Raw genomic sequence first — 57,671 nt, 5'->3', positions numbered from 1 at the left:
CCTTGATCTTCGGGATCAACGGCACATGCTGGATATTGCCCTGGCACCAGCGCCGGTCGCGGGTGGCGAGGTCGGGCAGGGAAGGGGGAAATTCCTCAAAACTGTCGTCCGCCATGACCATGTGCACGTCCCAGCCGCGGCGGCGCAGCAGCGCGGCTTCGATCATGTCATGGCTCATGATATGCCCGCCAAAGGGCGCGCGGCCCGGCAGTTCGGGCAGGCCGCAGCTCTGCGCGAACGCCTTCGTACGTAAGATGGCGTTATGGCCCCAGAACATGCCTTCCGAGCCGGCCCACCAGATCATTCCGGCAGCCGAAATTGGGCCGAACAACCTGCTCGCAAACTGCTGCCAGCGGGCGAAGAAGGTGGCTGCGCCGACGATGGTCGGCACGGTCTGGATCAGGCCGACATGCGGGTGCCGTTCCATGTCGAGCGCCAGGCGCGCCATGGTCTGGCCGCTCATGACGCTGTCGGCGTCCAGCACGATCATATAGTCATAGCCGCCGCCGAAGCGCTGCACCCATTCAGCGATATTGCCGGGCTTGCGGCCGATATTGAGCGCGCGCCGCCGGTAGTGCACCGGGCGCGAAAAGCCCTTCCGCATCTTGAGATAGGCTTCGCGCTCAATCTCGCCATTGGCCGGATTGGAATCGCTCAGGATGAAGAATTCGAACCGCTCATGGCCCATCACCTGCGCCAGCGACCGTTCCATGATCGACAGGCGGCCCATTACGCCCAGGAAATCTTCGTTGCAAACGGGCAGGAGGACAGCCGTGCGGCCGCGAAGGGGTGCTGCGAATGGCCCCCGATAGGGGCGCACCCCCGGACCTTTGCCCATGGTCAGCGTTAGAAAACCAATAAGGCTGGTGGCGAAGCCGAAAGCGATCCAGGCGAAAAGGGGGATGAACAGGGCGAGATAGACGCCTTCCCAAAGTGAAATGCCATCCAGCCCGATCGACCGCCGCATCTCGTGCGCGGCCATGGAGGCGGGCAGCAGCGCCAGCAGCACGACCAGCAAGCGCCGCGCCCATTGGTCGATGTTCAGCGGCCGGTGCGGGAAGTCGCGGGGATGCTCGCGGAAATCCTGCTCGGGCATGACGAGCGGCATCTCAGCGGGCACATGCTCGAACCCGCGCGCAGGCGCTGGCGCCTCCGCCTGGTCGTCCATCTGCCCGTCACTGATCACCGTCATGTTCGGTCCGTTCTGAAGTCGTAACGGACGCGACAATGCGCCCGGTCATCGCCGGTTCCCTCAAGCACCGAGCGGATAATGCACATATTCGCTGAACGGCCGATTGCCGCTACGGAGTTGGACGCGGATATCAGCCGGTTGGCCGCTATCGCGCCGGATATCGAGCGCGACGCGGTACAGCCCGGACTGATGGAGAACCGGATAGCCGCCTTTCTGGACCACCGTTCCCCCCGCCACATCCACCCAAATATCAGGCTTCACCTCGGAGGAAACGCCGGAAAAGTCCAGGATCAGGCGGTCCACGCCTGCTTCGCTCGCACGGCCGGTCCAGATATTGTCCAATATCGCGCCAGCCTTGGCTGGCCCACCCGCAGAAGACCAGTCAAGGCGGTAGCTCGCATTGATCCTGCCGCCCGCCCGCACCGCAGCGGCGGGGGTCCAGTAGGCGCAGACATTATCGACATATTCGCTGGTGGTAGGAAAGGCATATAGCCGGACCTGGCCCCCGCCAAAGGGCTTGAGCGGGCTTGCCCAAAGCGACGGTCGGCGTTCGTAGAATACGCCGTCATCCTGATAATGGTCGAAATTCCGATCGCGCTGCATCAGGCCGAAGCCCAATGGATTGCGCTCGGTGAACGCATCGACGCGGGGGGCGGCAGGATTTATCAACGGGCGGGCATGGACCGTTCCATCGGCGCTGCCGATCGCCAGCAGATCGGAATCGTGGATTTCCGGTCGCCAGTCCGTGCGGGACGATCGGCTGGCCTGATCATACCAGAACATGCTGGTCATCGGCATCAGCCCCAGTTCCGCAATGGCGCGGCGGGGGAAAAGTACCGTATCGACATCCTGCCGTACGCCCTGCGGTGTCCGTTCGCTCACGAAGCGATAGGCTCCGGTGATGGAGGCGCCGTCGAGCAGGGCATAGATGGTGATGCTGCTGCGCCCGGTGCGCTCAAGCCAGAAATGGGTGAAAAGGGGGAATTCCTCCTTGCCCTGGATACTGGTGTTGATCGCGATCGCGCGCGCGGACAGGCCGAACTGCTTGGTGGCGCCGGGCGAGCGGAAATAGGTGGCCCCCAGAAAGGAGAGCCAGTCACCGTCACGCGCCGCATTCATGATGCGAAACCCGGCATAGCCCGCGTTCGGCCCAAGCTTGCGCACGGCGTTGTCGGCAGGCGCGTCGAAGATGTTGGGGTCGTAGCGCAGCGGGGTGGCGCGGCCATTTTCGACCAGCGCGATTTCGACCGGCTGTTCGGCCGAGGCGCTCAGCGGGAAAAGCTGGATCCCCGTGTCGCCGGGCAGGTCGCCCCAGATTGTCCGGTCCTCCCGAAAACGCGCCTGATAAAGTGCGTCGTAATTGACGTTCCGCGCTCCGGGATGATGAGGCGTTTCCTTATAAGGCTGGCGGGCCAAGCGCTGGGCGCTTGCAATTACCGTTTCCCATGAGAAGCGTTCGGCTCTCGGCTGGGCCAGGGCCGATCGGGGGAAGAGGAGCGTTGCGCCTGAAACGGCGATCACCGCGCGCCGGTCAATCTTCATCATGCCGCCATGATGGGCGCATGGAGGCACATTGCAAGCCTTGTACCCCCAAAAAGCGGTGAAGCCTCCGCCCGGGGGGACGGAGGCTTCTGATATGCTGGCCGTTCGATCGAAGTGTTTCCCCCGGCGCGGTGGGGACTGTTGATGCGCCGGGGGCTACATGACCGTCTGCAAGGTGACCAATACCTCAGCCGGTCAATTTGGTTGGCTGGTCCGGATTACTGGATCAGCTTCAGGACGTTCTGCTGGCTCTGGTTCGCCTGGGCGAGCATCGCGGTCGAAGCCTGGCTCAGGATCTGCGCCTTGGCGAGAGCGGTCGTTTCGGCCGAGAAGTCGGCGTCTTCGATGCGGCTGCGGGCGTCGCTGAGGTTGGTGATGTTGTTGGTCAGGCTGTTGATCGTCGAGTCCAGGCGGTTCTGCGCGGCACCCAGCTGAGCACGGGCGGTCGCAACGGCCGTCAGGGTGGTATCGACGTTGCCCATCGCCGTGGCGGCGTTGGCGGCGGTATCGACTGCCGTCGCGGCGGCCAGGTCGGTCAGCGAGCTGAAGGTGATCGTCACCACGTCGCTGGCGTTGGCGCCTGCCTGGATGTCGATGGAGCCAGCCTGAGCCGTGTAGGTGGTGCCGGTCGCGGCGCTGTTGAAGATGCGGACGCCGTTGAACTCGGTCGTGGCGAGGACATTGGTGATCTGCGACTTCAGCGCGGTGACTTCAGCGTTCAGGTTGGTGCGGTCGCTGGCGGCGTAGGTTTCCGAAGCCGACTGGACGGCCAGTTCGCGGATACGCTGCAGCATGTTGGTGACTTCGCCGAGCGCGCCTTCCGCTGTCTGGGCCAGCGACAGGCCGTCATTGGCGTTGCGGATGCCCTGGGTCATGCCCTTGATCTGCGAAGTCATCTGCGAGGAGATGGCGAGGCCGGCAGCGTCGTCCTTGGCGCTGTTGATGCGCTTGCCGCTCGACAGGCGCTCCATCGCGGTGGTCAGCGACTTGCCTGCGAGAGCCGAAGCGTTGGCGGCGCGCAGAGCGGAGGAGTTGGTTCCGATAACAGTCATGATATTCCCTTTCTATGTCCTATCAGGTCGCTGCCATCAGGCTGCTTGCGGCCTCGAAAGGGGATAACGGCAGGCGGAAAAAAGCTTTTAGGGCAGGGCGCGATTTTTTTCAGAAAAACTCAAAAAGCACGCAAATCCGCGGCTTTCACACGCGCGCATGTTTAGGAAGCATCATCGGCATGGCGGCAATGCGGAAGAAAATTGCCGCCCGGCGACATGGTAATTGCCGCATTAACTAGATGATAACCACGCGAAGGCATTTTCAGGACCATCGAAGGGGGTTGGAACGTGCGGGGGCACAATCCGGCCAAAATGATTGGGGACTATCATGTCGTCGCTTGACGTGAGCCGAGGTGTCTGTGCGCTCGTTCCGGGCCTGCAGCATTGGCTGGAAAACGCCTTCTATCTGGTGCGCATCGTCGATGCGCAAAGCCCGCGCGAGCGAGATGATCGCCGCGTCCTTCTGGCCACCGAGATCGGTCATGCCACTCATCGCGACATATTGATCAACCTGATCGAGGGCACGCCTTCGCTGGTTCCGGCGGCCAATGGCCTGCCAGCCCGCGTCGCTTTCGGCCTTGAAGACATGGCCTTCGCCTTCGCCCTGATCGCAGAGCTCATCCGCCCGGCAAGCATTCCGGCGGTTGGCGACGCCGCCAGCACTCGTCTGATGACGTTGGCCGGGCGTGTCGCCCGCAGCGACGCCACTGTCCTGATCCAGGGCGACACCGGCACGGGCAAGGAAGGCATGGCGCGCTTCCTTCACGCGCAGTCGGGCCGTACTTCGCACGACTTCATCGCGGTCAATTGCGCCGCGCTTCCTGAAACGATGATGGAAGCGATGCTCTTCGGTCACAAGAAGGGAAGCTTCACCGGCGCGGCCAACGCGTCGGAAGGGCTGTTCCTGGCGGCCGACGGCGGCACCCTGTTCCTCGACGAGATTGCCGAACTGCCGCTGGCGCTGCAGGCCAAGCTGCTCCGCGCGCTGCAGGAAGGCGAAATCCTCCCCGTCGGTGCCACCCATCCGGTGCCGGTCAATGTCCGCATCATCGCGGCCTGCAACCGCAACCTCGCTGCCGAAGTCGCCGCTGGCCGCTTCCGCGAAGATCTTTACTGGCGTCTGAACGTCATGCCGCTGGAGCTGCGTCCGCTCTCGGAGCGTCCGGGCGATGTCACCGCCATCGCCGCCGCCATGCTGCTGCGCCATCAGGATTTCGTCTGGCCGACCACCGCCGCGCTTTCCAAGCTTGCCGACCATATCTGGCCCGGTAACGCCCGTGAACTCGGCAATGTGCTTCAGCGCGCGGTCGTTTTGCGGGACGGCGACCGGATCGACGCGGACGACCTGCATATCGCCGGTGCGCCGCAATTGCGCGTGGTGGGGGTGGAACCCGCGCCTGCCGCCGAGCCGGTCCGTCTGCGCGATGTCGCCCGCCAGTCGAAGCTCGATGCGATCCGCGCCGCGCTGCGCGAGACGGACGGCCACCGCGCCGCCGCCGCCCGCAAGCTCGGCATTTCAGAACGCACCTTGCGCTATCGGCTCGCCGAGATGCGCGAACTTGCAGCGGCTTGAGGGAGGTAAGGCATGACCGGCATTTCCCCAACTGACAGCGTGATGGCCATCCGCAACGCCATCCTCCAGAAGAACGCCGCCCTGCGCGACGTCGCACAGACCGGGACGGTCGGCGGTGGCGCGGGTATCGGCGGGGCCGAGGGCACCAAGCCCGGCGGCTTTACCGAGGCGCTCAACTCCGCGCTGCAACAGGTCAACGGCCTGCAATCCCAAGCGGGCGAGGCGGCTTCCGCCTTCGAGCGTGGCGAAACGACCGACATCGCCGCCGTCATGCTGGCCAAGCAGCAGGCGTCGGTCAGCTTCGAAGCGACCCTCCAGGTCCGCAACAAACTCCTGTCCGCTTACAAGGACATCATGAGCATGCCGGTGTAATATGAGCGAGAACGCACTCACCACCAATGTCGGCGGCGCGGCCGCTCTCCCCGCAACCAGCGGCTCCTCTTTCGGCGGCACCGATGCGCTGAAGGCGCGCTTCACCGGCTTCATCAAGCAGCCTGCGGTGGCAAAAAGCCTGCCGCTGCTCGGCCTGCTCGGCGTCGTCGCGACGGCGGGCGCGGCTTGGCTCGCCCTGCGCGAGCCGCCGCAGCGCGACCTGTTCCGCGGCCTGCCCGATGCTGACAAGTCGGCGGTGGCGCAGGTGCTGGACCAGAACGGCATGCGCTATGACTTCGACAATTCGGGCGCGATGACCGTGGCCGAGGATGATTATTTCAAGGCGAAGATGATGCTCGCCGCCCAGGGCCTGCCCAAGAGCGCGCCCGACGGCAACAGCATGATCGACAGCCTGCCGATGGGGGCCAGTCGCGCCGTTGAGGGCGAAAAGCTGCGGTCCGCCCGCGAAATGGACCTTGCTCGCACGATCGAGGCGATCGACAGCGTCGAAAGCGCCAAGGTGCATCTCGCCGTCGAACCGCCGAGCGTCTTCCTGCGCGAACGGGCCAAGCCGTCCGCCTCGGTGATGCTGCGCCTCGCTTCGGGCCGCACGCTGACCGACGCACAGGTCAGCGCGATCGTTCACCTGGTCGCCTCGTCGGTCCCGGAACTTAGCCCCGACCAGATTTCGCTGGTGGATCAGAATGGACGGTTGCTCAGCAACAATGACGGCAATGCAGCCGACGACCGCCAGCTCGCCGTCCAGTCGAAGATCGAGGATCGCTACCGCCAGTCGGTCATCGCGCTGCTGACGCCGATCCTGGGTGAAGGCAAATTCTCGACCGAAGTCCGCGCCGAACTGAATTTCGCCGAACGCCAGGCGACCCGCGAAACCTATCCGCAGGACGAAGCGCGCCTGCGCACCGAAACCGGCAGCTGGGCTTCCGATCCGCGCGGCCAGGGTGCAGGCGGCGAGGCGGGCGGCGTTCCCGGCGCGCTCAGCAACCAGGCGCCGGTCAACCCGACCGTTACCCAGACCAACCCCAACGGCCAGGCCGTCAGCCAGGGCACGCAGGCCAACCAGCCCGCGACCCCGGCCGGCGCGCCGATGAAAACCGAAGAAACCTTCAACCGCAGCTTTGAGCTGGGCCGCGAAGTCTCGGTGACCAAGGACGCGATCGGCACCGTCAAGCGCCTGTCGGTCGCGGTCGCTTTGGACAATGGCGCGGATGGCAAGCCACGCAGCGCGCAGGAGATCGCAGCCCTTGAAGCGCTGGTGAAGGGCGCGGTCGGCTTCGATCAGGCACGCGGCGACGTGGTCGCTCTGTCCTCGCGCAGTTTCGTGAAAGCCGAAGAAGTGAAGGCTCCCTGGTATGAAGCCGACTGGGTTTCGCCGCTGGTGCGCAATCTCTCGGCTCTCGCTGTCGCTCTGCTGGTGGTCTTCGGCATCGGCCGCCCGCTGCTGAAGCGCCGCGCCGCCGCCCAGGAAGCCGCCGCCGCCGATGTCGCCGCCCAGGGCCAGAAGATCGGCCGCGAAATCTCGACGGAGATCACCAAGCAGGCCGCGATCGCTCCTGATGGCAGCAAGGCCGTCACGCTCGACATGATTTCGTCCACCTATGACTATGCGCAGCGCGCCGACCTCATTCGCAACTTCGTGAAGCAGGACCCGGATCGCGCCGCCCTTGTCGTCCGCGACCTCCTGAAGGAAGGGAAGAAGGACAATGGCTGAGGCCGCTACCGCCCCCGCGATCAAGGGCAGCGCCGCCGCTGCCGTCCTCCTGATGCTCTTCGACGAGGATGAGGCCGCGCAGATCCTCTCCCGCCTGGAGCCCGACGAAGTCCGCCAGCTTGGCTACGCGATGTATGACGTCGCCGACGTTGCGGTCGAGGAAGTGAACGAGGCGCTCGACCATTTCGTCACGAAGGCGAAGAAGCGCACCACCATCGGCTACGGCGCGACCCGTCATATCCGGGGCGCGATGACCAAGGCTTTGGGCGAGGAACGCGCTGAGACGATCCTGGCGCGGATCACGCCGCCCACGCGCTCCACCCAGCTCGAAATGCTCAAGTGGATGGACGCCAAGGAAGTCGCGTCGCTGATCGAAGCGGAGCATCCGCAGATCATGGCGATCGTCTTGGCTCATCTGGAAGCGCCGGTCGCCGCCGACGTGCTGCAATTGCTGCCCGCCGAATATCAGGAAGAGATTGTCTATCGCATCGCGACCCTCGGTCCGGTGTCCAACGAGGCGCTGGACGACCTGGAGCAGCTGCTGCTGCGCGGTTCGACGTCCAAGAAACAGGGCGCTGCGTCGCAGCGCGGCGGCACGATCGAAGCAGCCGCGATCATGAACAATGTCCGCAAGGAAAATGAGCAGCGGATCATCAAGGCGATCGCCAAGCGCGACAAGATGATCGCGCAGACCATCGAAGAAGAGATGTTCGTGTTCGATAACCTGATCGACATGGATGACAAGAATATGGGCACGCTGATGCGCACCATCGACAGCAGCGTGCTGGTCGTGGCGCTGAAGGGTGCGAACGACATGCTGAAGGGCAAGATCTTCGGTTCCATGTCTGCCCGTGCGGCTCAGGCGATCGCCGACGAGATCGAGGAACGCGGCCCCATCCGCCTCGCCGAGGTGATGGACGCGCAGAAACTTATCATCGCGACCGCGCGCCGCATGGCCGATGCGGGCACCATCATGCTGGGCGGCAAGGGGAACGACTTTGTTTAAGGTTCTGGGCTCGATCAGCAGCCATGACGTCGCGAGCATCCCGCTCGGCGGCATGAGCCAGGTGAAGAGCGGCGGTTTTCGCAGCCTGTTCAACGAAGGCCCTATGTCGGCCATGGCTTTGCACGATGCCGCCGCCGCGCCGATGACGGACGAGGATCTTTTGGAACAGGCCCGGATCGAGGCGTTCGCCCAAGGGTTTGACGAAGGGTGCCGCGTGATTGGCGACTCCCAGGCCGCGGAGGCCGAAGCGCGCAACCGCTTGGCCGAGGCGCTCGAATTGTTGTCGCCTGCTCCCAGCGGGATGCTTTCCACCATGTTGTCGGCCACTGTCGTCCGGCTGGTCGAGCAGATCGTCGGCGAGGTCGAGATCGATATCGAACGGCTGCTGCAGCGTTGCGATACCGTCGCCGCCTTTATCGAGGATAATGACCCTAAGGGCGCGCTGCACCTGCATCCCGACGATATCGCCCTGTTGCAGGATGAGACGATCGGCGTGCGGCTGGTTCCTGACGAGGCGATGCATCGCGGTTGCGTGCGGCTGGAAACCGCTGACGGCTGGGTCGAGGACGGCCCGGATGTGCGCCTTGCGCGCCTGCGCGCGCTGATGGACGACATGGAAGGCCGTTCATGAAGGGGGGTTGGGCATGATCCGCGCCTCGCTCGCTCAGGCGGAAAGCCTGTTCGACCATCTTCAAGTACAGAACCGCCAGCCGCGCCATGTCGGCCGGCTGGTCAGTCATGACGCCGGGATGCTGGAAGTCACCGGCTTCCGCAAGCCGATCGGCGCGGGCGCACGGGTGATCGCGTCGGACGGAACCGTCTGCCGCGCCGAAGTCGTGGGCTTTCGCGGCGACAAGACTTTGCTGGTGCCATTGGACGCCGACGCGCCGCTGGAAAATGGCGCGCGGGTCGAGCCGGACAGCCAGGCGACCATGGTGCAGGTGGGCGATGGCCTCATCGGTCGCGTCATCGACGCCATGGGCCAACCGCTGGACCGTAAGGGACCTATCATCGGCGGGGGCAGCTGGCCGCTCAATGGCGTCAAGGGAAATGTGCTCGATCGTGGCCGCGTCACCGAGCCCTTCGACCTCGGCGTGCGCGCGGTCAATGCACTGCTGACCGCCGGGCGTGGCCAGCGTATCGCCATCATCGCAGGGTCTGGCGTCGGCAAGTCGGTCCTGATGGGCCAGATGATCGCGGGCGCCGAAGCCGACATCGTTGTTGCGGGCCTGATCGGCGAACGCGGCCGCGAGGTCAGCGATTTCCTCGAAACCAAGCTCAAGGGCGCGATGCACAAGTCGATCGTCGTCGCCGTACCCGCCGACCATCCCCCGGTGCTGCGCCTGCGCGCCGCCGCCCGCGCCACCGCCATCGCCGAATATTTCCGCGCCCGTGGCAAAAAGGTGCTGCTGCTGATCGACAGCCTGACCCGCTGCGCCCACGCTCAACGTGAGATCGGCCTGGCGCTGGGCGAACCCCCCGCGATGAAGGGCTATCCGCCCTCCGCACTGGCCCTTATCCCCCGTCTGGTGGAGCGGGCAGGGGTGGACAGCCGCACTGGCGGCTCGATCACCGCGCTTTATACCGTGTTGGCCGATGGCGACGATACCGACGATCCGATCGTCGATGCCGCGCGCGCCATCGTGGACGGCCATTTCGTCCTGTCGCGCCATCTGTCCGAACAGGCGATCTTCCCGGCGATCGACATCGGCAAGTCCCTCTCGCGAGTCATGGCGGACGTGGTGCCGGACGAGCATCGCTTTGCCGCTGCTTCCTATCGCCGCCTCTGGGCCGCTTATGAGGAAAATCGTGACCTCATCCTGATGGGCGCCTACCGCCCCGGCAATGATCCGGTGATCGACGAAGCGGTGCAGCGCCGTCAGGAGATACTCGACTTCATCCGGCAGGATCAGAAAAGCCATATCGACCTCAACACCAGCGCCGGTGCGCTGATCGCTGAGTTCGGCGCATGAAGGGCGCGCTCAAGACCCGCCAGCGCGTCTTACGCGTCCGCCATGTTCAGCATGCCATGGCCGTGGCCGAAACCGCGCGCGCCCGTGACGAGGCGGATGGCATCGAACGCAATGCAGAGCGGCTACGCAGGGTGCGCGGCGATCTTTTTTCCAACCCCGGCACGGCAACTGGCGCGAATTTTGCAGCGATGCAGGAACTTGCGGGTCGTCTTGAACAGGCGGGCCGTCAGTTGGACGGCGCGCTTTATGATGCGCGCCGGAAGGTTGAAGTGAAGGAAGGCCTCAGTCTCGTGACCAATCGGGATCGTGAAATCGCCGAAAAGCTGAAGGATCGCGCGCGTGCGCACCTTGAAGAATGGCGCGAGAATAAACTGGCGGCCTTGCCGCGCTATCGCCGGATGCAGCGGACAGGAGATGTCTGACATGAACATGCTTTCCAGCCTCAAGGCAATGCTCTTCTCCTCGGCCCTGCCGGGGACTGCTGCCGTGGCGGCGACGGGGCAGGAAACGGCCGACTTCGCCGCGATGCTGAGCGGGTCGATCGCGGGCGCGGCGACCAACGATGTCGCCTCCCCACCCACTCTGCCGCCAGTCGAGGCGGCGGCGACAGTTCCGGATTTTCGGACAGACGGCGACCAGCATGTCGATGCTCCAGGCCATGACCATGTGCCTGCCGGGCTCGCAGTCGCGGTAGCAGCGGGCAAGGGTACGCCCGCTTCGCTGCCGCCCGGCCTTGCCCTGGGATTGGTCAAGCATGACACGGCCCTTACGCCTGCGCCGGAGGGGGAGGCTGAACCGGAAGGTGAGGGAGCTATTGCCACGCTGCCTAGCCCTGAAATGCCGGACGAAGCCATTGAGACCAAGGCGACTGCCAAAGTGCATCCGACGCCTCACAAGCAGGAAATCGCGCCAGAGGCCCCCTTCATTCCGGTGCAAGCTGAAATCGACGTAGAGGTCGCGGTTGAGGCGGAGAGCGAAGGAGACGCCGATAGCCAAGACCGCACCAACGTCGCGGTCTCCCTGGCGGATATGCCCGATGCTGCACCGCTGCTGACGCCCGCAATCCCTGTTGCGCCGACGCCTGTGGCGATCGAAATTTGGCGTGGCGAGGCCGATAAGCCGCCTGTCGCTTCGCAGGGCATAGCGCCTGCACCAGCGGCGGTGGGAGCCCAGCGTGGCGAAGCCGATAAGCCGCTTGCCGCGGCGCAGGAAACTGCGCCCGCCGTTCAGCCGGTTATCGCGCGCATGCCCACGCCTGCGGCTCCAGTAGAAGAGGGTGCCCCTCGCATAGCTCCAATATCGACGCCCGTTGAACAAACGCGAACCGAGTCACCCAGCGTCACGGCCAAGCAGGATCAACCCTCAGTGGATAGCCCTGCAATCCCGGCCCAAATTCAGCAATCTGCTGCACCGGTCCTCAACGGCAAGCCGGTTAAGGCAGAGGCGATTTCTCTCCTGCAACTGGTGCGCGATCAGGTCTCCGCGCGCCAGTCCGGCCTATCCGTGCGGGTTGGCGCGCAAGTTTCTGCCGTCGCGTCCGCAAAGGATGATCCTGTCCCAATGAAGGCCGATCCGCCGCCCAGCCTTTCCGTGACGGGGCAGCCGCTCGACGCCGCGCCCGTGACGTCCAGCGCCGCTTCCTCGCCCATGGCCACGCTGCCCTCCGCACCATCGGCTCCGGCCGTGGACCTGTCCGCCAGCCTTGGCGCGCAGATGGTCGATATGGGCGTGTCGGGCCAGTGGATCGACGGCCTCACCCGCGACATTGCAGGGCTGTCCGCCAATGGCGCGCAGGGCCGGTTCCAGATCGACACCCACCATTTGGGCGCCGTGCAGGTGGATATCCGCCAAGGCAGCGAGGGCGCGGCCGTCAGCCTGACGGTCGCCAGCGAGGCGGCCGAGGCTGCCCTGCGGCAGGATAGCGACCGGCTGAAGCTGGACGCGGGTCTGGCTGCCGTGCGCATTTCTGACGTCCGGGTCGAGCGAGCCGCGCCGGTGGCCGAAGCCCACCGCGCGGACATGGGCAACCAATCCTCCTCGCAGCAGCAACAGCCTCAGCAGCACGGTTCCCAGACCGCTTCAGCCTGGCAGCAGAACAACCAGAATATGGGTCAGCCCCAAGGCCAGCAGGGCCGCTGGCAAAGTCGTGAAAATAACGCTTTTGGTCCTAAAGGCTCCGCTGATCCTGCCGTTCTTAACCATGCGGATGCACAGCCGCGCGCCCAGGACGCGGTGCGCGCGCGCTACGCCTAAATTCCAGGATATTCGGGGGACCAGCAGATGAGTGACGAGGCGAAGGCGAAGAAAAAGAAGGGGGGAGGCATGAAGATGATCCTCCTGATCGTCGTCGCGCTGGTCCTAGGTGGTGCTGGCACGGCTGGCGGGCTTTATGCCGCCGGTTTCTTCAGTGCTAAGGAAGAAGGCCCGAAGGAAGATCCGAACAAGCCGGTTCTCGTTCTGGCGGGCGAGAGTGCTGAGGAAGTCGCCAAGGCCCATGGCATGGGCGGCGAAGGGCATGGCGAAGGTGGCGGCGGCGCGCATGCGCCTGCCCACCCGGGCAAGGGCATCGACCTGCCCACGCCCGCCAATCCGGCGGCCTATCAGGCGACATATTTCCAGCTTCAGGCGCCCTTCACGTCCAACATGTCGGACACGGACGCCTTCGCGCAGATTTCGGTCGCCGTATCGACCTATTACGACCTGCGCGTGATCGAGGCGATCAAGACGCATGAGATGGCGATTCGCAGCCAGGTGCTGATGCTGCTCGCCCAGCAGCCCGAGACGATGCTCGCGACGCCAGAGGGCAAACGCCAGCTTCAGGGCCGGATCAAGGGCGTCATCAACGATGTTTTGAAGCAAAAGACCGGTTATGGCGGCGTAGATAACGTTTATTTTACCAATTTCGTTATTCAATAGGGATGCCTGAAAGGTCGGGAAGTCCCCTGACCCGCTCGGGCAGGGGACTATCATGAACGACGTTCAGACCTACGCCTTCGGGCGAGGGGAATCGCAGACACCACAGATGCTGTCGGGGCTGGACCGGCTGGGCGAAAAGCTCGGCCGGCGTTTGCGCGCCCTCATCGAGCCGATCTCCGGCGTCCGCCCGCATGTCGGCGTGGCCGATGCGCGGGTGCTGGACTTCGCCACCTGGTCGGCTGACGTCCCGGCCTTCACCAGCATCGGCGTCTATCGCATCGCGCCGCTCAAGGGGCAGATGCTGCTGCGCATCGATGCGGCCATGATCTCGACCCTTGTCGATTGCTTTTATGGCGGCCTTGGTAACCGGCCGCTGCCCGCGCGCGGCGAGTTCACGCCGACCGAAGATCGGCTGATCAGTCGCATCTCCGAAGGGCTGATTGCCCGCCTCGTCGATAGCTGGGCCGACATCCTGCCGCTGGAGCCGGGGCTCATCATCCGTGAAGCCGGCATCGGTTTCGCCTCTGCGGCTCAACCCGGCGAGCAGATGGTGCTGCAACGCTTCATGCTGAGCATCGCGCGCGATCAGGAATGGCCCATCGACCTGCTGTTCCCGCTGTCCTCGCTGCGCGCCGTCGAGCCGCTGATGGGGGCCAAGGCTCCAGCCGATGAGGAGCGCACCGATCCGATCTGGCAAGCCCGCGTCGCCAACCGCATGCGCGACATCCGCCTGCCCGCCCGCACCGTGCTGGCGCGGCCCAATCTCTCGCTCGCCGACCTTATGCAGTTGAAGGCCGGCGATATCATTCCGGTGACCATCAGCCGCAGCCTGCCGCTAATCGTGGGGGACCGCATCGTCGCCCATGGATCGATCGGCGACCAGGACGGCCGCGCCGCATTCCAAATAGAAAAGCTTTCACAAGGACCTGAACAATGAGCGACATGAGCGAAGCGCCCCGTATCGACGGCTTCGGCGATGAAGGTGGCAGCCGGATGGCGAACAACCGCCAGTTCCGCCTGCTGGCGGACATTCCCGTCCGCATGTCCGTGGAGGTCGGCTCCACTTCGCTCCGTCTGGCGGAGGTCATGGATCTGGCGGAAGGCAGCATCGTGGAACTGGATCGCCAGGCCGACGATCTGCTCGACATCATGGTCAATGGCGCGCTCATCGCGAAGGGTGAAGTGGTGACGGTGAATGGCCGCTATGGCGTCCGCATCGTCGATATCGCCGCCGCCGAAAGCCGCCTTGCCGGGGTCGAACGGCGCGGTTGATCGCGCGGTTCGCGCTTTTCCCTTGCTGCGCGCCGATCTTTCTGATTCGGAAAGACGATTAACCATCATTGCGGACTGCGCCCCATGTTCTGGTATTTCGTCAAACTGCTGATCCTGTTGCCGCTTGTTGGCGGAATGGCCTTCGGCGCGCTCTGGCTGTGGCGCAAATATCAGCCCGGCATGATGGCGGGCCAGGACGGCCGGTCGCTCAAAATGCTGGAGGCGCTGCCGCTCGGCACCTTCGGCAAGCTCGCCGTCGTCGAGTTCGAGGGCAAGAAGATCCTCCTGTCCGTCACCCGCGGCCGGATCGAAAAGATCGCGGAAGGCGATCCCTATCGTGCCGGTCGCTGAGATTTTCCCGTCCGTTCGGCCTGTTCGAATGAGCCACTTGTCTCGTTCGAATGTCGAAGGGCCAGTATCGCGCTTGCTTCGACAGGCTCAGCACGAACGGCTGTCGGGGCGGGCGGTGATCGTCCTGTTGGTCGCAGCGCTGCTTTCCTGCCTCCTTCATGCCACGCCCGCTCTGGCCCAGGCGGCCGCGCAGGCTGCTCCTGCCGCACCTGTCGATAATGGCGGCGCGCTGACCCGCGCCATGGGCCAGATTTCGGGCGACGGCCGTTCGCTGTCGCTGTCCTTGCAGATACTCGTCCTCATGAGCTTGCTGTCGGTTCTGCCGTCGCTCGTGCTCATGATGACCAGCTTCACCCGTATCATCATCGTCCTGTCGCTGCTGCGCCAGGCGCTCGGCCTGCAACAGACGCCGCCCAATCAGGTGCTGGTAGGCCTCTCGCTGTTCCTGTCGCTGTTCGTGATGCGGCCGGCCATCGACCAGATCAACGCGCAGGCATTCGATCCCTATGGAAAGGGTCAGATCAGTGTCGAGGAAGCGGTCGGCCGGTCGGGTAAGGTGCTGCACGGCTTCATGACCAAGCAGACACGCGAGACGGACCTCAAGCTGTTCGCCAACCTCGCCGAAGCGCCCGCCTTCCGCTCGCCTGCCGACATTCCCTTCTCGATCCTGCTGCCCGCCTTCGTGACCAGTGAGCTGAAGACCGCCTTCCAGATCGGCTTCATGATCTTCCTGCCATTCCTCATCATCGACCTTGTCGTCGCCTCCACGCTGATGGCGCTAGGCATGATGATGTTGTCGCCGACGATCATTTCCATGCCGTTCAAGCTGCTGCTGTTCGTGCTGGTGGATGGATGGGCGCTGACGATGGGGTCGCTGGCTGGGTCGTTTGCGACATGATGGGAAACCGACCCTCCACCCTCGTTCGTGCTGTTCGAATGAGCAACTTGTCTCTTTCGAATGTCGAAGCACGCGCGCGCCGTTGGCTTCGCCGCCCTGACGGGTCGATGGGCTTAGGGCGAACGGGGCGAGGCGTTTAGCCTATGGACAATGCCGACTTCTTCATGGGCCTCGCCCAGCAGGCGCTCTGGATCACGGCGCTCGCTGCGGCGCCCATCCTGATCCCTGCGCTGATCGCGGGCGTACTCATCGGCATGGTGCAGGCCGCCACCTCGATCAACGAACAGACGTTGAGCTTCATTCCCAAGATCATCGTCGTGGGCGCGATGCTGGTGCTGTTCGGCGGATCGATCCTGGTCCTGATCGCCGATTTCACCCGCGAGATATTCGAACGCATCCCGGACCTGCTCCAATGATCGCACCGGGCTTCGCGAATGTGGAGACGCAGCTGTGGATCTGGCTAATCGCCATGATCCGTCCCGGCGCGGCCTTCATCGCGGCGCCCGTATTCGGCGCGCCCGCCGTGCCGCTGCCGTTGCGCTTCATCCTCTCGCTCGCCCTTGGCCTTGCCGCGCTCAACAGCGTCACCATCCAGCTGCCGCATGACGGCGTCGCCAGCTTTGAGGGCATCATGATGGTGGCGGGCGAAGTGCTGGCCGGGCTCGCAATGGGCTTTGCGGTGCAGATCGGCTATGCCGCCGCCTTCGTCGCGGGGGAGACTATCGGCAACGCCATGGGTTTGAACTTCGCCGCGATGGTCGATCCGTCATCGGGTCAGGCGACGCAGGCGGTGGGGACCTTCCTCTCCATTCTCGCCACCTTCCTGCTGCTGGGCATGGACGGCCATCTGATGCTCGCCAGCTTCGTGGTGCAAAGCTACAAGGCGATGCCCCCCGGCGGCGCAATGATGAGCAACGATGCGGTGTGGCATCTGGTCCAGTTTGGCGGTTCGCTCCTCGGCGCGGGCGTCACCGTGGCGCTGCCCGTCGGCTTTGCGCTGGTGCTGGTGCAGATCATCATGGGCATGCTTGCGCGTAGCGCGCCCTCGCTCAACCTCTTCGCGGTGGGCATGCCCGTCGCGGTGATGGCGGGCCTCATTTTGCTGGCCATTGCCGCGCCAGTGATGGGGGAGGGACTGACCGCCGCGCTCAAGGCTGGGCTCGACCAGGCTCAGTCAATCGCGGAAGGGCGCTGAACCATGTCCGGTAGCAACGGTGGCGGCGAAAAGACCGAAAAGCCGACCCAGAAGAAATTGCAGGATGCCGCCAAGAAAGGCGACATCCTCCAATCCAAGGAACTGGCGACGGCGCTCGTCGTCATGGCGGGCATCGGCTGGATCGCGGTCACCGGACCGTCGGTCGTCGAATCGCTGTCCCAGATGCTGATCGAAGCGCTGCGGTTCCGGCGCGAGGACATCATGGATTTCGCCCCGGCTGCGCGTGGCATGAGCCTGCTGACCGGCATTGCCTTGCCGGTTGGCGGCATATTGCTGGCGACCACGCTCGCGGCGATCGCCGGGCCGGCGATCCTGGGCTCGTTCGGTTTCCGTCCCGGCGCCTTTGCGCCCAAGGCATCGAAGCTCAATCCAGCCGCTGGCCTCAAGCGCATCTTCGGCGTTCAGGGCCTGATCGAACTGATGAAATCCATCGCCAAGGTGGCGCTGTTGGGATCGATCGGGGTCTGGCTGATCTGGGACCGGCTGACCGCCATCATCGGCCTGGGGTCGTCGGGCCTTGCCCCGGCCATGTCCGACCTCGGCAATATGTTCATCATGACCTGCCTGATCATGGCGGGGGGGCTGTTCCTGATCGCCGGTATCGATGTGCCCGCGCAAATCATGCAGAGGTCCAAGCGGCTCGCCATGAGCAAGCAGGACATCAAGGACGAAAATAAGGAAAGCGAAGGCTCGCCCGAACTGAAGGGCCATATCCGACGGCGCCAGTTCGAGGTGCTGAGCGGATCGACGCGCAAGGCGGTGGCCGAAGCCAGCGTCATCATCACCAACCCGACCCATTTCGCCGTCGCCCTGCGCTACAAGCCCGGTCAGGACGCCGCGCCGGTCGTGGTGGCGAAGGGATGCGACGCGATCGCCGCCGCCATCCGCGAACTGGCGGACCAGAATGGCGTTACCGTCCTTCAATATCCCGATCTGGCGCGCGCCATCTACTTCACCTCGCGGGCTGGGCAGATCGTCAATGAAGGGCTCTATATGGCGGTCGCCACCGTGCTGGCCTTCGTCTTCCGGGTCGAAAACCGGATGGCGGGCGAGATGGACCGGCCCTTCATCAATGTGCCCGACGATCTGCGCTTCGACGCGGACGGACGGAAGGTCTGAAAAAAAGTGTCAAGGTGAACTAAATCTTAGGCATCGCTGACCGTAATATCTTCACGGGGACGCATTAGGATGGTGCGTCATGAACGAATATGTTTCGCGGAGCGACTTAACGCAGGGTGATCGGGCTAAGGCCCGTGCGCCTTCGGCCGTGCCCGCGGTCCAGCCGGTAACAGCGCAGCAAGGCGTCGATCCGCATGCGGGCAAGCCCCATGAAGGCGAAATCGGCGCAGATCTTTCGGAAGATGATCTCGCCAGCGCCGCGGAATATGCAAAGGTGCATGCCAAGGTCGCCGATATTCTCGCGGACCTGCGCTCGGCCGCCAGCGCCCCGACCATTGAAGGCGCAGAGGCGGAACTCCAGTCACTGCTACCCGCACCGATCATTCTGGTTCCGTTGCCGCCCGCATCCAGGGAAGCCGTCGAAAGCGCGGTGATGCTGGGCAAGCGTATCGCGGAGCAGGCGAGCTACGCCCATGCGGCGCAGGCGCATCTGAAGCGTGGGACCGTCGATCAGCTGCTTTCGACCGGGAACTGAGTAAGATCGCCTGTGCGGGCGATCTTTCTTAACCATGAAAATCTTTCCTAAAGGTCTTCGCCCTAGAGCCGTTCTCACTTTCGAAAGGACGGATGATGACCTCGGTAAGCGGCAGCATAGCTACGGCCCTCGGCATTGGATCGGGTATCGACACCAGCGCGTTGGTCACCAGCCTGGTAAGCGCCGCGCGCGATCCCAAGCAGAAGGTCATTACCGACCGGCAGACCACCAACAATGCCAGGATTTCGGCGCTGGGGTCTGCCTCCAGCTCGCTCGACACCTTCGCCGATGCGTTGAACAGCCTGCTCGCCGGAACGGGGTTTGCCGGCTCGCCTGCCTCCAATGATCCCAGCATCGCCGCCGTCAGCCTGCTGCCCGGCGGCGTGCCAAAGCTGCCTGCCCAGCTTGAAGTGCGGCAGCTCGCCGCCGCGCAGACGATCTCATCCGCGCCGGTGGTGGGGGCGACTGCTTCCACGCAGCTTGGTGCGGGCAGCTTTTCGCTGAAAGTCGGCGCAGGCGCTGCAGTGCCGATCACGCTTGCGGCCAACGCCACCTATGCCGACCTCGCCGCCGCGATCAACGCAGCCGGGACGGGCGTCACCGCCAGCGTCATCACCGACAACCAAGGCACGCGCCTCGTCATGAAGGGCGCGACCGGCGCGGCAAACAGCTTCACCTTCACCAACACATCGGCGAACACGGCGCTCGACGCCTTCACCTGGGACGGCGCGACCGGCGGCATGACCCGCCAGGTCCAGGCCAAGGACGCGATCATTCTGCTCGACGGCGTCGAGCAACATTATTCCAGCAATACCGTCGATACGGCCATCGCCAACCTGCGCATCGACCTCAACAAGGCTGCGCCCGGCACCAGCGTGACGCTCGCCTCCACCGAGCCGACTACGTCGATGCGCGACCTGATGGTCGAGTTCGTCGATGCCTACAACACGCTGATGAAGGCGCTGAACAGCGCGACGGCGAAAGGCGCGGATTCGTCCAGCGCAGGCGTGCTGAACGGCGAAGCATCGATCCGCGACATGAAGCGACAGCTGTCGCAGATGACCTCCACGGTTCTCGCAACCAGCGGCACTTACAAGACGCTGTCCTCCATAGGGGTGAGCACCAACCGCGACGGCACGCTGAAGCTGGACACTGAAGCGCTCGACAAGGCGCTGGTCGCAGACGCCGCCGGCATCACCCGGATGCTCAATCCGGCGGTCAAGTCGGACACGACGCCGGGCCTTGCGGGCCTCATGGACAGCGTCCGTGACAAGATCCAGCAGAAGGACGGGCCGCTCGCCACGGCGAAGGCAAAATATGAAAAGCTGGGCGACGATCTGAAGGAGCAGCTCGATAAGCTCAATGATCAGATGACCGATTACCAGGCGCAGCTTTCCAAGGTTTATACCGCGATGGAGAAGCGGCTTTCAGCGTTCAAGGCGACACAGACCTATCTTGAGCAGCAGGTCGCCATGTGGACCAAGAGCGATAATTGATAATAGGGGTCAGATAAGATGTTCTACTCTCAGGGTTATGCAGGCGCCAACGCGGCGCGCCGTTATGCGGCGGTGCATTCGGGCAGCCGGATCGAAGGCGCGACGCCCCATGCGCTGGTCAAGGTGCTGTTCGACGAACTGCTGATCGCGCTGGAAGCCACCGCGCTCGCCGAACGGAATAACGACCGCCTCAAGGTTTCCGATAAGCAGGCGCGCGCCATGTCGATCCTGATCGCGCTCGAATCCAGCCTCGACTTCGACAAGGGCGGCGACATCGCCACGGGGCTCGCCCAAATCTACCGCGAAGCCCGCCGTCTGCTGTTGCTGAGCGCCAAGGAGCGTTCGGCCGAACATGCCGAGCAGGCCCGGGACATCATCGCCGAGATTGCCGACGCCTGGAACCAGATCGCGTAGGGGCGCCTCAACCTCCGTTCATTTCGAGCGCAGTCGAGAAATCGGGCGAAACTCTAGAAGGGAAGACAGGCTTTCAGCAGACTTGCACCACCCCGGCGGCGCTAGTATAGGCGACGCTCGCAAAGGGCGGCCCGGCGGGGGCCGCCTTTTTGCGTTTTGGAACTTTTTGCATCAGCCCAGCGAAGGGAGGGCCACCATGTCGATTACGCCGCTCATGCCCGTTTACCCCCGGTGCGATGTCCGCCCGGTGCGAGGCGAGGGCTGCTATCTGATCGGCGAGCGTGGCGAACGCTATCTCGATTTCGCCAGCGGGATCGCGGTCAATCTGCTCGGCCATGGCCATCCCAAGCTGGTGAAGGCGATCGCCGATCAGGCTGCGAGGCTGATGCACACGTCGAACCTCTACGGCATGCCGCTGGGGGAGAAGTTCGCGCAGCGGCTGGTCGATACGACCTTCGCCGACACGGTCTTCTTCACCAATTCGGGCGCGGAGGCGGTCGAGTGCGCGATCAAGACCGCGCGCCGTTACCATTATGCCAATGGGCAGGCGCACCGGCACAAGATCATCAGCTTCGACAATGCCTTCCACGGCCGGACGCTGGGCACGATTTCCGCGACCAGCCAGCCCAAGATGCGCGACGGCTTCGAACCGCTGCTGCCCGGCTTCACCGTGGTGCCGTTCAACGACCTTGAAGCGGCCACCGCGGCGGTCGATGACAACACGGCCGGTTTCCTGGTCGAAACCGTGCAGGGCGAAGGCGGCGTGACGCCCGCAACCCAGGAGTTCCTCTCCGGCCTGCGCAAGCTGTGCGACGAACAGGGCATGCTGCTGATCCTCGACGAAGTGCAGTGCGGCTATGCCCGTACCGGCACCTTCTTCGCCTATGAGCAATATGGCCTGACGCCCGATATCATGGCCGTCGCGAAAGGCATCGGCGCGGGCTTCCCGCTTGGCGCATGCCTCGCGACCGAGGAAGCGGCCAAGGGCATGGTGTTCGGCACTCATGGTTCGACCTATGGCGGCAATCCGCTCGCCATGGCGGTGGGCATGGCCGTGCTGGACGAAGTGCTGGGCGACGGCTTTCTCGACCATGTAAACAGCATCGGCGCGCGCCTGCGCTCGGCGCTGGAGCAGCTCATCCCCAACCACGACATGTTCGAAGATGTGCGTGGGCTTGGCCTGATGCTCGGCGTCAAGCTCAAGGATGATGTGGATTCGCGTAGCTTCGTGGCGCATCTGCGCGACGATCACGGGCTGCTGACGGTCGGGGCGGGCCAGAATGTCGTGCGTATCCTGCCACCGCTCGTCATCGATGAAAGCCATGTCGCCGAATGTATCGAAAAGCTGTCCGCCGGTGCGCGCAGCTTTGCGGAGGCGGCCGCGGCCTGAACAATCGCCGTTCGTCCTGAGTAGCCATTGAGCCTGTCGAAATGGCGTATCGAGAGACTGGGTTTGTGAATGCTTCGATACGGGCCTTCGACAAGCTCAGTCCCCCTCAGCGCGAACGGGGGTGATGAAAGGGGATATCCCTATGACCAGACATTTCCTTAACCTGTCCGACGCCGGCGGCGATGCTCTCGCCGCCATGATCAGCGACGCCATCGACCGCAAAGCCGCGCGCAAGGGTTTGCCCAAGGGCAAGGCCGACGCCGACGCGCCGCTCGCAGGCCATACGCTGGCGATGATCTTCGAGAAGAACTCGACCCGCACCCGCGTCAGCTTCGACATGGCGATCCGCCAGCTTGGCGGCACGTCACTTATCCTCGACGGCGCGACCAGTCAGCTCGGCCGGGGCGAAACCATCGCGGACACCGCGCGCGTCCTCAGCCGCATGTGCGACATGATCATGATCCGCACCGATGATCATGGAAAGATCGAGGAAATGGCTCGCCATGCGACCGTCCCGGTCATCAATGGCCTGACCGACCTGTCGCATCCCTGCCAGATCGCCGCCGACCTTCTGACGGTGGTGGAGCATGGCCTGGCGCTGCCCGGAAGCCAATGGGCATGGCTGGGCGACGGCAATAATGTGCTTCACTCGATCATAGAGGCCGCGGGCCTGTTCAAGTTCGACGTCCGAATCGCCGTGCCCGAAGGCTATGAGCCCGACCACGCCTTCATCAAGGAAGCGCAGGCGCTAGGCGCAGGCATCACGCTCACCCGAGATCCCGTTGCCGCCGTCGCGGGCGCCGATGCGGTCGTTACCGACACATGGATTTCGATGGGCCAGGCGCATGCCGACGAAAAGCTGAAGGCGATGATGCCCTATCAGGTGACGCCCGAATTGATGGCGAAGGCGAAGCCAGGCGCAAAGTTCCTCCACTGCCTGCCCGCCCACCGTGGCGAGGAAGTGGTGCCCGAAGTGATCGATGGCCCGCAATCGGTGATCTGGGACGAGGCGGAAAACCGTATCCATGCGCAAAAGTCGGTTCTGCTCTGGGCTGCGCACCGCCTCGGTTGAGTTTCGGATGACGCGTCTTATCTAGAGCGGCAACTGACGAGACCGCCTATCCGCAGTCGTCATGCTGAACATGTTTCGCTGCGCTGACCTGCGGTTCGGCATGACGGTTCTTCGTAGGATTCTCGCGCCCGATGGATTTTTTACAATCGCCCTTTGCGGGGTTGAATGGAGCCTGACTTGAACTCGACTACTCATATCGACCAGGCCCTGGGTTTCACCATCCCCTCGCGCCATGCGCGCGGCCGCATCCTGCGCTTGGGCCCGGTGCTCGACGATGTGCTGGCCGCGCACAGCTACCCGCCCCCGATTGAGCGGCTGCTCGCCTCAGCGCTGGTTCTCGCGGCATTGCTCGGCTCCACGCTCAAGGATGTGGACGGACAGCTGACGCTCCAGGCGCAGACCGAAAATGGCGTCGTCAGACTGCTCGTCGCTGATTACAAGGGCGGCGAAGTGCGCGGTTATGCCAAGTTCGATGCCGATCGGCTGGCCGAACTTGGCCCCGATCCGACGCTGTTCGGCGTGTTCGGCAAGGGCTATCTGGCCATCACCTTCGACCAGGCGGTGACCGGCGAACGCTATCAAGGCATCGTGCCGCTCGACGGCGATTCGCTGGCTGATGCCGCGGAACATTATTTCTTCCAATCCGAACAGATCCCGAGCGTCGTGCAGATTGCTGTTCGTCACGAAGCTGACCAGGGCTGCTTTGCCGCAGGCATGATGCTCCAGCATTTGCCCGAGGGCGAGGTCGGCCGTGAACGGTTGCACACCCGGCATGATCATCCCGAATGGGAACATGTGCAGGCGCTGGCCGTGACCCTCAAGGACGAGGAACTGACCGACGAAGCCCTGCCGCTAACCGACATCGTCTGGCGCCTGTTCCATGAGGAAGAGGCGGTGCGCGTCACCGAACCTGTTGACCTGACCAAGGGTTGCCGCTGCGACCTTGCCCATATCCGCAGCGTCATCGGCCGCTTCCCGGCGGAAGAACGTGCGCAGATGGCCGATGAGCAGGGCGTCATCGGGGTCGATTGCGCCTTTTGCTCGCGACTCTTCCCGGTTTCGCTGGACAGCTTCGTGCAAGGCTGACAGGAATTTATTGCGATTTCGGAACAGCTTGATGCGTCTGCGGGGGCTGGCGTTATCAAATAGCCGTGATGAGGTGTATGGAGGCTAGGGAAGCTACCATGCATGCGGCAAGCCGCTCCGGAGTTCGCGATGAAAGACGGGGGCTATCGAATGACGACAGGTCTGCACGCCTTGCGCGTGGCCGTTACGATGCTGATCGCCGCATCTCCGACCGCGTCCCAGGCACTCTCCGCGCCACCGCTCAAGGGGCTTGAGCCGGGCGAATGGGAATTGCGTGAACGGCCGGACGAAGGGGAAAGGGGCGGCGTCCGCAATATCTGCCTTGCTGACATGCGCCAGTTGATCCAGCTACGCCATGCCCGCAACAGCTGCAAAAGGCTGACGGTGGACGAAAGCGCGAAACGGCTGGCGATCAGCTATGACTGCGCCGGCGCGGGCGGAGGACGCACTGACATCCGGATCGAAACGCCGCGTCTGGTGCAAATCCGTTCGCAGGGCGTGGCCGACGGCGCGCCTTTCTCCTTCAGCATGGAAGCGCGGCGGATCGGCGCCTGTCACTGACCCGACGACTTGCGCCGAGCCGTTAGGGGCGGTAGCGCGGGCCTATGGCTGCCAATAAAGGGAAATTCGCTGTCGTCCTGTTGTCGGGCGGGCTCGACTCGATGGTCGCGGGCGGGCTCGCCCGCGAGGCGGGCTATCATGTCGTCGCGCTGACGATCGATTATAACCAGCGGCATCGTGTCGAACTGAGCGCGGCGGCCCGTGTCGCCTCGGCACTGGGCGCGATCCGCCACATCGTCCTGCCGCTCGATCTTACCGCTTTCGGCGGCTCTGCGCTGACGGCGGACATGTCAGTGCCCAAGGGCGGCGTCGGCGCGGGAATCCCCAACACCTACGTACCCGCTCGTAACACCATCTTCCTGTCGCTGACGCTCGGTCTTGCCGAAGTGTCGGGCGCCAATGACGTCTTCATCGGCGTCAACGCCCTCGATTATTCGGGCTATCCCGACTGTCGGCCAGAATTTATCGACGCCTTTCAGAAGATGGCCGCGCTCGCGACCAAGGCCGGGGTGGAAGGACATCCTATCCGCATCAATGCGCCGCTCCAGCATATGAGCAAGGCCGATATCGTCCGCGAAGCCCATCGCCTGGGCCTCGATGCCGGGATCAGCTGGTCCTGCTATGATCCTGCCCCGAACGATCAGCATTGCGGCCTGTGCGACAGCTGCCGCCTGCGGTCCAAGGGGTTCGAGGAGGCTGGCCTGCCCGATCCCACCCGCTATGCGGCAAGGCCGTAAGGGGCAGGGCGGATGACCTATGCCGTCAAGGAAATGTTCCTGACCCTTCAGGGCGAAGGAGTGCATAGCGGCCGCCGCGCCGTCTTCCTGCGCTTTGCCGGATGCAATCTCTGGACCGGCCGGGAAGAGGACCGGCGCAAGGCTGTTTGTCAGTTCTGCGACACCGACTTCGTCGGCACCGATGGCGATGGCGGGGGCAAGTTCGCCGATGCTGCATCGCTGGCCGATGCTGCGCTCGCTTTCTGGGGTGAAGGGGAGGAGGGGCGCTATATCGTCCTCACCGGCGGCGAGCCGATGCTGCAGATCGATGACGCCCTAATCGACGCCCTCCATGCCCGCAGCTTCACGATCGCGATCGAAAGCAACGGCACCATCGCCGCGCATCCGGCTATCGATTGGGTCTGCATCAGCCCCAAGGCGGGCAGCGAGGTCGTTCAGCGTAGCGGCAATGAACTCAAGCTGGTCTGGCCGCAGCCGGGCGCAGGGCACAGCCTCGCCGATGTGCAGGCGATGGAAGGCTGGGCCTTCGATCATCTGCTGATCCAGCCGCTCGACGACCCGAACGCCAACGCCAACATGCAGGCCGCCATCGACCTGGTGATGGCCCGCCCGCGCTGGCGCCTAAGCCTTCAATCCCACAAATATCTCGGGCTGCGCTGAAGCCCGCCTGTCCCCGACCTCCGTTCGTTTCGAGCGAAGTCGAGAAACAATATGCAGGTGGACGGTGGTTGAAGAACCACGCAAATGGCCCGAAGCACACCCCGTTCGGGCTGAGCCTGTCGAAGCCCTTCACCACCTCAAGAGAAGAAAAGCCCTTCCACTTCCAACAGCGAGAACGGAGGTAAGGTTTAAGGCGCGGTCCTTACTGCGCCCCAACCTGCTGATTATACGCCACTTGGCATTCCGGCCGCAGCTTGTCCTTCTTCCAGCATTTCTTGTCGAAGGAAGGCAGGACCAGCGAATAGCTCCGCCCCGGATCGCCGTAAAATTGCTCGCCCGCCAGCACCAGCGACTTCTTGATCGAGCCAAGTCCGGTGCGCGCGACATCATGGAGCGAGCCGCGATTGGCGAAGATCGCCTGGCGTCCGACCAGCGCCGCCGCCTGGCAGAAACCGCGCTGCGCCTGCACCGTTGAATAGCCCGAATAGATGCGCGTGCCATATTGGTCCGCCGCCGCCTGGCCCGGCTTGCCCTTGCCCACCGTCCGCTGGAAATAGCCCAGCAGCGCCGCCTGCGCCGCGTCCAGTTCGGCGTCATGGTGCGCGATCATTGCATTATAGTTGCTGATCGACAGCAGCGTCGGCTCAAACTGGCACTGCAGCGCCGCGACGTTCAGCGCCGCGCGCAGGTTCCACACCAGCCCGGCGCGGATTTCCTCCGCCGTGGCGCCCGGTAGGCCCAACGCCGTCGCGGCTTCCGCATCGGTCAGCGGCGGCGTGGAGAAATCAGGCGGCGACCAGAAGAATTGGGCGGCGGCCGGCTGCGCAATGATGGGCGCGGCGGCTAGCATCAGCCCGGAAACGATCCGGCGCAGGGTGGAACAGGATGTCATGGCTTCCCCTTTGTGAACGACGATCGAGCAGGCTTTCTGTTATGATATGCCTTGTCCGCGGCGCCTGTATTGCGCCTGAACGCCTTGCTCCTTCTATTGATCCGACAGCACTTCCGTCTCGCCCGGCGTGGCGTTGGCCGCCGGTTCCGGCTTGGGCGCGGCGGCGGCGCTGTTATTTCCCCCAGCGGACGGCAAAGACGCGGCGGGCACTTCGCTCTGCACGCCGTCCAAGTCCGTCATGGCGTCGGTGGTAGTGCCGTCCACGACCTCCAGATCCTTCATCTGCACCGCGTTGCTGCTCTTGTCGTCCTTGCCGCACCCCGCCAGAGCCGCGCAGCCCGCCAGCAACAGGGCGGTAAAGATCATCCTTGCGTTGCCACGCATCCGGGTCTCCCAAACATCCTCAAGCCCGGCGGCCCCCCACCCGGCGAAAGCGCAGACCCTAGCCGCCAGTCCCGCATTGCTCAACCCCCGCGCCGCAGCGCCGCAATTGGCTGAGAAAAGCTGGAAAATGCGCCTCAAGCGCGGCGTCCAAAGCAGCCATCGACGCTGTCTTCCCCAGCGCCGCAAGGCTGGTGACCGGATATTCCGCCAGCCCGCACGGCACAATGCCCCCGAAATGCGACAGATCGGGGTCCACATTGATCGAGAATCCATGCAGCGTCACCCAGCGCCGCACTCGGATGCCGAGCGCGCCGATCTTCGCCTCGCGCCCGTCAAGATCGTCAGTCCAGATGCCGATCCGCCCGTCGGCCCGCCGCGCCGCGACGCCCAGATCCGCCAGCGCATCGATCATCCACCCTTCCAGATGATGGACGAAGTTGCGCACATCCTTGCCCCGCTCCCGCAGGTCGATGTTGAGATAGCCGATCCGCTGCCCCGGCCCATGATAGGTATAGCGTCCTCCGCGCCCCGCCTCATGGACCGGAAAGCGCGGGTCGATCAGTTCCGCGGGATGGGCGCTCGTCCCCGCGGTATAAAGCGGCGGATGTTCGAGCAGCCAGACGCGCTCGCGCGCCTCGCCTTCGAAGATCGCCATCGCCCGCGCCTCCATGTCGGCAAGCGCGGCCGGATAATCGACCGGCGCGGAATCCACTCGCCATTCAATCTGCTGAGCGCCGGCAGGAGTGGGAGAGGGCGATGACATGGCGCTTCCTTGACTTGGGCGAGGGGAGCGATCAAGTCTCCTCCGCGATTTTCCGCACGATAACTAAGGCGAAGATATGACGGTGATGTCGATCGGCAAGGCATGGGAAGAAGCGGTCGCCTTCGTCGCGCGCGAACGCAGCCTGCTGTTCCCGGTCGCCCTGCTGTTCGTCGCGCTGCCCGGCCTCATCCTTCAGGAAATGACCCCGCCGGAACTCGCCAATTGGACCATGGAGAAAGGCGCTTTGCCCGACGTTCCATTCAGCTTCGGGCTGTCCATGCTGATCGGCGTCATCATCATCTGGTTCGGCTCGCTCGCCCTGTTCGCGCTGGCGCTGCGGCCGGGGATCAGCGTCGGCGAAGCGCTGCGCTTGAGCCTCTCCCGCTTGCCCGTTCTGCTGGGCACGGCGCTCACAGTGGTCGGCGTGCTGCTGGGCGTCGCGATCGTCGGGATGATCATCGTGGTCGCCATCTCGTTCGTCGCCAAGGCCGCAAGCGCTGCGCTGGCCATGCTGCTGGGCCTTGGTCTGGGCGGCGTGATGCTGTTCGGCAGCGTCCGCCTGCTGTTGCTCAATCCTGTCGTGATCGATGGCAAGGAAGGGGTCTCCGCCTCGCTGCGGCATAGCTGGGCGCTGACCCGCGGCCATTTCTGGCGACTGCTTGGCTTCATCCTGGTGCTGACGCTGCTGTCAGCCATCGTCGGGTCGGCGGCGCAGGTGATCTTCGGCCTGGTCGGACGCCTCGTCGCAGGAGCGGAGGGCGCGCGTCTCACCGGCGGGATCGCGGCGGCCGTCGTGTCAACGGTGGTGCAAGTCTATATGCTGGTGATGCTCGCCCGCCTCTACCGTCAGGCCGAGGCCGGCTGACCCAGCACCGGCACATGCGGCGCGGCGTCCCGGCTTAGCAGCCCAGTCAGGCGCGGGTCGGGAAAGACCTCCACCTCGCGCCTGAACGGCACGAACCCCGCTTGCCTGTAGAAACCAAGCGCCCCCGGACTGTCCAGCGTGCAGCTATGCACCCAGAAACGGCGTACATCCTTGCGCCAGGCGAGCGACTTTGCCTGCGCCATCAGCCATTTGCCGAATCCCCTGCCGGTAAGTTCAGGAATGAAGCCGAGGAAGCTCAGTTCACAGTCGGGCAGGGTGCGGAAATCCAGCTCCAGCAAGCCCACTTCCACGCCGCGCGGGTCGGTGACGGCGAATATCTGGACCGCAGGATCATGAATGATCGCGGACAGTTCCTTGTCGCTCATCACCAGGCGTGAGAACCATAGCCACGGCTCCCCCACGCGCCGGAACAGTGCGCGATAAGCGTCCGGAGCAGGTTGCTTCCACGGTACGAGTCGCAGCGGCGCGGGCGGGATAGGCGCTGGCTTCGGCCGCTCCACCATCTCCAGATGCGTGACGATCGTCGCGATCTGGTCATTGGCGACGGGCGTCAGGCCCACGGCCTCAGCTCCAGCTCGCCATCGGCGGGAGGCTCATCAATATGGCGTCGATATTGCCCCCGGTCTTGAGGCCAAACAGCGTGCCCCGGTCATGCACCAGGTTGAACTCCGCATAGCGGCCGCGCCATTCCAGCATCGTCCGGTAATCTTCATCCGCCCAGCTTTCGCCCATCCGCCGCCGCACGATCGGCGGAAAGGCTTTCAGGAACGCGTCACCGACCGCGCGAGTGAAGGCGAAATTCGCCTCGAACCCAGCGTCATCCGTACATTCCAGATGATCGTAGAAAATGCCTCCGACGCCGCGATGAACGCCCCGGTGCGGGATGAAGAAATAGTCGTCGGCCCAAGCCTTGAAGCGGGGATAATAGTCCGCATCATGCGCGTCGCAGGCTGCCTGCAGCTCGGCATGAAAATGCGCCGTATCCTCTTCGCGCGGGAGAGGGGGGTTGAGGTCCGCCCCGCCGCCGAACCAGCTTTTGGACGTAACCAGATAGCGCGTGTTCATGTGGACGGCGGGCACATGCGGATTGGCCATATGCGCGACCAGGCTGATTCCGGTGGCGAAGAAGGCGGGGCTTTCGTCGGCGCCATGAATGGTCTTTGCGAACTCGGGCGCGAACTCCCCCGCGACGGTCGAGACATTGACGCCGACCTTCTCGAAAATTTTGCCTTTCATGACGCCGCGCACGCCCCCGCCGCCTTCGCCGGGCGTCAGGCCGGCCGCTTCGCGGTCCCACGGCGTATAGATGAAGGAGGCATCGCTTCCCGCCTCCCGCTCGATAGCCTCGAATTCAGCGCAAATGCGGTTGCGCAGTGATTCGAACCAGGTGCGGGCAGCTTGCTGCTTGGGGTCGAGAGAAAGGGTCATTGCGGAAATTGTCCAGTCTGGCGAAGAGCTTCTGCGACGGCGATGCCCGTCGAAACGGCGATGTTCAAGGATCGGAAGCCCGGCGCCATCGGGATTCGTACGCGCAGGTCCGCCATATCGCGCACGGCATCCGGCACGCCCGCGCTTTCCGACCCCATCAGCAATATGTCGTCGCCCTGGAAATTCACCTCGGGCAGGGGGTGGGACGCATGACTGCTCATCAGCACCAGGCGGCGGCCCTGTGCACGGCGAAGCTCGTCAAATGCCTGGAAATTCGAGTGCCGGGTCACCTCGGCCGCCGCGCCATAGTCCATAGCCGCGCGCTTCAGCCGGGCGTCTGAAAAGGCGAATCCCATCGGCATGATGATGTCCACAGGCACGGAAAAACAGGCGGCAAGGCGCAATATGGCGCCGACATTCCCCGCGATCTCGGGTTGGTAAAGGGCAATACGCATGGCCCGCCCATAATGCAGCAGGGCAAATTGTCATAGGCTTGGCCAAATTGCTGTTGGCAAAGAGTGCATCCTGGGTCTATCAGGCCCGCGAACCACGCCAGGGGGAAAGGCGGGGCCCATATTCTATGGGCGCGCAAATCCCCTGATAACCAGGGCCGGCGACGGCAATGCGGCGGGTAACAGGGACGTCTTTGCAAGGGTTGAGGTGCATGGCGAGCGTTGAACATACGGACAGCCAAGGTCTATCCGGCGAAGGTGGAGTGCGCCGTCGCGACTTCATCAACATCGCCGCAGTAAGCTTCGCGGGGGTCGGTGCTGTCGCCGTCGTCATTCCGCTCGTCGATCAGATGAACCCCAGCGCCGACGTGCTGGCGCTCGCTTCGACCGAGGTCGATCTGTCGGCGATCCAGCCGGGTCAGGCGATCAAGACGACCTTCCGCTCGCAGCCGCTTTTCGTCCGTCACCTGACGGACAAGGAAATCGCTGAAGCCGACAAGGTTGACGTATCCAGCCTGCGCGATCCGCAGACGCTGGAAGAGCGCACCGTGGACGGCAAGAAGCAGTGGCTGATCACCATGGGCGTGTGCACCCATCTGGGCTGCGTCCCGCTGGGCGCAGGCGAGGGTGAAAATCGTGGCGAGTTTGGCGGCTATTTCTGCCCCTGCCACGGTTCGTCGTACGACACGGCTGCTCGCATCCGCAAAGGCCCCGCGCCTAAGAACCTGGAAGTGCCGAAGTTCAGCTTCACTTCCGACACTGCCATTCTCGTAGGCTGAGGTAAGAAACCATGAGCTTTCCCTGGGCTGAGCATTATACTCCCAAGCATCCCGCGATGCAGTGGCTCGACGAGAAGCTGCCGCTTCCGCGCCTCGTCTATAACGCCATCGGCGCCGGCTATCCGGTCCCGCGCAACCTCAACTATTTCTGGAACTTCGGTGTTCTGGCCGGCCTCGCGCTGGTGATCCAGATCGTCACCGGCGTGATCATGGCGATGCACTATGGCGCCAACACGCTGGTCGCGTTTGGCACCGTCGAACAGACGATGCGTGACGTGAACGCGGGCTGGCTGATGCGTTACGCGCACGCCAACGGCGCCAGCTTCTTCTTCATCGTCGTCTATCTCCACATCTTCCGCGGCCTTTTCTACGGTTCCTACAAGGCGCCGCGCGAAATGGTCTGGCTGCTCGGCCTCGTTATCTTCCTCCTCATGATGGCCACCGCCTTCATGGGCTATGTGCTTCCCTGGGGGCAGATGTCCTATTGGGGCGCGAAGGTGATCACCGGCCTGTTCGGCGCGATTCCGGTGGTGGGTGAGCCGATCCAGACCTGGCTGCTCGGCGGCTTTGCTCCTGGCAATGCGTCGCTCAACCGCTTCTTCTCGCTGCACTTCCTGCTGCCCTTCGTGATCGCGGCCGTCGTCATCCTGCACATCTGGGCGCTCCACATTCCGGGCTCGTCGAACCCGACCGGCGTGGAAGTGAAGGGGCCGCAGGACACTGTTCCGTTCCATCCTTACTACACGGCGAAGGACGGCTTCGGGGCGGGCGTGTTCCTGATCCTCTTCTCGATCCTGCTGTTCTTTGCGCCGAACTATCTCGGCCACCCGGACAACTATATCGAGGCGAACCCGCTTTCGACGCCTGCCCACATCGTGCCTGAATGGTATTTCTGGCCCTTCTACGCGATCCTGCGTGCGTTCACCGTGGACTTCTTCTTCGTCCCGGCGAAGCTGCTCGGCGTGCTGGCGATGTTCAGCGCCATCCTGATGCTCTTCTTCCTGCCCTGGCTGGATACCTCGCCGGTGCGTTCGGGCAATTATCGCCCGACCTTCAAGAAGTTCTTCTGGATCCTGATCGTCGATGTGCTGGTCCTGGGCTATTGCGGCGGTGCGCCGGCGGAGGAGCCCTATGTGATGATCTCTCAGATTGCGGGCGCCTATTATTTCGCCCACTTCCTGATCATCCTGCCGCTGATCTCGCGCTTTGAACGGCCGCTGCCGCTGCCGGGCTCGATCACGGAATCGGTGCTCAACCGCTATAACATCAAGGGCGAACAGGATGCGCTTCCCGGCATGGGCGCGGATCCGCAGCCGTCGAACGCCGGCTAAAAGGGGACAAGATCAACATGGTTCGCATCGGCGCATTTCTCGTCGGCCTCTTCTTTGCTGGCTGGCTGCTGATCTCCTTCCTTGTGGGCGCTGTGGCCTATGTCTCCGAACCGCCTGCCAAGACGGTGGAGCATGAATTCCACAAGCATCCTAAGGATGTGGATTTCTCTTTCAACGGTCCCTTCGGCAAGTTCGACCAGGCGCAGCTGCAGCGCGGCTTCCAGGTTTTCAAGGAAGTCTGCTCGGCCTGCCACAGCCTGAAGTTCGTTGCTTTCCGCGACCTCAAGGCCCTTGGATACAATGAGGCGGAGATCAAGGCGATCGCCAAGCAGTGGGCGATCAAGACCCCCGACGTTGATCCCAAGACCGGCGAGGCTTCGAGCCGTGAACCGGTTCCGGCGGATTATTTCCCTAAGCCCTTCGCGAATAATGTCGCGGCGGCTGCGGCGAACAACAATGCGATCCCGCCGGACCTTTCGCTGATGACCAAGGCGCGTCACGATGGCTCCGCTTATGTCTATTCACTGATTACCGGTTATCAGAAGCAGCCCGAGGAATTGCTGAAGCACTTCCCCGACGCCAAGACGCCGGAGGGGCTGCACTACAACCCCTATTTCGCTAACCTAAACCTGGCGATGGCGCCGCCGCTGACGGCTGATGGCCAGGTGACCTATGGCGACGGCACCAAGGCGACCGTGGATCAGATGGCGAAGGACGTTGCGGCTTTCCTGACTTGGACGGCCGAGCCGAAGCTTGAAAACCGCCGCCGCGCGGGTCTGGCGACGATCGTTTTCCTGCTGATCGCGACCGCTCTGGCCTATATGTCCTACCAGAATATCTGGGCGGACAAGAAGAAGGCGGCCTGATCGCCGCTTCGGACAAGCCGATGAAGATAGAAGGGGCGCGGTTTCATGACGGAACCGCGCCCTTTTTCTTGTAAGGGGTTTCGATGAGCATCGATGATCTTGCCGCGTTGGTACGGACCATTCCCGACTTCCCCAAGCCGGGCATCGAGTTCCGCGACATCACCACCCTGCTTGCCGACCCGGCGGGTTTTTCCGAGCTGATCCGCCGCTTGGCCGACATTGCGCGCCCGCTCGACGCTGACCTCGTCGCCGGAATCGAAGCGCGAGGCTTCATTCTGGGCGCTGCTCTTGCGCAGGCGCTCGGCTTGGGCTTCGTGCCCATCCGCAAGGCGGGGAAGCTGCCGGGGAAGAAGGTCGGCATCGACTATGTCCTTGAATATGGGACCGACCGCCTTGAAATGCATGAAGGACAAGTAAAGCAGGGCGCCCGCGTCCTCTTGGTCGATGACCTCATCGCCACCGGCGGTACAGCCCTCGCCGCCGCGCAATTGCTCCGGGAGCAGGCCGCCACCGTCCTCCTGGCCCTCTTCGCCATCGACCTCCCCGACCTCGGCGGCCGGTCGGCATTGGAAGCCGATGGCATCGCTACCGCGGCTCTTCTCGAATTCGCCGGTAATTGACCATTGCATTGATGCGTTTCCCACCGCCCCAAGCCCGCTGCGAGACAATCGCCGGAAAGCGCGTCCTGTTCGTCATGGCGATCGAGGACGAATATGGTCCGCATCTTCAATCCCGCTTCACCCCGCTGATGACCGGCGTCGGCCCGGTGGAAGCCGCAATGTCGGCCAGTCTGGCGCTTCAGCACCTTCACCAGCATGACGCCCTGCCAGATTTGGCCGTGTCGCTCGGATCCGCAGGATCGCGCACTTGCCAACTGGGTGAGGTCTATCAAGTCGCCAGCGTCTCCTGGCGCGACATGGACGCCTCTCGCCTCGGCTTCACGAAGGGCGTGACGCCGTTCCTGGATCACCCTGTAGATCTGCCGCTCCACACCCCGCTCGCATTGCCCACGGCGCGTCTTTCGACCGGCGCCAACATCGTCGGCGGCGATGAGTATGCGCTGATCGACGCCGATATGGTCGATATGGAAACCTTCGCCATAGCGCGCGCCTGCCAGCGCTTTGCAGTCCCACTGATGGGGCTGCGCGGCATATCCGACGGTCCTGGCGAATTAGACGACATGCTGGGCTGGACCCAACTGCTCACGCTACTCGACGAAAGGCTGGCGATCGCAGTGGATTCCCTGGCCGACGCTTTGGACCCACTTAGCCGCTGAACTGCTGTATACACATCGCCGATCCAATAAACCTCGCGAGCCGATTACTTGAGGGGGCGTTATTGGGGTCACGGAAAGGATTGAACTTGCGACCCCTGCGATGTCAACACAAGGACTGATCGCGATTTCTGGCCCATTTTTAATGCTTTTGGCAAAGTCAGCGGGGGCGCTTGCCCAGAATATGCCCAATGGGGTCATGGAAATTGCCTCCTTAGTGGAGAGTCGCATTGTTGCCGGGGATAATCAATCGGATTGCATGAATATGGGTTTGATCGCTTGGCGGCCCAGACCGCCCGATTCCGACCAAATGACGTCATGGAAGTTGCGGGTGGATCGATCCCCTGCCTGACCGGCGCGGGACCGGCCCCCCCTCCAGCTTGGAGCCGCAGCTTTAAAGTTTACAGCTTCCCTGTAACCGAATCTCGATTGGTTGCGTGATTTCTAACTATTCTCGCTGGTCTATACTCGATCTCACACGTCAGGCGGCGTGGCCAGGGCTCGCTGTACCGCCTGCTCCATCGTTGCGATCTCGGCCTCGGTCAATTCGTCGTAACGATCGCGTTTGCTGTTGGAAAGCCGTCCACCATTCTGAAGCATCAGACGGATCAGCAGCGCGGCGCGGCCGTCCGACATATCGACAATCGCGCACTCCCGAGTTGGGCGCGCCGCCAGCTTCTGACGCCTCGACGTGTGGACATTTTGGTCTGAGCGTCGTGGCGATGTCAACACAGGACGTGCAAGGTAGAATACTGATAATCCCCCTTTTTGAATCTCATGACTAAACAACATACGGCGAACTTACCTTGACTTTTAGCGGTTCACACGCAAGTTTCGCGCGAGCTTTTGCCCTCGATCAAGCTATGTGTTGACGTCTTTCCCCCTCGATGGGTGGCGCGTAACTGAGCCGCTGGGGCAGGCAGGCCGCCAGTGGCCATCCGCTTGGTCAATATGGGCACATCCTTCACGTCGAATTTCCGAGCATCCGCTTATAGGAAAACATCACCGGAACGCTGCGCGTTCATCAAGTTGGTACCATTGAAGTGATTATGGGCGTGCCGCTTTTCCTTTGTCGATTGCCCCCAATCCGCTAAGCGCGAAGGGTCATGAAATCGGCTAAGACAGACCCCCATTCCTTGAGGCGTGCAGGATTGTGGCTGACCCTTTCTGCCCATTCCGACGCCTTTTTTTCATCCCCTCGCGTCTATCTCGGAGCCCTATGGTGGCGCCTTCGCCGTAAGAGGCTGCGCTCCCGCAGCCAGTTTGCCCGTTTGCTAGGACATTCGAGAAGGGCTTATGACTTGTGGCTGTTGCAGGAACATGGCACGCCGCTCACCAGGGGGGGCATCGGAGCCGCACCGCCCATTATAGCCTTGATCGATGGCAGCGCAGGGCAGGGGGAGCTACAAGAAACGCTGAGTAGCTTGGAGGCAGAAGGCATAGCAGCGCTGCTGGTCGATGGAGATCATCCGTCCGCAGCGGACGAAATAGCCCGGCAGATCGATTGGAGTCAGGATCCATGGCTGATGCCGATTGCGGCAGGAGACAGTGTCGCGCCGGGAACGGCGGCAACCTACCGCAAGGCGATCTCTGGGACAGAAGCCCAACTCATTTATGCCGATGACGATCTGCTGGACAAGGCGCGTCGGCGTGTTTCGCCTCACTTCAAGCCGGATTGGAACAGCGAGTTATTTCGCCATTTCGACTATCTGTCAGGCGCCTGCATCCTGCGGAGCGCGAGCCAGGACATAGCAGCTCTGGCATCGACGAAGGACTGGGGTCGTGAACTTGTCCTGCGTGCGGTACGAAAAAGCGCGCCGCTACATGTCCGCAAAGTGCTGCATCATCGCCGGAAGCGTCCCAGGCCGGAGGCGGCTGCCCTTGCTTCCGTTCAGGCGGGCAATTTATCACCTGTCACCGTTATCGTTCCGACGCGCAATCGCTTGGACTTGCTGAAAACATGCCTCCGGGGCGTCGCAGCGACGGATTACCCCGACATTGAGGTGATCGTTGTCGATAATGACAGCGACGATCCCGCCACGCTGGAATTTTTGTCTCAGCTTGATCCCGGACGCCATCGCGTTTTGCGGCATGCAGGCGCGTTCAACTATTCTGCGATCAATAATCGCGCCGTTGCAGCGGCGCGAGGGCAGCTGTTATGTCTGCTGAACAACGACATCGAGGTGATAGAGCCGGGCTGGCTTGCCACGATGGCGGCTCAGGCCATGCGCGACGATGTCGGCGCGGTGGGCGCGCAGCTTCTCTATCCGGATGGCCGTATTCAGCATGCGGGGGTGGTGATTGGCATGGGCGGAGCGGCGGGACATGCCCATCGCTTCCTCCACCCGAAGGAAGAGGGCTATTTCCGGCGGCATGCGCTGCCGCAATTTACTTCGGCCGTTACCGCAGCATGCCTGGTGGTAAAACGGGATCGCTTCCTCGCCGTGGGGGGCTTGGACGAGCGGCATTTCTCGGTCGCTTTCAATGATGTGGACCTTTGCATGCGATTGAACCGACAGGGTTGGCAATCGCTTTACGAGCCGCGCGCCACGCTGATCCACCATGAGTCAGTCTCGCGCGGCTTAGATCGCGATCCTGTGGGAGCCGCGCGCTTAGCCACGGAATTGGCGGCGCTCCAGCTGCGGTGGGGCACGCAGAAGACGATTGATCCATTTCATCATCCTGAGCTGAGCCGCGCCAGCGAACAATTTGTAATAAAGCTTTAACACGCGTATGATGGCTCAGTGTAAGACCGCTCGCTCCGCCCGCCTTGCCCTGCCGCAGGTGACCCTGTGCGCAGCAACATCCGTGAATGTGACGGCGACAGTGTGGGCGCTGGAGGCAAGCTTGGCTCAAATCGATTTTGCTGCCTGCAAGCTTTTCACCGATGCGCCCATCAAGCCTGAGAATTCCGCCATTTCGGTCGTGCCGATCACCCGGCTCGGCTCATCTGCGGCCTATTCGGAATTTCTCCTGTCGCAGATGGTGGATCATGTCGTCACATCTCATTGCCTGGTTGCGCAATGGGATGGCCATGTGCTCGACGCGGCGCGGTGGCGGCCCGAATTTCTCGATTATGACTATATCGGGGCGACCTGGCCGCAGTTCGACGATGGCCATGATGTCGGCAATGGTGGATTCTCCCTGCGCAGCCGGCGGCTGATGGAGGCCTGTCGCGACCCGCAATTCAAAGCCGTGCATCCCGAAGATATCGCCATTGGCCGAACCAATCGTAGCTGGCTGGAGGGGAGGGGGATGCGCTTTGCGCCGCCCGAGCTGGCGGACCTGTTTGCGACCGAGCGAGGCGGCGACCTGCAAACCAGCTTTGGCTATCATGGTGTATGGAACATGCCCCGCGCCATCGGGGTGGAGGCGTTCTGGCGCGTGTTTCGTGAGCTTGATGACCGCGCCACGGTAAGCCATGATTTTTCAAGCATCCTGAACGATGTCAGGCATGGCCGCAGCGGGCAGTTGCGCATGGTTCGAATGATCGCCAACCATATCAAATATCGCCTTGGCAGGGCAAAAGGCGATAGCCTCACCTCAGAATCATCCGACAGAAAGGCTTGATGGGCAGTGTCCAATCTTTTTCCTGGTATGCCGCTGATCGAATCTCCCTTGTTTCCTTCGATCAAGGCATCTCGAGGACTGACTGCCGAGGAAGATCGGATTGCCACCAGCCTCTACGAAAAGGGCTATGCCGTATTCGAGTTTCCAGATGCCGAGCTGGATGCCCGGATTGAGCGCATCAAGAGCAACCTGTCGCCACGCTACGGCATTGATTTTACCGACCCGCATGGCGACAAGACGACAGGTGAACGTCGCATCCAGGATGCGTGGATGTTCGATGAGGATGTGCGTGCCGTTGCTACGAACGAGAACGTCCTGGACCTGCTCAGCAAGCTCTATGGCCGTCGGGCCTTCCCCTTCCAGACGCTGAATTTCCCGGTCGGAACGCAGCAGGAAGCCCACTCGGACTCCGTGCATTTCTCCAGTATGCCCGAGCGCTTCATGTGCGGGGTATGGCTGGCGATGGAGGATATCGGACCCGATTCAGGGCCGCTCTTTTATTATCCCGGGTCGCATCGCTGGCCGATCGTGACCAACGGCCTGATCGGACGCCGCGGCTATGGCAGCGAACTGCGCTCGGCGCAGGATCCCTATGGCCCAGCATGGCGCGCGCTGTGCGATGCGCATGGCGCTCAGGAGGAGACTTTCTTCGCAGGCAAGGGCCAGGCGCTGATCTGGTGCGCGAACCTACTGCACGGCGGCAGCCGGCAAAATAATCCTAGCCTCACCCGCTGGTCCCAGGTCACGCACTATTATTTCGACGATTGCATTTATTATACGCCGGCCTTTTCCGATGAGGCGGTGGGGCGGCTTGACTTGCGGAATTTGGTGTCGATCAGCGATGGCGAACGCCGCCCGAACCGATATCTGGGGGAGGAGGTTCAGGAGAAGCCCTCTGCTGACATCGATAAAAAACGCTTGTTTACTAAACAGCTGAGAAAATTGTTCAGATAATACTTCAAATATAAATATGAAATACAATACAGGAACTGGGTTATGAGTCTGGGCAGCGATTTAAAAAGGGCTATATTTCGTACAAAAAAAAGAAAAATTGAAAAGAGACGTCGGCAATTTGAGAGACTTAAATCTATCATTGCTACTGATGAAAATCGCCAGGATGGTTTGTTCGATGCCGAATGGTATGAGAAAAATAATCCAGATATCAGTGCCGATAGCCAGAACGCCTTACAGCATTATTTAAATCATGGTCATAAGGAAGGCCGCGACCCAGGGCCGAATTTCGATACACGATATTATGTCACAAAATATCCAGATGTAGGAGTCTCGGGATTGAACCCGCTCCTGCATTATATTCTGCATGGAAGAGCCGAAGGGCGTCAGTGCCAGGGCAGCGCCTCCCATGATGCAATGCACCACTCAGGCGGCGCGCGCCATACCATCGTCAAGGAACTGATCCTCGCACCGGGCGATGACGCTGCGCTGCTTGTCGCCCATGCGCCCGCAGGACGCCTAAAGCCTCATATACTGCCTTATATTGAACAGCTTTCTCGAACGGGCCTTTCCGTTCTTCTCGTCGTTATCGTCGACCGTCCGCTGGAATTGCTGGAAAAGGAAATAGCCGCCGCCGCAGGCGTCATCGTGCGGGATAACGCAGGATATGACTTTGGCGCATGGGCACATGCCCTGCAGCTCTGTCCCTCCCTATTCGGTGCGGGGCTGCTCGTGATGACGAATGACAGCGTCATTCCCACGGCTGATGTTGAGGTCTTCGGAGCAATGATGGCCCAAGTCCGCGAATGTCCCGCCGACATTGCCGCCCTGACCGCCAGCCACGAATATGGCTGGCACGTCCAGAGTTATTTTCTAGGGCTGAAGCCAAAGGCGCTCAGTTCCTGGGGTTTCCAGCATTTCATTCGTGACCTTCGCAGCATCGATGACAAGGATGAAGTCATCCGCACGTATGAAGTGCCTTTCGCTTCGACCATGCAAGCTGCCGGCCTTACCGTTCACGCGCTTTATGCCGGCTCCTTCTCCGCTAATCCGACGTTTTTCAGTTGGCGCGAACTGATCGAGCAGGGCTTTCCATTCATCAAAATTCTTATGCTGCGGGATAAGTTTGCGGAAGTCACCGACCAGCATGCAATGCTGAAGGAGGTACGCGAACAATGGCCGCTCGTGCTCGAAAGTGCAGGGTTCGATGTAGAGCTTGTTCGCGCTGTGCTCAGAGCTGCCGACCTTTCCTCGTTGCCGCCAGGGCCTCGCAGCGATCTTCTGGTTGATGGTCGGCAGTTCGATTCCATCAGTGATGATCATCCGTTACGCATCGCCTATTTCGGCCCTTGGAACTACGATAACGGCCTCGGCGCCGCTGCACGTGAAATGTTGAGCGCGATACGTCATACAAGTGCACGCGTGAACGCTTATCCCGTTGCAAAGCCCTTCCACATCCATCGGCTTATCTGTCCTTCTATCGAGACACTAGATTTCAACGGTCGCCCCGACATAGCCATTGTCCATCTGAATCCCGATTCTTGGAATGTTTTAACCAACGAACAGCGTGCGATCATACGATCGGCAAAGCAGCGCATCGGATATTGGGTCTGGGAAACCGACAAACTGCCGGCAGGGTGGCAGCAGGAGTTGAATTCCGTTGACCGGATTTGGGCACCCAGTACCTATTGCGCGGAAGTTTTTGCCGCCGAAGCCGCTGTGCCGGTCGATGTGGTTCCACATCCCGTGCGCGTGCCTGTGCGCATCGCTTCTGACCGGGAAGCGACGCTGCGCCGGTTCGGGATTGACCCGGACCTCAAGGTGATCCTCTACATCTTCGATGGAGCCAGCTATCTTATCCGCAAGAACCCCGATGCCCTGATCCGCGCCTTTGCGGCGTCGGGCCTGGCGGCGCAGGGATGGACGCTGGTCCTTAAGACAAAGCATCTTCATGATCGCCCTGAAGCTGGCGAGGCCCTGACCAGGCTCGCAGAGGCGACGCAGGGCGTTCACATCCTTGAAGTATCGCTCCATTCCGATGAGGTCACGAGCCTCATGGCGGCGGCAGACATCTACGCATCGCCCCACAGTTCCGAAGGGTTTGGGCTCACGGTGGCTGAAGCCATGGCGGTCGGCAAACCGGTTGTAGCGACCGACTATGCAGGAACAAAGGACTTCATCGACGCTACATGCGGCTATCCCGTCCCATCGACAATGTGGACGCTAGATCAGAATTATGGCCATTATCTTGCGGGTCATCGTTGGGCAAAGGTCGATGAAGACGCTTTCGCTGAGAAGTTGGTGCAGGCAGCGAAGGCTATCAAAGCGGGCGACCACGCTATTGGTGAGGCGGCAAAGGCCAAAATAGAGAGACTCCTGTCTTATGAAGCCGTGGCACAGGCGATCCAAGTGAGCTTCGCAAGCGCGATCGAGAATTCGCGCCTTTCGGCCGCCGCGCCACGGCGGAAAAAGATGATGCACCTTCCGCTCCCACCTCAGATCTACCCTAATTTTGCCGGCGCAAAGCGATTCAGCGATTTTCCTCCGACCCAAGGTCTGCTTCCGATTCCCTTGGAAGATGATCTATCATGGGACGGCGCGCCTATTCCTGATGGCGACTTGAACGATTGGCTTCTGTTCGCGCCGCGCAACGCTCATGTTTCGCCAGAGATGAGCCATGTTCTCCGCTGTTCCTCCATGAACCGGCCAGATGTGTCGCTCTTTTACGCTGACGACGTTGCGGCAGGGGAAGACATGCTCACTCGGCTCAACCTCAAGCCCGATTTCAACCATACGCTCCTCGTCGCACAGGATTATATCGGTGCACCGGTCGCCGTTCGCCGGAAGATGCTGAAAGATGTCGGGGGGCTAGATCGAGCACACGGCACGGCTGTGCTCTACGATTTGATATTGCGCGTGGCTGATGCAGGGGGTGTCATCTCACGGATCACGGAAGTTCTAATTGGTTATAAAGGGAAGCGGCCGGTTGCTGAAACCACGGCCCGCCGTGCCGCCCTTACGGCTCGTAGAGGCTTTAGCGAAATTGCTCTGGTTGAAGGAGATGCGCACGGATTAATACTGCAACGGCGGAGGTTCGCAAGCCAAGATCATCCTTCAGTTACGATCGTGATACCCACACGGCGAACTCATCGGCCAAAATCGACGGAAACCTACATCGAGGCTCTTTTGACGAACATTGCGCAGGCGGCATGGCCAATGGATCGCGTCACCGTGATCGTGGGCGATGACATTGTCGGGGAACCTGATTGGATTAAGAGACCATGGCCGTTCAAGCTGAAACGGATTGAGACGCCGCGCACATCCAGTGAAGCGTTCAATTACTCGAGCAAGATGAATCGATTATGGCGTGAAGCGAAAGATGAGCAGATCATATTCCTGAATGATGATGCCGTCCCAACGACACCTGACTGGCTATCTGCTCTTTTGAGCTTCGCGGTCGATGAGAGCGTCGGGGGAGTCGGTGCTCGTCTATATTACAACGACGGCAGCATACAGCATGTCGGGATGTTTCCATCATTTCGCACGGTCGTCCATGCTTGGCTTGGCTGGCCAACCGAGGCGAGGACATATAATGATTGGGCCGTGGCGCAGCGGGAATGGTCGATGGTCACCGGCGCTGTCTTTGCAACCCGACTGTCGATTTTAAACCAAGTGCATGGTTTCGACGAACGCTTCAGTCTGGAGTTCAACGACGTTGATCTTTGCTTGCGTATCCGTAACATGGGTTACCGGATCGTCTACAATCCGGATGCGCAGTTCACTCATGCCGAGAAGGCCTCACGCGGCGAAGCAATTCCGCCAGGGGAAGAGGTCGCGCTTTTTCTATCGCGCTGGGGGCGCTGGCTCGATTATGACCCCGCTTCACATCCACGTTTTTCGCAGGCTAGGCTCGACCTGGCTGCTCACCCTGAGGAAAATGCATGGTATCTCTAAGGGAGCGGCGCCGCGCTAAGTCAATTTATAGTGGCCTCAGCGGGCCTGCCGCCCCTTCCTGAAGTGCCAGTCATCTAAGGCGGTCAGCTGCCCAAACGCGTAAGGCTTTGTCGCTTTCATTTCAACTGGAGGCATCTTCGTCTTTTTTTGAGCCAAAAGCGGTTGCATCGGCTGTGGCTGCGATTAAGAAGTACCGTGTCCAAGCGGTTGAGACTGACGGGCAAATGAAAGCTGGGGTTTTTCTTAATATGAAAGTAGTTTTGCTGGCTGGCGGACTAGGTACTAGGCTATCAGAAGAAACTTCTTTGCGACCTAAGCCGATGGTGGAGATTGGTGGGCTGCCGATGCTCTGGCATATTATGAAAATTTATTCTTCAGCTGGGTTAAATGATTTTGTGATATGTCTTGGATATAAAGGTTATTTTGTAAAGGAGTATTTTGCTAATTACTTTCTCCACATGGCGGATGTGACGATTGATCTCAGCCAGAATGGCTTGGATATCCATCATTCGCGCGCTGAGAAATGGCGGATCACGCTAGTTGATACTGGTGCTGACACAATGACGGGCGGCAGAATTAAACGCGTTGCGGACCATATCGGTAATGACACATTTTGCATGACTTATGGCGATGGCGTGGCAAATATCGATATCCCTAAGCTAATCGCGTGTCATGTTGCGGGTGGCCGCGATGCGACTGTGACCGCCGTCCGTCCTCCGGGACGGTTTGGTGCTTTGGACATTAACGATGGGCAGGTGAGCGGCTTTATCGAAAAGCCGCAGGGTGACGGCAGTTGGATTAATGGCGGCTTCTTTGTCCTTTCCCCCCGCGTCATCGAGCGCATTGAGGGTGATGCCACGACTTGGGAACGCGAACCTTTGGAAGGTTTGGCGCGCGATGGGCAATTGTCGGCATATCAACACGAGGGTTTCTGGCAGCCGATGGATACGTTGCGCGACAAGAACTATCTCGAGGAACTGTGGCAGAGCGGCAACGCTCCGTGGAAAATGTGGTGATGCAGGCACTGTTTCCATCGTCTACCTTCTGGCGCGGCAAGCGTGTGCTATTGACTGGACACACTGGCTTTAAGGGTGGATGGGCCGCAATGTGGCTCGAATTGCTCGGGGCTGAGGTTTACGGTCTCGCGTTGTCGCCTGCGGGGGCCTCTGGCGGTGAGGCTTTGTGGCACGCGATCGGGCGCCCGGGCAACCGATGTGGCTTTGCCGATATCCGCGATGCGGCCGCCGTCGAGGCTGCTTTCGTCACGGCGCGTCCGGACGTGGTTTTGCACATGGCTGCCCAAGCATTGGTCCACGCGTCCTACGAAGATCCGGTCACGACGTTCGATACGAACGTCATGGGTCTGATCAACGTGCTCGAGGTGGCACGTCGCAGTCCCGGGCTGAAGGCGATCGTCAATGTGACTAGCGATAAATGCTACGAGAATACCGAGCAGGTTTGGGCTTATCGCGAAACAGAACCAATGGGCGGCTCCGATCCGTATAGTGCCAGCAAGGGGTGTGCGGAGCTAGTCACTGCATCTTATCGTCGTTCCTTCTTTAACCGGCCGGAGGGCCCGCTGCTGGCTTCGGCTCGCGCGGGCAACGTCATTGGTGGGGGCGACTGGTCGCCTGACCGGCTTGTTCCTGATTGCGTACGCTCTTTCAGCAGACAGGCTGATGTATTAATCCGTAACCCTCTCTCGACCCGGCCATGGCAGCATGTCTTGGAGCCGATCACCGGCTACCTCATGTTGGCTCAGGCGTTGATTGAGCGCGGTGCCGATGCTGCGCAGGGCTGGAATTTTGGTCCCCCTGACGATGATGCTTGGCCGGTCGGCCGGATTGTCGATGCGTTGGCCGAAGCATGGGGTTCAGGGGTGGGCTGGGGTCGCGATGAAACTGTCCGTCCTCATGAAGCGATGCTGTTGCGCGTTGACGCCAGCAAAGCGCGTCTCGGTCTTGGTTGGCGGCCACGGTTGCCGATCGGGGAAGGGCTTGCCTGGACAGTGGATTGGTACAAGTCGGTTGCCGCTGGGCAATCAGCACGCACTGTTACAATGAATCATATCAGGGCTTACGAAGCCCTTTCCGGAGCTGCTAAATGAACCCGACTTGCCGTTTCTGTAGTGCACCGCTGGAAGTGTCCTTCGCGGACCTCGGGATGTCTCCAATTTCTAACGATTATATCGCTCCGGAGCATTCCGCCGCGATGGAGCCGTTCTATCCATTGCACGCCTATGTATGCGGAAATTGCTGGCTTGTGCAGTTGATTGATTTTGAGAAAGCCGAGAATATGTTTTCGGACGAGTATGCCTATTTTTCGTCCTATTCCCAATCTTGGTTGGCCCATGCCAAACGGTATGCGCTGAAGACAATTGCGGATGAGAAGCTGGGAGGGGAAAGCCTAGTCGTCGAGATCGCCTCGAATGATGGTTACCTGTTGCAATATTTTAAGCAGTCCGGCGTGCCGGTGCTGGGGATCGAGCCGACAGCCAATACCGCGCGCGTGGCGCTGGAGGAGCGCGGTGTTGAGAGCGAAGTCGCGTTCTTCGGTCGGGCAACGGCTGAGCGCCTGCGAGACCGCGGCATCCAAGCCGACGTGATGGCTGCCAATAATGTGTTGGCGCACGTTCCCGACATCAATGATTTTATTTCAGGCTATCCCGTCCTGCTGAAAAAGGGCGGCGTCGCTAATATTGAATTTCCGCATCTTTTACGGCTCATCGAGCAGCGCCAGTTCGATACGATCTACCACGAACATTTTAGCTATTTATCTTTCACTGTCGTACGCCGGATGTTCGCCGAGCACGGCATGCGGGTGTACGATGTTGAAGAGCTTCAGACGCATGGCGGCTCGTTGCGCGTGTATATCGCTCATGAAGACGATATGAGGCGGGGCGACACGCCCGCTGTAAAGGCCATGCTCGAAGCGGAGCATGCTGCCGGCCTATCGAATCTCGCTACATATCGCCGTTTTTCTGACGCGGTGATCGAGACCAAGCTTGCTCTGCTCGAATTTCTCCTCGCAGCTAAACGGAAAGGAAAGACCGTGGCGGGTTACGGCGCGCCAGCCAAGGGCAATACACTGCTCAATTATTGTGGTGTAAAGACCGATCTTATCGCCTTCACTGTGGATCGCAGCCCGCATAAGGCCGGGAAGTTTCTTCCTGGGACGCGTATCCCCATCTACACACCGGACCGGATAGACAGAGAGAAGCCTGATTATCTCCTCATCCTGCCGTGGAACCTGCGAGATGAAATCATGGAGCAGATGGCCCATGTGCGTGATTGGGGCTGTGCGTTCGTTACTCCCATTCCCACGGTCCATGTCCACCGATGATCTTTACGCCCCTCTCGATAGAAGGCGTTTGGCGTGTCGATTTATCCCTCATGCCGGACGACCGAGGCTTTTTTGCGCGCACGTTTTGTACAGCAGAATTCGCCGCGCAGGGGTTGCCTGCGGTATTCGAGCAATCAAGCCTCTCTAGAAATACACGCGCGGGTACCCTGCGAGGAATGCATTATCAGGAAGCACCGCACGCCGAGGCAAAGTTTGTGCGCTGCGTCCGTGGTGCGCTGGTCGATGTAGTAATCGATCTTCGCCTCGACTCGCCAACGCGAGGACAATGGCTAGCTGAAAGGTTGACGGCTGATAGCGGCACGGGGCTGTATATTGCCCCTGGTCTTGCACACGGTTTTCAAACTCTCGTTGACGATACCGACATGCTTTATCAGATCACCCCCTCATTCCGCTCTGGCTTCGGTCGGGGTGTGCGTTGGGACGATCCGACTTTCGCGATTGATTGGCCTTTGCCAAATCCCATTCTGTCTAGCCGCGATGCCTCATATCCTGACTGGTCGGCATGAAGATTCTAGTTACCGGTTGCAGTGGTTTCGTTGGACGCCACGTGATTGCGCAACTTACAAGCGAAGGTGCTACGGTCGTCGGGAGCAGTCGTACCGCGATGAAGCTCATCGGAGCGGAACATGTGGCAGCGAACCTCATCATACCGGGAGCCGCGGCCGCGCTGATCGACCAGGTGCAGCCAACACATTTGCTGCATTTGGCTTGGAACGCGGTTCCGGGTAAATTCTGGAACGCCCCGGACAATTTGGATTGGTGCGCCGCCAGCCTAGCACTCGTCCGCGCCTTTCACGATTCAGGTGGTAAACGGGCCGTGCTCGCTGGGAGTTGTGCTGAATACGATTGGACGGGCGATGGCCGACTTGATGAACGTACTTCGCCGACCAATCCCGCTACCTTGTACGGAGTTACCAAGGATGCGCTGCGTCGCATGGTGCTGCGCGATGCCGATCACCATGGGCATTCTGTAGCCTGGGGGCGAATTTTTTGGCTGTACGGTCCGGGCGAGGCGGCGGGTCGATTGGTATCCGACGTTGCAGTCGCACTGCGCGACGGAGGCAAACCGGAGGTCAGCAGCGGAACACAGCGGCGCGATTTCTTGCACGTTGCAGATGCCGCGGGTGCTTTCATCTCAGCGTTACGCAGCGATTATCAGGGCATATTTAACGTCTGTTCGGGATCCGGCGTCCCCGTAGGCGATGTGGTTCGCACTCTTTCTGAGGCGATGGGACGGCCAGAAAGTGTCCGGTTTGGCGCTCGGCCGACGGATCCCCACGAGCCGCCATTGCTTTACGGGACAGTCGATAGACTGCACAGCGATTTAGGGTTTCGGCCTGTCTTTTGCCTACGCGAAGGCTTGGCTGATACTGCTCGATGGTGGTTTCGAACCGCTGCACAGTATGAAAAGCCGAGCGGTCGCGCATAGTCTTCTGCCAGGTATTTTTGTCGGGGAAATGGTGAATGCCACTTCGTATCACGCGTAAACGGACTGCTAGCCTAGTAAAGCGTTTGATAAAGCCGGCTAACCCCCCGGTTGGCTCTTCATTGTTCGATGCCGGTTGGTACGTTACCATGTACAAAGGCATGATTCCTCGCGGAATGAGAGCATACGATCATTATATAAACTACGGGGCGGCGCTGGCGCTCGATCCCAACCGATTTTTCAGTACCAGATGGTATTTGCAGCATAACCCGGACGTCGCTGCTGCAGGGATCAATCCGCTAATCCACTATGTTGCACATGGTATCGCCGAGGGACGTGAGCCTGGGCCATTGTTCAATGTTGCCTGGTATCTGGAACAATATCCCGATGTGGCTGAGGCTGGCATGGGGGCGTTGCAACATTATCTTGAACATGGGGCGGACGAAGGGCGGGACCCCAACGGCTGGTTCGATACGCAATGGTATTTAGATCATAATCCTGACGTCGCCGCTGCGAACATAAACGGTTATAGGCATTATCTGGACCATGGAGTGGCGGAAGGGCGAAACCCCAGCCCGCTGTTCTGGACGGACTGGTACGTCGGTGAAAATCCCGACGTAAAGGCGATGCAGATCAACCCGTTCGTTCATTTTCTGACCTACGGTATAGAGAGCGGCCGTGCGCCAAGCCCATATTTCTCAGCCAACAAGCTGGCTGACTACCATACAATAAAACGAGCGGACGCTTTTGATCGCGAATTCTATTGCGCTCGCTTTCCGGATGTCCCGCTGCACGGCTACGATCCATTGGTCCATTTCGTCCAATGTGGTGCGGCGGAAGGGCGTGATCCACATCCTGACTTCGGTATCAGGCGCTACATCACCAAACACGCGGCAGCGGCAATGCCAGGCGTTAATCCGCTTGTTCACTACATACGCAATGGGAAAAGTAAAGGACTGTCGGTTGATGCGGCACCTGAGTTCTCGCGGAACCAAGATTTGTGGGCTCCGCCAAAGAATCAGGTATGGCGCGATAGTTTTGAGCGACGTTTGGCTGAACGTTTGTCGGCACGCCGGAAGAATATAGAGAGGCCGGTCTTCCACGATACTTACCCGACCTTCTCCATCATTACCACGGTGTACAACACCGCACCGGACTTCCTTTTCGACCTAGCCGATTCGGTGGAAGCGCAATTATTCGGCGATTTTGAATGGTTGATCCTCGATAATGGCTCAACTGATCCCACGTCACGATCCGCCGTTCAAACGATCGCCGATCGTGACCCGCGGTTCCGTTTCTTTCGTGCTGATCGCAACTTACACATAATTGGCGGGAATCGCTTCGTATTCGAACGTGCCGTTGGTCACTATATCGTTCCGATCGATTCCGACGATCTGCTTTATCCAGATTCGCTAGCACTGATCGCCGACGTGCTGCGGCGCGATCCTGCAAACCCGCCCGTGGTGATCTACAGCGATGAACAGAAGATTGATCAACAGGGCGCGCCGCTGGAACTCATCTGGCGGTGCGAATATTCCATGTCACAAGCGATGCAGACCGCTCCCGCCGCCCATTTGCTTGTTTTTGCACGCACTGCCGGCGAACGGGTTGGCGTGTATAGCGATGACTATGCGCGTGGGTCTCATGACTGGGATACTTTGCTCCGCCTGACTGAAAATCGCGCCGATGTCGCTCACGTGCCTGAAGTCCTCTATGGTTGGCGCGTCCATGCCCAATCGACTGCCAGTAATGCTGCAGCGAAGGATTACATTGTCGATTCTCAACGGGAGGTCGTTCTTGCCAGCTTGGAGCGTCGCGGGCTGACCGACCGCTTCGAAATTGAACCCTTGTTTGCAGATGTGCCGGGCTGGTACCACGCCAGGCGCGTTCACAACATGTTGCCGGCCATAGATATCGATTTCGTGGTGCCGTTCGATACCGGCGAACTCGGCGCCACGGCAGATAATGTAAATAAGCTTAGCAAAAACACGGCATGGCGTCGTGTCGTGTATCCCGCCGCCCTGGAAGCTAAGGTCGCGCAATTGCGCGCTACCGCCGCAATCTCTCAGATTGTCGATGAATGGATCTCGGTTGACACTTATGGAGAGTTGGTCGACGCAATAAACCAGGTTCGGCTCGGTAGCTTTGCTAAGGCAATCATCACGTCCAGCGTTGCGATCGAGAAAGCGGATGCCGTAACCGAAGCGATCGGTGTACTCGAACTCGATCCTCAAGCAGGCATAGTGGGCGGGCCGTTGGTTCATGACGACGGCGCTATACAAAATCTCGGGCTGATGGCTGGCTTGGATGATTTTGTCGGAACGCCGTTTTTTGGTTGGCCGATCGAATCCTGCCCGCCGCATTTGGTGAAAGTTCGTCGCCCTGTTGCAGCATTCCCGGTGATGGCGCTCTGCATTCGTGCAGATGTGCTACGTAGCGGCGTGAAGTTCACTGGCATTGACCATGAGGATGCCCGCGCAGGAATTGAACTATGCCTGGCTGCGAGCAGGCTGGGTTATAAGATAATTCTCGACAGCCGCCTAAGCGCAAAAGTGGAGCATGATTTACGCCAGTTTGTTGGTGGCGGGACGCCTTGGCGAAGCAGAATGCTGGCAGAGAATTCGGATTTGCTATCGCGCAGAAAGTTTTCAACCCACCTGACGGCAATTGGCACGCGCTTCGGCAGACTTGCCGATCACGCCGAGTCAGCATCATCCTCCATGATGCTGTCCCTAAGTCCGGCAATACCGCTCAGTCTCCACGCTAGCCCGGAACTCAGTTTGCTCCCGACGATCAACGTTCTGCTGCCTGCGGTGCGGAAGGAAAGTTTATCAGGGGGGCCTAATACAGCGCTTAACTTGGCCTATCGCCTGGCCGTCATCGGCCACCGTGTTCGGATCATTTCGACCGACTTACCGCCTGGCCAAGACCTTAACGTTGTTTGGGATCTGATGATGAACCTCAGCGGGACAGCAGAGCGCTTACCGCATGTAGAAATTGTCGATGGATCTGATCGTAGTCGTGCACTAAAGATCGGAAATAACGACGTGTTTTTTGCAACTGCGTGGTGGACCGCAGTGATGGCACAAGCGGCCTCGTCATTGGTCGGCGGCAAGAAATTTCTTTATTTAATCCAGGATTTTGAACCGATCTTCTATGCGGCGTCCAGTCACTACGCTCTCGCTCTTGAAACCTATAATTTTTCCTGCATTCCTGTAATCAACACACATATCTTGCGTGATTTCCTGATCGAGAACGCGATTGGTAAATTCGCCCAATCCAGCCACGCAGCGAATGCGCTAGCTTTCGAACCGGCTCTTGATCGATCGGTATTTTACCCGCCTTTTGTCTCTGCATCGCGGCTGAAGGTAGTTGGATCGCAACCTCAGCTCAAAAGTAAATCCGACTCACGGAGAAAGCGTCGGCTGCTGTTCTATGCCCGCCCCTCAGTCGGTGTACGTAATCTGTTCGAGATCGGACTGGCAGCACTGAAAGCAGCTGTCGATCAGCATATCTTGGACGCAGATACATGGGACATCGTTGGCATGGGGGAGGATTTTGTGCCTCGCTCGCTCGGTCGCGGCGCCATGCTGGAATGCGCTCCGTGGCTCGGTTTTGACAGTTATGCGCAGCAAATGCGGGAATCCGACATTTTGCTGTCATTGATGCTGTCACCGCATCCAAGTTATCCGCCACTCGAAATGGCCAGCTGTGGCGGCATCGTTGTAACCAACAGCTACGCCAACAAAAGTCCAGAACGGCTCGCCGGGATTTCGGCTAATATTATCGCTGCAGAGCCGAATGTAGCGGCCATCCTTGAAGCACTACGAGCGGCTGTGGGGCGTCTTGACGATGTGGCGGCGCGTCATAGCGCCTCAAAGCTCGATCTTCCAGCGAGTTGGGATGAGGCTTTCGCCGAAATCATCCCATGCATTTCGAACCGTCTGATTGAGCAAGGCGTCATCAAAAACCCGGGTGCTGGCGTGCCTGTTGATGAACCGATCAGCCTCTGCCTGCCAGCCCCTGAGCCAGGCAGCGATTATGCCGCCTTTCTCACGGCAGCAGCTAAACGGCGCGCGCGGTTCAACGTGGGCGTTGCGGAAGCAGGACTCTTCACCTTCGTAACGACTGTGTGGAACACTGCGCCGGCCTATCTCCAGGTGCTTGCCAAGAGCCTGGAACGACAGATAGGCGGAACGAACTTTACGTGGTTCATCCTTGATAATGGCTCTTCCAGGGCCGACACGCGGGCCACGCTTGAAAGGATCGCGCGTCGCTCGTACGTCCGTCTCGAAAGAGTTGAGGAAAATCTCGGCATCTTAGCTGGAATGCGCTATTGTCTCGAGCGTGCAGAGGGCCGGTATATCCTGCCGCTTGATTCAGATGATTATCTATTTCCAGACTGCATCCGCACGCTTGCTTGGTATGTGCAAAAGCACGACTATCCGGCCCTATTGTACACCGATGAAGACAAGCTAATCGGCGAGCGTTTGTCGATGCCATTTCAAAAGCCGGATTTCGATCCGGTGCTGTTCTCGGTGCAGTGCTATATCGCGCATCTGTGCGTAATTGACCGCAAGCTAGCGCTCGAGCTCGGAGCCTATTCCGACCGCCGACCAGAGGGTAGCCATGATTGGGATACCTTCACGCGGTTCCACAATGCCGGTCACGTGCCAGTGCACGTACCGCAAATCCTGTACAGTTGGCGGCTTCACACTCAGTCTACGGCTGGCGGAAATATGGAAACCAAGCCGGTTGTATTCGATTCGCAACGTGCCGTGCTTGAACGGATGCGAGCTGGGACGTCTGTGGGAGACAAGTTTTCGCTGGAGCCTAGCCCATTGTTTGGACGGACGCCCGACTGGTGGTGGAAGCGCAAACGTATGGACAGTCGCCCGATCATGACGGTTGCTGTGTCCCTTAAAGATCCGGGCTCGAAAGGAAGCAATCCGCGCATTCCCGATGAGATTGATCATCGTACTGTCTCTATGGAGATAAGCGACGGTCTTAATCAATTGCAGTTGTTGGTCAGAGAAGCAGCTGCCTCATCACATCTTGTTCATTTGCTGTTTGCAGAAACGTACCCAGATAACGACGAGTGGGCATGGGAAGCAATTGGTCAACTCGAACTTCACAGCGATGCGGTGGCCGTTGGTGGAAGAATATACAATGAAATAGGCCTCGTCGATGGAGGCCAGTTCCTAGGATTCGGTAGTGGTTGCGACTCGCCTGACCGTGGACGAGCAATGAACGATCCCGGTTATGCTGCTCAGTTGTGGAAGCAGCGATCAGTAAATGCGGTTTCGGTGCAACATGCCGTGTTCGAGCCAAATTTTCTGGAAGACGCGATCAGACACGCGATTTTGTTCGATGCGCCGATTGCGCATCTATCTGCCTGGATCGGTGGCTATGCTGCGAAAACAGGGCGCCGGATAATCTATTCGCCAATCCTCAGTGCCCAAACCAATCTCGACTTGACCGACATGGTTTCGGCGCGGGACAAAGGAGTGTTTCTGTCAGCCCATGCCGAGCTGCTACCCGAGCGCCGCTTGCGATCGCCTGACTTCGGTATTCGGCTTGGCGAGGCTTACGAGCCGCGCATTGCCGTGCCCTATAGCATTCCGGACGTCGCAGACCTGCCGACTTACGGCAGCTGGTCGACGCCAGACCAAGGCTGCGTAATATCGGACGAGCATGAAACCATACCGATGTTTTCGATCCTCACGACGCTTTACAGCGGGACGGACGCTGCCTTCTTTGAACGCACGGCTGCTAGCGTGGCCAGTCAGTCATTCCTAAATTATGAATGGGTTATTTTGGCCCATGGCCCGGTACCGCCAGAAGTTGATGACATTCTTGACACGCTTACTGCCGATGGTCGTGTGCGTATACTCCGTCTTCACGATAACCTTGGCATAATTGGGGGCATGCGCTACGTGCTGGAAGCGGCTTCCGGTCGTTATATCGTACCGCTAGATGGCGACGATCTTCTGGTTCCAGATGCGCTGGCCGTTTTTGCAGCGGCAGTAAACGCAGATACGCGACCACCCGCGATGCTTTACAGCGACGAGGACATCATCCTCGGAGACAATATCCAGCTGCCGTATTGCCGCCCAAGTTGGGATCCAGTGCTTGACCTGGAAAATTCTTGGATATGGCACTTGGTCGCAATGGACCGCAGAATCGCCTTGGATTTGAACGTCTATAGCGATGCTGGCGCCGAATATTGCCATGACTGGGACAGCGTGGACCGCTTTGCTGCTGCTGGCGTGAACATCGTTCATGTACCGCGGGTCCTGTGCCACTGGCGACATCACGAGCGCAGCACATCCAATTCCGACACGACGAACACCGTTTCGTCCGCTTCAGTCCGCCATGTGCTAAGTCGGAAGATTGCGCGGTTGGGGATGACTGGTAAGGCTGTCCCTGCTCCCTATCCGATATGGCGAGGAGCTGAAGAATGGTGGATTGACCGCTTACCAGTCGATTTGCCCCCGCTTATTTCATTCTCAGGGTCCAACTTCGCCAGCCCGAGCGGCTTTGCTTCGATCACCTTGAACGACGTCCATGATCGTGATGAGCTCGCTGCCTGTGTGAAGACTCTGAAGGCCGATGCAATTGTCGCCCTCCTCGCCCATGAGATAGTGTTTTCTGACATCGCGGGGCGCGAAGTGGTCAAACTGTTGGAATTTGTCGGCGACCTTGCCGTCGTGTGCGGCCCAATAATTGCGAACGGCAAAATCATTTCAGCTGGCTACTCGTTTGATTCAGTGGGCCGGCTTAACACGCCGCTTGATGGAAAAGACGAGAACTATTCTGGTCCCTATGCCTTGGGGCTGAAGCCGCACTGCATTGCAGCGCCGCCATCTGAGGCGTTTTTCGTGCGGGCATCGTTCTTGGTCGATGCGCTGGCGGATGCACCTAAGTCAGTTTGCCAGGCCGAACTCGGTTTGTGGTTAGGAGCATATGCTGCAGCGCATGGTAAACGTGTCGGGTATTCTCCGCTTTTGCGAGCGGAGGCAAAAGGAGATCTTCCGTCTGCTTGGGATCTATTATCAACGCAACTCGCTTGGCAGGCTTTTTGCGCTCATACTGGCACCGCCGTACCAAGTACGCAGTCAATCGGAGGGTATATCCCCGTACGATGGAAACCCTGATTCGACAGCGCATTCGCCACTCCTGTGATCGGCCGATCATGAGGGTCGCCAATGTTCGGACGATACGGAACTCCTCTTCCGTGTCTGCAGTGTTCTGAATGTTAAGCCTTATCCTGACACCCTCCAATTTCTTTCCGCGTTAAGGACTAAATTCATGGACAATCATGGCGGGCCGAAGCCGCACAAGGTGGTTCCGGAGCAGTATTGCGGCATAGGGAACAATTTGGTTTCTATGCATCTAAAGAAGCAATGGCATGAAGAAGGCTTCGTCTGTATTCCCGGTGTGGTAGGTCGATCTGAAATCGATGCCCACAATGAAATAGTTTCTGCCGCCCGTCTTACATTAGATGACCGCCGTGATGTGCACGGGTTTGGCGACCGTATAGGTCAGCTTCATCAGGTGTATCCCGATCTGATGAATATATCGGCTAAGTCTGAAATCATCGATTTTTTGAGTTGGGCATTTGGCGAAGGTCCAGTGCTGTTTGGTTCATTGCAATTTGAAAAGGGAAGTGAGCAGAGTCCTCATATCGACGCCATATTTTTTTGGCCGGAGCCAGCATATTCGATGGCGGGCGTTTGGGTCGCGCTTGAAGATATAGATCCAGATGCTGGACCATTGTTCTATATTCCCGGAAGCCATACGTGGCCGTTCTACCATAGCGATGATGTTGTAGCTCGGCGTCCGGATTTAAAGGAGCGGTGGAAACGTCCAGAGAGTGTAGAAAGCCTAGATGATCTAGTGTCTGAAATTGGAAATGCCTGGACCGAAGAATTTATCTCGATGGAGCGCGATCGCGCTGCACAACGGATATCACCGGAGATAAAGGCAGGCGATGTGGTGATATGGCATTCCTTGTTGGCGCATGGAGGGACTCCGCGTGTAAATCCTGCACTGAGTAGGCGAAGCGTTGTCTATCATTACTTCGGAAGGACCGCCCGTCTTTATACCTTTTCTCAATTCATGTTAAATGGAAGGGAAGATATTAAAAATTTGCAGCCAACGGAGATGCCACGGGGAGTTCATAATGGGCTTGAATTTATGCGGTTCCCCCATTTCGCAACCTACAGCGAAGGTGTCGAACGCGTGAGGTCTGTTGAAGAATTCAAGCGCAATAATGTGTAATGAGACCTGTGCACGGGTGGGCTTAGAGCGATAAAGAGTGATAAATTCTGGGCCTATCCAGCGCGGGTTCCAGGGCCCTCCACGTCGCCGGGCGTGGTAGTGGCAACTTTCATGGCGCAACGGCGAGAATGTTCATGGTGCGCTTGAGGTTGTAGGCGATGGCGGATAGGTGGACTTGGTTGGCAACTGGACACCGCGAAAACTGGTGGCGTCTGACGGCTTGAGGCGATTCACTGCCATTGTGGGCCTGCGGAGGCGGGGATGGCAGGACAGCCGTGTTCTTTGATCTTTCGGACCAATAGAGGCGCTGTGCGCCGCAGGGGATCCGCTGGAACGGTTAGCGGCGGTGGTGGATTTTGAGGTTTTTCGCGGCCCCCTGATTCAGCCTTGTGCCGCGGTCCCAGTGCCAGGGGCGGGCGGCCGCCGTTCGACGCGGTGCTGATGTTCAAGATCCTCGTGCTGCAGGCGCTCTACTCGCTGTCGGACGATGCGACGGAATTCCAGATCAAGGACTGGAACTCGTTCCAGCGTTTCTTGGGGCTGGGGCTCGAGGGAACGGTGCCCTATACGACGACGGTGTGGTTTGTTCAGGGAGCTACTGGTAAAGGCCAAAGCGATCGACAAGCTCTTTCCCCGCTTCGATGCCGCTGACGGACAGGGGCTATCTCGCTATGGGCGGGCAGATCATCGATGCGACGGTCGTGCCCGCGCCCGAACAAGGGAACACCGAGGAAGAAAAGACGGCGATCAAGGAAGGCCGGACCCGCGACCGCTGGAAAGACAAACCCGCGAAGCGGCAGAAGGCTCTAGAGCAAAATCTGACCGGACTGAATCATTGGGATTCCCCTTCGCTCAGAAATGTGATTCACCATGTCAGCTGGACGAGGAGGCCAGCCTGGCATGAC

At 60.6% G+C, this 57,671-nt stretch carries 53 protein-coding genes and 1 pseudogene (1 of these 54 running past the window's edge); 44 read left to right on the top strand and 10 right to left on the bottom strand.

Annotation, left to right across the window (positions count from 1 at the left end; genetic code table 11):
* From mdoH to ACFO3E_RS02025, 3 genes are all read right to left on the bottom strand, one after another.
* Positions 1-1,192 carry the 5' portion of a glucans biosynthesis glucosyltransferase MdoH gene (mdoH, locus tag ACFO3E_RS02035; protein ID WP_380802074.1) on the bottom strand. 698 nt of this gene lie to the left of the window's left edge, so the window shows 1,192 of its 1,890 coding nt (coding positions 1-1,192); the start codon lies at positions 1,190-1,192; its stop codon lies beyond the left edge, outside the window.
* A gap of 60 nt (positions 1,193-1,252) precedes the next feature.
* On the bottom strand, positions 1,253-2,737 hold the full coding sequence (locus ACFO3E_RS02030) for an OpgD/OpgG family glucan biosynthesis protein (protein WP_380802071.1): 1,485 nt from the start codon (positions 2,735-2,737) through the stop codon (positions 1,253-1,255).
* 215 nt (positions 2,738-2,952) lie between these two features.
* The gene (locus ACFO3E_RS02025) at positions 2,953-3,786 is read right to left on the bottom strand and encodes a flagellin N-terminal helical domain-containing protein (RefSeq protein ID WP_066526977.1); all 834 of its coding nucleotides are present in this window, start codon (positions 3,784-3,786) and stop codon (positions 2,953-2,955) included.
* Between the two features lie 14 nt (positions 3,787-3,800).
* On the opposite strand from ACFO3E_RS02025, the gene ACFO3E_RS02020 reads away from it, so the two are divergent.
* From ACFO3E_RS02020 to queE, 26 genes are all read left to right on the top strand, one after another.
* On the top strand, positions 3,801-4,025 hold the full coding sequence (locus ACFO3E_RS02020) for a hypothetical protein (RefSeq protein WP_380802069.1): 225 nt from the start codon (positions 3,801-3,803) through the stop codon (positions 4,023-4,025).
* 89 nt (positions 4,026-4,114) lie between these two features.
* Entirely contained in the window at positions 4,115-5,359 is a 1,245-nt protein-coding gene (locus ACFO3E_RS02015) for a sigma-54 interaction domain-containing protein (protein WP_380802067.1), read from the top strand.
* 12 nt (positions 5,360-5,371) lie between these two features.
* Entirely contained in the window at positions 5,372-5,731 is a 360-nt protein-coding gene (gene fliE / locus ACFO3E_RS02010) for a flagellar hook-basal body complex protein FliE (RefSeq protein ID WP_066526982.1), read from the top strand.
* Between the two features lies 1 nt (position 5,732).
* Positions 5,733-7,463 (top strand): flagellar basal-body MS-ring/collar protein FliF, encoded by a 1,731-nt coding sequence (gene fliF, locus ACFO3E_RS02005; RefSeq protein WP_380802065.1) that lies wholly within the window; start codon positions 5,733-5,735, stop codon positions 7,461-7,463.
* Positions 7,456-8,469, top strand: coding sequence for a flagellar motor switch protein FliG (fliG, locus tag ACFO3E_RS02000; protein ID WP_380802063.1), 1,014 nt, complete (start codon positions 7,456-7,458; stop codon positions 8,467-8,469). Before fliF ends, fliG begins: the two co-directional genes overlap by 8 nt.
* Positions 8,470-8,521: 52 nt before the next feature.
* A complete protein-coding gene (locus ACFO3E_RS01995) occupies positions 8,522-9,100 on the top strand; it encodes a FliH/SctL family protein (RefSeq protein ID WP_380802270.1) in 579 nt (192 codons plus the stop codon).
* Between the two features lie 13 nt (positions 9,101-9,113).
* Positions 9,114-10,442, top strand: coding sequence for a FliI/YscN family ATPase (locus tag ACFO3E_RS01990; RefSeq protein ID WP_066526988.1), 1,329 nt, complete (start codon positions 9,114-9,116; stop codon positions 10,440-10,442).
* Positions 10,439-10,864, top strand: coding sequence for a hypothetical protein (locus tag ACFO3E_RS01985; protein ID WP_380802060.1), 426 nt, complete (start codon positions 10,439-10,441; stop codon positions 10,862-10,864). Before ACFO3E_RS01990 ends, ACFO3E_RS01985 begins: the two co-directional genes overlap by 4 nt.
* A gap of 1 nt (position 10,865) precedes the next feature.
* A complete protein-coding gene (locus ACFO3E_RS01980) occupies positions 10,866-12,695 on the top strand; it encodes a flagellar hook-length control protein FliK (RefSeq protein WP_380802058.1) in 1,830 nt (609 codons plus the stop codon).
* Between the two features lie 27 nt (positions 12,696-12,722).
* A complete protein-coding gene (locus ACFO3E_RS01975; RefSeq protein WP_066526993.1) occupies positions 12,723-13,358 on the top strand; it encodes a flagellar basal body-associated FliL family protein in 636 nt (211 codons plus the stop codon).
* 52 nt (positions 13,359-13,410) lie between these two features.
* Positions 13,411-14,295 carry a flagellar motor switch protein FliM gene (locus ACFO3E_RS01970; RefSeq protein WP_066527000.1) on the top strand — a complete coding sequence of 295 codons (885 nt, stop codon included), beginning with the start codon at positions 13,411-13,413 and terminating at the stop codon, positions 14,293-14,295.
* Positions 14,292-14,630 (top strand): flagellar motor switch protein FliN, encoded by a 339-nt coding sequence (gene fliN, locus ACFO3E_RS01965; protein WP_066527001.1) that lies wholly within the window; start codon positions 14,292-14,294, stop codon positions 14,628-14,630. Before ACFO3E_RS01970 ends, fliN begins: the two co-directional genes overlap by 4 nt.
* 84 nt (positions 14,631-14,714) lie before the next feature.
* Positions 14,715-14,981, top strand: coding sequence for a FliO/MopB family protein (locus ACFO3E_RS01960; RefSeq protein ID WP_021236401.1), 267 nt, complete (start codon positions 14,715-14,717; stop codon positions 14,979-14,981).
* A 28-nt stretch (positions 14,982-15,009) separates the two neighbouring features.
* On the top strand, positions 15,010-15,879 hold the full coding sequence (fliP, locus tag ACFO3E_RS01955; protein ID WP_380802053.1) for a flagellar type III secretion system pore protein FliP: 870 nt from the start codon (positions 15,010-15,012) through the stop codon (positions 15,877-15,879).
* Between the two features lie 143 nt (positions 15,880-16,022).
* Positions 16,023-16,295, top strand: coding sequence for a flagellar biosynthesis protein FliQ (fliQ, locus tag ACFO3E_RS01950; RefSeq protein WP_066527003.1), 273 nt, complete (start codon positions 16,023-16,025; stop codon positions 16,293-16,295).
* Complete coding sequence (gene fliR, locus ACFO3E_RS01945) at positions 16,292-17,074, top strand: flagellar biosynthetic protein FliR (RefSeq protein ID WP_066527006.1); 783 nt, start codon at positions 16,292-16,294, stop codon at positions 17,072-17,074. Before fliQ ends, fliR begins: the two co-directional genes overlap by 4 nt.
* A gap of 3 nt (positions 17,075-17,077) precedes the next feature.
* Positions 17,078-18,214, top strand: coding sequence for a flagellar type III secretion system protein FlhB (gene flhB, locus ACFO3E_RS01940; RefSeq protein ID WP_380802049.1), 1,137 nt, complete (start codon positions 17,078-17,080; stop codon positions 18,212-18,214).
* Positions 18,215-18,293: 79 nt separating this feature from the next.
* Positions 18,294-18,749, top strand: a complete 456-nt coding sequence (locus ACFO3E_RS01935) for a hypothetical protein (protein WP_380802046.1) — start codon at positions 18,294-18,296, stop codon at positions 18,747-18,749.
* Between the two features lie 95 nt (positions 18,750-18,844).
* A complete protein-coding gene (gene fliD, locus ACFO3E_RS01930) occupies positions 18,845-20,245 on the top strand; it encodes a flagellar filament capping protein FliD (RefSeq protein WP_380802268.1) in 1,401 nt (466 codons plus the stop codon).
* Positions 20,246-20,263: 18 nt separating this feature from the next.
* Positions 20,264-20,659, top strand: a complete 396-nt coding sequence (locus tag ACFO3E_RS01925; protein ID WP_066527015.1) for a flagellar export chaperone FliS — start codon at positions 20,264-20,266, stop codon at positions 20,657-20,659.
* Between the two features lie 196 nt (positions 20,660-20,855).
* Positions 20,856-22,049 carry an aspartate aminotransferase family protein gene (locus ACFO3E_RS01920; RefSeq protein ID WP_380802044.1) on the top strand — a complete coding sequence of 398 codons (1,194 nt, stop codon included), beginning with the start codon at positions 20,856-20,858 and terminating at the stop codon, positions 22,047-22,049.
* Positions 22,050-22,191: 142 nt separating this feature from the next.
* Positions 22,192-23,121 carry an ornithine carbamoyltransferase gene (gene argF / locus ACFO3E_RS01915; RefSeq protein ID WP_380802041.1) on the top strand — a complete coding sequence of 310 codons (930 nt, stop codon included), beginning with the start codon at positions 22,192-22,194 and terminating at the stop codon, positions 23,119-23,121.
* Positions 23,122-23,298: 177 nt separating this feature from the next.
* Positions 23,299-24,207: an Hsp33 family molecular chaperone HslO gene (hslO, locus tag ACFO3E_RS01910; protein WP_380802038.1), complete on the top strand. Its 909-nt coding sequence runs from the start codon at positions 23,299-23,301 to the stop codon at positions 24,205-24,207.
* A gap of 102 nt (positions 24,208-24,309) precedes the next feature.
* Positions 24,310-24,768: a DUF3617 domain-containing protein gene (locus ACFO3E_RS01905; RefSeq protein WP_380802036.1), complete on the top strand. Its 459-nt coding sequence runs from the start codon at positions 24,310-24,312 to the stop codon at positions 24,766-24,768.
* 44 nt (positions 24,769-24,812) lie between these two features.
* Positions 24,813-25,505, top strand: a complete 693-nt coding sequence (queC, locus tag ACFO3E_RS01900) for a 7-cyano-7-deazaguanine synthase QueC (protein ID WP_380802034.1) — start codon at positions 24,813-24,815, stop codon at positions 25,503-25,505.
* A 12-nt stretch (positions 25,506-25,517) separates the two neighbouring features.
* Entirely contained in the window at positions 25,518-26,165 is a 648-nt protein-coding gene (gene queE / locus ACFO3E_RS01895; RefSeq protein WP_380802032.1) for a 7-carboxy-7-deazaguanine synthase, read from the top strand.
* Between the two features lie 202 nt (positions 26,166-26,367).
* On the opposite strand, the gene ACFO3E_RS01890 is transcribed toward queE, so the two are convergent.
* The 3 genes from ACFO3E_RS01890 to lipB all read right to left on the bottom strand — a co-directional run bounded on the left by ACFO3E_RS01890 (position 26,368) and on the right by lipB (position 28,204).
* Complete coding sequence (locus tag ACFO3E_RS01890; protein WP_066527035.1) at positions 26,368-27,057, bottom strand: hypothetical protein; 690 nt, start codon at positions 27,055-27,057, stop codon at positions 26,368-26,370.
* 93 nt (positions 27,058-27,150) lie between these two features.
* Complete coding sequence (locus tag ACFO3E_RS01885; RefSeq protein ID WP_066529155.1) at positions 27,151-27,441, bottom strand: hypothetical protein; 291 nt, start codon at positions 27,439-27,441, stop codon at positions 27,151-27,153.
* A 58-nt stretch (positions 27,442-27,499) separates the two neighbouring features.
* Positions 27,500-28,204: a lipoyl(octanoyl) transferase LipB gene (gene lipB / locus ACFO3E_RS01880; protein ID WP_380802029.1), complete on the bottom strand. Its 705-nt coding sequence runs from the start codon at positions 28,202-28,204 to the stop codon at positions 27,500-27,502.
* A 76-nt stretch (positions 28,205-28,280) separates the two neighbouring features.
* On the opposite strand from lipB, the gene ACFO3E_RS01875 reads away from it, so the two are divergent.
* Positions 28,281-29,069: a DUF7847 domain-containing protein gene (locus ACFO3E_RS01875; RefSeq protein WP_066527039.1), complete on the top strand. Its 789-nt coding sequence runs from the start codon at positions 28,281-28,283 to the stop codon at positions 29,067-29,069.
* On the opposite strand, the gene ACFO3E_RS01870 is transcribed toward ACFO3E_RS01875, so the two are convergent.
* From ACFO3E_RS01870 to ACFO3E_RS01860, 3 genes are read right to left on the bottom strand one after another with little or no spacing between them, the layout of a single operon-like run.
* On the bottom strand, positions 29,051-29,650 hold the full coding sequence (locus ACFO3E_RS01870) for a GNAT family N-acetyltransferase (RefSeq protein WP_380802026.1): 600 nt from the start codon (positions 29,648-29,650) through the stop codon (positions 29,051-29,053). The two genes, ACFO3E_RS01875 and ACFO3E_RS01870, sit on opposite strands and share 19 nt — an antisense overlap.
* A 4-nt stretch (positions 29,651-29,654) precedes the next feature.
* On the bottom strand, positions 29,655-30,518 hold the full coding sequence (gene hemF / locus ACFO3E_RS01865) for an oxygen-dependent coproporphyrinogen oxidase (protein ID WP_380802024.1): 864 nt from the start codon (positions 30,516-30,518) through the stop codon (positions 29,655-29,657).
* Entirely contained in the window at positions 30,515-30,973 is a 459-nt protein-coding gene (locus tag ACFO3E_RS01860; RefSeq protein ID WP_066527045.1) for a tRNA (cytidine(34)-2'-O)-methyltransferase, read from the bottom strand. Before ACFO3E_RS01860 ends, hemF begins: the two co-directional genes overlap by 4 nt.
* 209 nt (positions 30,974-31,182) lie before the next feature.
* On the opposite strand from ACFO3E_RS01860, the gene petA reads away from it, so the two are divergent.
* From petA to ACFO3E_RS01835, 5 genes are all read left to right on the top strand, one after another.
* Positions 31,183-31,749, top strand: a complete 567-nt coding sequence (gene petA, locus ACFO3E_RS01855; protein ID WP_066527047.1) for a ubiquinol-cytochrome c reductase iron-sulfur subunit — start codon at positions 31,183-31,185, stop codon at positions 31,747-31,749.
* A gap of 11 nt (positions 31,750-31,760) precedes the next feature.
* Positions 31,761-33,080, top strand: a complete 1,320-nt coding sequence (locus ACFO3E_RS01850) for a cytochrome b (RefSeq protein WP_380802021.1) — start codon at positions 31,761-31,763, stop codon at positions 33,078-33,080.
* A 17-nt stretch (positions 33,081-33,097) separates the two neighbouring features.
* The gene (locus tag ACFO3E_RS01845; RefSeq protein WP_380802018.1) at positions 33,098-33,946 is read left to right on the top strand and encodes a cytochrome c1; all 849 of its coding nucleotides are present in this window, start codon (positions 33,098-33,100) and stop codon (positions 33,944-33,946) included.
* An 83-nt stretch (positions 33,947-34,029) separates the two neighbouring features.
* The gene (locus tag ACFO3E_RS01840) at positions 34,030-34,566 is read left to right on the top strand and encodes an adenine phosphoribosyltransferase (protein WP_380802016.1); all 537 of its coding nucleotides are present in this window, start codon (positions 34,030-34,032) and stop codon (positions 34,564-34,566) included.
* 11 nt (positions 34,567-34,577) lie between these two features.
* Positions 34,578-35,222, top strand: coding sequence for a 5'-methylthioadenosine/S-adenosylhomocysteine nucleosidase (locus ACFO3E_RS01835; protein ID WP_066527059.1), 645 nt, complete (start codon positions 34,578-34,580; stop codon positions 35,220-35,222).
* Positions 35,223-35,693: 471 nt separating this feature from the next.
* Here ACFO3E_RS01835 and ACFO3E_RS01830 read toward each other — a convergent pair whose 3' ends face one another.
* Positions 35,694-35,948: a hypothetical protein gene (locus tag ACFO3E_RS01830; RefSeq protein ID WP_380802014.1), complete on the bottom strand. Its 255-nt coding sequence runs from the start codon at positions 35,946-35,948 to the stop codon at positions 35,694-35,696.
* 572 nt (positions 35,949-36,520) lie between these two features.
* On the opposite strand from ACFO3E_RS01830, the gene ACFO3E_RS01825 reads away from it, so the two are divergent.
* The 12 genes and pseudogenes from ACFO3E_RS01825 to ACFO3E_RS01770 all read left to right on the top strand — a co-directional run.
* Positions 36,521-37,945: a glycosyltransferase family 2 protein gene (locus ACFO3E_RS01825; protein WP_380802011.1), complete on the top strand. Its 1,425-nt coding sequence runs from the start codon at positions 36,521-36,523 to the stop codon at positions 37,943-37,945.
* 121 nt (positions 37,946-38,066) lie between these two features.
* Positions 38,067-38,789 (top strand): DUF5672 family protein, encoded by a 723-nt coding sequence (locus tag ACFO3E_RS01820; RefSeq protein ID WP_380802009.1) that lies wholly within the window; start codon positions 38,067-38,069, stop codon positions 38,787-38,789.
* A 6-nt stretch (positions 38,790-38,795) separates the two neighbouring features.
* Positions 38,796-39,743 (top strand): phytanoyl-CoA dioxygenase family protein, encoded by a 948-nt coding sequence (locus tag ACFO3E_RS01815; protein ID WP_380802007.1) that lies wholly within the window; start codon positions 38,796-38,798, stop codon positions 39,741-39,743.
* A gap of 42 nt (positions 39,744-39,785) precedes the next feature.
* Positions 39,786-43,694 carry a glycosyltransferase gene (locus tag ACFO3E_RS01810; protein ID WP_380802004.1) on the top strand — a complete coding sequence of 1,303 codons (3,909 nt, stop codon included), beginning with the start codon at positions 39,786-39,788 and terminating at the stop codon, positions 43,692-43,694.
* A 107-nt stretch (positions 43,695-43,801) separates the two neighbouring features.
* Positions 43,802-44,710 (top strand): glucose-1-phosphate cytidylyltransferase, encoded by a 909-nt coding sequence (gene rfbF / locus ACFO3E_RS01805; RefSeq protein WP_465269432.1) that lies wholly within the window; start codon positions 43,802-43,804, stop codon positions 44,708-44,710.
* Positions 44,710-45,801, top strand: a complete 1,092-nt coding sequence (gene rfbG, locus ACFO3E_RS01800) for a CDP-glucose 4,6-dehydratase (protein ID WP_380802262.1) — start codon at positions 44,710-44,712, stop codon at positions 45,799-45,801. The genes rfbF and rfbG overlap by 1 nt, the downstream gene beginning before the upstream one ends.
* Positions 45,798-47,036, top strand: a complete 1,239-nt coding sequence (locus ACFO3E_RS01795) for a methyltransferase domain-containing protein (RefSeq protein ID WP_380802002.1) — start codon at positions 45,798-45,800, stop codon at positions 47,034-47,036. The genes rfbG and ACFO3E_RS01795 overlap by 4 nt, the downstream gene beginning before the upstream one ends.
* A complete protein-coding gene (locus ACFO3E_RS01790) occupies positions 47,033-47,563 on the top strand; it encodes a dTDP-4-dehydrorhamnose 3,5-epimerase family protein (RefSeq protein ID WP_380801999.1) in 531 nt (176 codons plus the stop codon). Before ACFO3E_RS01795 ends, ACFO3E_RS01790 begins: the two co-directional genes overlap by 4 nt.
* Positions 47,560-48,486, top strand: coding sequence for an NAD-dependent epimerase/dehydratase family protein (locus ACFO3E_RS01785; RefSeq protein WP_380801997.1), 927 nt, complete (start codon positions 47,560-47,562; stop codon positions 48,484-48,486). Before ACFO3E_RS01790 ends, ACFO3E_RS01785 begins: the two co-directional genes overlap by 4 nt.
* A gap of 119 nt (positions 48,487-48,605) precedes the next feature.
* Complete coding sequence (locus ACFO3E_RS01780; protein ID WP_380801994.1) at positions 48,606-55,640, top strand: rhamnosyltransferase WsaF family glycosyltransferase; 7,035 nt, start codon at positions 48,606-48,608, stop codon at positions 55,638-55,640.
* A gap of 154 nt (positions 55,641-55,794) precedes the next feature.
* Positions 55,795-56,766 (top strand): phytanoyl-CoA dioxygenase family protein, encoded by a 972-nt coding sequence (locus ACFO3E_RS01775; protein WP_380801992.1) that lies wholly within the window; start codon positions 55,795-55,797, stop codon positions 56,764-56,766.
* 275 nt (positions 56,767-57,041) lie between these two features.
* A pseudogene (locus ACFO3E_RS01770) lies at positions 57,042-57,569 on the top strand (transposase); the annotation flags it as partial.
* Between the last annotated feature and the right edge of the window lie 102 nt (positions 57,570-57,671).

This window comes from Sphingobium tyrosinilyticum (assembly GCF_042654265.1).
Lineage (GTDB): Bacteria > Pseudomonadota > Alphaproteobacteria > Sphingomonadales > Sphingomonadaceae > Sphingobium > Sphingobium tyrosinilyticum.
The sequence above is the reverse complement of the archived record's forward strand: the minus strand, read 5'-3'. Positions and strand labels throughout refer to the sequence as shown.

Coding starts and splice junctions, on each gene's coding strand:
- ACFO3E_RS02030 (WP_380802071.1), bottom strand. CDS start 2,737: ATGATGAAGATTGACCGGCGCGCGGTGATCGCCGTTTCAGGCGCAACG.
- ACFO3E_RS02025 (WP_066526977.1), bottom strand. CDS start 3,786: ATGACTGTTATCGGAACCAACTCCTCCGCTCTGCGCGCCGCCAACGCT.
- ACFO3E_RS02020 (WP_380802069.1), top strand. CDS start 3,801: ATGTCCTATCAGGTCGCTGCCATCAGGCTGCTTGCGGCCTCGAAAGGG.
- ACFO3E_RS02015 (WP_380802067.1), top strand. CDS start 4,115: ATGTCGTCGCTTGACGTGAGCCGAGGTGTCTGTGCGCTCGTTCCGGGC.
- fliE (WP_066526982.1), top strand. CDS start 5,372: ATGACCGGCATTTCCCCAACTGACAGCGTGATGGCCATCCGCAACGCC.
- fliF (WP_380802065.1), top strand. CDS start 5,733: ATGAGCGAGAACGCACTCACCACCAATGTCGGCGGCGCGGCCGCTCTC.
- fliG (WP_380802063.1), top strand. CDS start 7,456: ATGGCTGAGGCCGCTACCGCCCCCGCGATCAAGGGCAGCGCCGCCGCT.
- ACFO3E_RS01995 (WP_380802270.1), top strand. CDS start 8,522: ATGAGCCAGGTGAAGAGCGGCGGTTTTCGCAGCCTGTTCAACGAAGGC.
- ACFO3E_RS01990 (WP_066526988.1), top strand. CDS start 9,114: ATGATCCGCGCCTCGCTCGCTCAGGCGGAAAGCCTGTTCGACCATCTT.
- ACFO3E_RS01985 (WP_380802060.1), top strand. CDS start 10,439: ATGAAGGGCGCGCTCAAGACCCGCCAGCGCGTCTTACGCGTCCGCCAT.
- ACFO3E_RS01980 (WP_380802058.1), top strand. CDS start 10,866: ATGAACATGCTTTCCAGCCTCAAGGCAATGCTCTTCTCCTCGGCCCTG.
- ACFO3E_RS01975 (WP_066526993.1), top strand. CDS start 12,723: ATGAGTGACGAGGCGAAGGCGAAGAAAAAGAAGGGGGGAGGCATGAAG.
- ACFO3E_RS01970 (WP_066527000.1), top strand. CDS start 13,411: ATGAACGACGTTCAGACCTACGCCTTCGGGCGAGGGGAATCGCAGACA.
- fliN (WP_066527001.1), top strand. CDS start 14,292: ATGAGCGACATGAGCGAAGCGCCCCGTATCGACGGCTTCGGCGATGAA.
- ACFO3E_RS01960 (WP_021236401.1), top strand. CDS start 14,715: ATGTTCTGGTATTTCGTCAAACTGCTGATCCTGTTGCCGCTTGTTGGC.
- fliP (WP_380802053.1), top strand. CDS start 15,010: ATGAGCCACTTGTCTCGTTCGAATGTCGAAGGGCCAGTATCGCGCTTG.
- fliQ (WP_066527003.1), top strand. CDS start 16,023: ATGGACAATGCCGACTTCTTCATGGGCCTCGCCCAGCAGGCGCTCTGG.
- fliR (WP_066527006.1), top strand. CDS start 16,292: ATGATCGCACCGGGCTTCGCGAATGTGGAGACGCAGCTGTGGATCTGG.
- flhB (WP_380802049.1), top strand. CDS start 17,078: ATGTCCGGTAGCAACGGTGGCGGCGAAAAGACCGAAAAGCCGACCCAG.
- ACFO3E_RS01935 (WP_380802046.1), top strand. CDS start 18,294: ATGAACGAATATGTTTCGCGGAGCGACTTAACGCAGGGTGATCGGGCT.
- fliD (WP_380802268.1), top strand. CDS start 18,845: ATGACCTCGGTAAGCGGCAGCATAGCTACGGCCCTCGGCATTGGATCG.
- ACFO3E_RS01925 (WP_066527015.1), top strand. CDS start 20,264: ATGTTCTACTCTCAGGGTTATGCAGGCGCCAACGCGGCGCGCCGTTAT.
- ACFO3E_RS01920 (WP_380802044.1), top strand. CDS start 20,856: ATGTCGATTACGCCGCTCATGCCCGTTTACCCCCGGTGCGATGTCCGC.
- argF (WP_380802041.1), top strand. CDS start 22,192: ATGACCAGACATTTCCTTAACCTGTCCGACGCCGGCGGCGATGCTCTC.
- ACFO3E_RS01905 (WP_380802036.1), top strand. CDS start 24,310: ATGCGGCAAGCCGCTCCGGAGTTCGCGATGAAAGACGGGGGCTATCGA.
- queC (WP_380802034.1), top strand. CDS start 24,813: ATGGCTGCCAATAAAGGGAAATTCGCTGTCGTCCTGTTGTCGGGCGGG.
- queE (WP_380802032.1), top strand. CDS start 25,518: ATGACCTATGCCGTCAAGGAAATGTTCCTGACCCTTCAGGGCGAAGGA.
- ACFO3E_RS01890 (WP_066527035.1), bottom strand. CDS start 27,057: ATGACATCCTGTTCCACCCTGCGCCGGATCGTTTCCGGGCTGATGCTA.
- ACFO3E_RS01885 (WP_066529155.1), bottom strand. CDS start 27,441: ATGCGTGGCAACGCAAGGATGATCTTTACCGCCCTGTTGCTGGCGGGC.
- lipB (WP_380802029.1), bottom strand. CDS start 28,204: ATGTCATCGCCCTCTCCCACTCCTGCCGGCGCTCAGCAGATTGAATGG.
- ACFO3E_RS01875 (WP_066527039.1), top strand. CDS start 28,281: ATGACGGTGATGTCGATCGGCAAGGCATGGGAAGAAGCGGTCGCCTTC.
- hemF (WP_380802024.1), bottom strand. CDS start 30,518: ATGACCCTTTCTCTCGACCCCAAGCAGCAAGCTGCCCGCACCTGGTTC.
- ACFO3E_RS01860 (WP_066527045.1), bottom strand. CDS start 30,973: ATGCGTATTGCCCTTTACCAACCCGAGATCGCGGGGAATGTCGGCGCC.
- petA (WP_066527047.1), top strand. CDS start 31,183: ATGGCGAGCGTTGAACATACGGACAGCCAAGGTCTATCCGGCGAAGGT.
- ACFO3E_RS01850 (WP_380802021.1), top strand. CDS start 31,761: ATGAGCTTTCCCTGGGCTGAGCATTATACTCCCAAGCATCCCGCGATG.
- ACFO3E_RS01845 (WP_380802018.1), top strand. CDS start 33,098: ATGGTTCGCATCGGCGCATTTCTCGTCGGCCTCTTCTTTGCTGGCTGG.
- ACFO3E_RS01840 (WP_380802016.1), top strand. CDS start 34,030: ATGAGCATCGATGATCTTGCCGCGTTGGTACGGACCATTCCCGACTTC.
- ACFO3E_RS01835 (WP_066527059.1), top strand. CDS start 34,578: ATGCGTTTCCCACCGCCCCAAGCCCGCTGCGAGACAATCGCCGGAAAG.
- ACFO3E_RS01810 (WP_380802004.1), top strand. CDS start 39,786: ATGAGTCTGGGCAGCGATTTAAAAAGGGCTATATTTCGTACAAAAAAA.
- rfbG (WP_380802262.1), top strand. CDS start 44,710: ATGCAGGCACTGTTTCCATCGTCTACCTTCTGGCGCGGCAAGCGTGTG.
- ACFO3E_RS01795 (WP_380802002.1), top strand. CDS start 45,798: ATGAACCCGACTTGCCGTTTCTGTAGTGCACCGCTGGAAGTGTCCTTC.
- ACFO3E_RS01790 (WP_380801999.1), top strand. CDS start 47,033: ATGATCTTTACGCCCCTCTCGATAGAAGGCGTTTGGCGTGTCGATTTA.
- ACFO3E_RS01785 (WP_380801997.1), top strand. CDS start 47,560: ATGAAGATTCTAGTTACCGGTTGCAGTGGTTTCGTTGGACGCCACGTG.
- ACFO3E_RS01775 (WP_380801992.1), top strand. CDS start 55,795: ATGGACAATCATGGCGGGCCGAAGCCGCACAAGGTGGTTCCGGAGCAG.